The organism is Rhizobiaceae bacterium, assembly GCA_023953845.1.
Lineage (GTDB): Bacteria > Pseudomonadota > Alphaproteobacteria > Rhizobiales > Rhizobiaceae > Arvimicrobium.
Map to the genome: position 1 here is coordinate 168,185 of JAMLJC010000001.1, position 56,193 is coordinate 224,377.

Here is a 56,193-nt window from a genome sequence, read left to right on the forward strand (position 1 = left end):
CCAGCCTCTCGGTCCTGACCTCGGAGAATATCGAGGAGGTAGCGACGCAACTGCGCGGCATAAAACGCGAGCAGTTGACCGAAAGCGATATTCGCCTGCTGGAGGCCGCCGAGGCAGTGGTGAGCAGCGTCACCTCGGCCCCGAAGCTCGACGTGACGAAGCCAGCCGCCGCGAGCGTTGTCCAAGCGGCCAGGACGGTCCCTGCCCCCGACGCGCCGGTGCCGGTGCCAGCGATCGAGGCGGAGCCTGCCGCGCCCGTTGAGGCGCCGCCAGCGCATGATGCCTCGCCAGCTACGGCGGCGGAAAACGGCGCGGCGACATTGGAAGCGGCAGCGCCGGCGCTGGCCGAAACCGATCCCACAGACACCATGATCAGCGATGCGCGCGCCAGGCTCAGCGCCATCGACCAGATGCTTCAAGAGGCGAAATGACCCTCGTCACTGTACCGAATTTCGCAACACCGCCGCATGGCGGCAACGCGTCGCGTGGCAAGCAGCAGATATCCGGCGGATTCCGCGATGCTTTGGCAGAGCCGGGCAAGGATCGCCATCAACGCAACGTCGACGTCGACGCGCGATCCGCATCGCACAAGCTGATCGAGCGGCTGGCGGTGCGTATCGAGGATATCGAGACACAGGCTCTCGTGTCGCAGGAGATCCCGGAAGCCGAGGTTGTCGCCGACAATCCGGCGGACACGGAGGAGACGGCAGTCTCCAGGGATGGATCGGCGGCGAAGGATGGTGAAACGGACGACGCGGACGACGCCGAAGCCCCCGGCTGGGTCGAGATGCCCAAGCAGCGCACGCCCGTCTTCATGCACGGTGAACCTTGGCGCGATCGCCGCGCCGACGACGCCATCTCCTCTCCAGCCGACAACGAGGCCACTTTGCCGGCCGGGGCGACGGACACCCTCGAAGCAGCATCCGGCGTCGATGTTCAGATCACCACCGACGCGCCGCAGGCCAAACAAACCGCCGAGATGCCAGTGGTGCACGCGCGCGTGTCGAGCGCGACGGACGAGATAGCGTCCGATCCTCGGACCGACACGCCCCAGCCAAAGGTGAACGAGGCAAGGAAACCCGACACCGACATCGACAAGGGCAGCGATGCAGTAGCTGATGACGGCATTCGCGTCGACGATGACGCCGTCGAAATCCGCATCGTTTCCGACTCCCGGGTGAGATCGACCGGCGAGGCCGTGAGGATACAGCAACTTCCCTACGGTTCTTCCGTCGCGATGCTGAACCTGATGACGCAGCGCGAGACGCCTGCGGTCGTCTCACCCGCGCGCCGGGCAGCCATCATCGACACGCGGGATACATTGACTCTCCTGCCGGCGACGGATGCCGTTCCGGTCGAGACGGCGACGGCTGAGACGTCCGATGCCGGGCCGGCGAAACTGGCGCCGCCAGCTTCGGATGTGGCTTCGATGGAGGACGCGTCACGGGCTGGTCCGCAAGCATCGGGAACGGATGACGACGCCTCTCCCGCCACTCCCGTCGACAAGGCGAGCAGCAGGCAGGCAGAGGCTCAGATCCTGCCTGCCCGGCTTGGAGCGACGGCCGCCAGCGTGGTCGAGACGATTGTAGCCCATCCCGCCGCCAAGGTGCAGAAGCTGGAGTCGCAGGCCGTCGTCGATCAACAAGCCGGCACCGCAACCACGCACAGCCTGAAAATCCAGCTGCGGCCCGTCGAACTCGGAGAGATCGCCGCGACGCTGCGCATGACCGGCGATCGATTGTCGGTCGAGATCGCTACGGAAAAGCAGGAGGCCTATGACCGCCTCAACATTGACAGCGACTCAATCGCAAAGGCTTTGCGCACGCTGGGGTTGCAGGTGGATCAGATCACGGTTCTGCCACCACAGGTTGCGACAGCTTCGGCCAAGGCTGATGGTGGAATGTCCAATACGGCTTCCGGCAGCAACGGCCAGCAGTTCGGACAGTCGGGCGCGTCGGCAGGAGGCGGATCGGAGGGTCAGCGCGGAACGCCGTCGCAGGGAGAGCAACGAAATGGCGCACAGTCTCGTCAGATCGCATCGCAGGGCGACGAAGGCGCTCGCGCTCGTGGCCTGTTTATCTAGCGTGCCGCTCGTGGCCCATGCCTCCGCGAACGCCTGTGAGCCGGAAATCGTCCGCGCGTCCCACAACTATGGCGTGCCCATGGGAATCCTCTATGCGGTCGGCCTGACGGAAACCGGAAACAAGGGGAGCCTCCAGCCCAACGCCATGAATATAGAAGGAAAACCGCTTTTTCCCGGAAGCCGCTCGGCAGCACTCGCCGCTTTTGCCAGAGCACACCAGGAAGGTGCGCGCCTCATCGATGTCGGCTGCATGCAGATCAACGTCCGCTATCATGGCGAGAAGTTCCGCAGCCTCTCCGACATGTTCGACCCCCGTCAGAATGTCGACTATGCGGCGCGTTTCCTGCTTGAGCTCAAACAGCGCCACACGACCTGGTCTATGGCGGTCGCGCGCTACCACGCCGGCCCCGACAACGACCCGGCACAGAAGCGCTATGTCTGCCGCGTGATTACCAACATGGTTGCAACCGGCTTCGGAAAATGGACCGCGAACGCACGCACTTTCTGCAACCCATAGGCGTATCCAATCCTTCATTGCAAATGACGGCAGGCCATCCTGCGCTCCCGTGCCACGGCAGGCGCGGAGGCGGCTGCGCGCGCATCCCAAAAAATTAACCACAAGAAATTGGCGTTGTTGCCGAAAGCCGCTCGCGAGAAGTTCGGCGTAACGAAATAACCGAATCTGATTCGGAGGGCGGGCCGATGATTGTGATTGTGGACGAGCGCGAGCTCGTTACGGACGGATATTGCTCGATGTTCGATCGCGAAGGCGTGGCGAGCGCCGGCTTCGCGGCCAGCGAGTTCGGCGATTGGGTCTCCAGCGCGCCCGACGAGGACCTCAAATCCGTCCGCGCCTTTCTCATTGGCGATTGCCCCGAGGAAAAGGTGTCGCCGCGCCAGATCCGCGGCCGCACCGACGCCCCGGTCATCGCGCTCAGCGACCATCATTCGCTGGAGAACACGCTGCGTCTCTTCGAGGCGGGCGTTGACGACGTCATCCGCAAGCCGGTCCATATCCGCGAGATACTTGCACGCATCACGGCCATCCGCCGGCGCGCCAACGAAGAAGCCAGCTTCACCCAGATCGGCGCGATGAGGATCTTCATGGATGGCCGCGATCCGGAGATCAACGGCGAGCCGATGCCGCTGCCCCGGCGCGAGCGCCGCATCCTCGAATATCTTGCGTGCAATTGCGGCCGCCGCGTCACCAAGACCCAGGTCTTCAACGCCATCTACGGTCTGTTCGACGAGGAAGTCGAGGAGAACGTCATCGAGAGCCACATCTCAAAACTCCGCAAGAAGCTACGCGAGAAGCTCGGCTACGATCCGATCGATTCCAAGCGCTTCCTCGGATACCGACTCGTCGTCTGACGCGCGAACAGCCTCACGCAAGCATGGGCCGCTAACATCGGCTCCTGCGGAAAGCGACACCGAGGAGACGTTCGATGAGTTTATACGGTATGATGCGTACGGGCGTGTCCGGCATGGCGGCGCAGGCCAATCGCCTGTCGACGGTGGCCGACAACATCGCCAACTCCAGCACTACCGGCTACAAGCGGGCGAAGACGGAGTTCTCGTCGCTGGTCATGCCGAACCTGCAGAATTCCTATAATTCGGGCGGCGTGAACACGACGGTGATGAACACCATCACCGATCAGGGCCTGCTTCAGTACACCACCTCGGCATCCGACCTCGCCGTCAACGGCGACGGCTTCTTCGTCGTCCAGAACGCCAACGGCCAGACCTATCTCACCCGCGCCGGCGCCTTCGTGCCGAATGCGGACGGCGAGCTCGTGAACGCGGCCGGCTTCAAGCTCATGGGCTACAGCTACGAGAACGGCGATCCTGCCGCCACCGCCAACGGCACGGCCGGCCTCGAGGCCGTCGTCATCAAGGACGACGAGATTTCGGCGGAGCCGAGCACGGTCGGCGTGTTCAAGGCCAATCTTCCCGTCGGCGCCGATGTCCTTCCGGCACTGACAAACGTCGCCGGCGCGCAGTACACCGCAAAGTCCTCGCTCGTGGTCTACGACAATGTCGGCCAGGAGGTTCTGGTCGACGTCTATTTCACCAAGACCGGCCCCAACACCTGGGACATGCAGATCTACGATCAGTCGCTGGCGACGCCCGGCACGACCTTCCCCTATACCGCCGGCCCGCTGGCCACCCAATCGCTGACCTTCGATCCGCTCAACGGTAAGATCACCAACGCGCCGCCGGAGATCGCCTTCGCCGTGCCGAACGGCCAGACCTTCACCATGAGCCTGGCAGGCATGACGGAACTCGGCACGCAATATACCGTGCTCGACGCCAAGGCCAACGGCACGCCGCCGAGCGCCATCGACCGCATCATCGTCGACGGCGACGGGACGCTCTATGCGCAGTTCAAGGAAGGCTCGCTGAAGCCGCTCTACAAGATTCCGCTGGCGAACGTGCCGAGTCCCGACCGCCTGAGCGTCCTGCCGGGTAACGTCTTCGCCGCCAATCCGGACTCCGGCGATCTGCAGGTCGGCTTCGCCGAATCGGGCGAACTCGGGTCCATCGTCTCCGGCGCACTGGAAAGCTCGAACGTGGACATCGCCGAGGAGCTGACCACGATGATCGAGTCGCAGCGCACCTATACCGCCAATTCGAAAACGTTCCAGACCGGCTCCGATCTGATGGACATATTGATCAACCTGAAGAGATAGCCCGCGGCACGCCGCAGAATTTTGAGACATGTCGCTCAGCACGGCCCTCAACATCGCGCAATCGGCGCTTCTGGCGACTTCCCGCCAGACGAGCGTCGTATCGCAGAATGTCACCAGTGCGCGCGACCCCGACTATTCGCGCCGGATCGCCCATGCCACAAGCACGGCGCCCGGCGCGCGCGTCGTCCAGATCCAGCGCGCCGCCAACGAGATGCTGTTCCGCCAGAATCTGGTGGCCATCTCCGGACGCGAGGGACAGAACGCCGTCTACAACGGCATGGAACGGCTCGGCACGGCGGTGAACGGCGCCGACGGCAACCTTGCCCCCACGGTGGCGCTCACCGAATTGCAGAAGGCGCTGGACACCTACGCCGCCACGCCATCCAATCGCAATCTCGCGGAAAACGCGATAAATGCCGCGCGCGAGGTGGTGCGCTCGCTGAACAGCGGCGCCAACGCGATCCAGAGCTTTCGTGCCGAGACCGACGTCGAAATCGCCAACGGCGTATCCGAACTGAACGATCTTCTCGCGACCTTCGAGACGGTCAACAAGGAGATCATTTCCGGCACGCGCAGCGGCAAGGACGTCTCCTCCGCTCTCGACCAGCGTGACGGCATCCTGAAGAAGATATCAGAATATATTCCTATATCGACATTCACCCGTTCCGACAACGACATGGTGATCATGGCCGGCAACGGCTCCACCCTGTTCGAGACCATACCGCGCCAGGTGACGTTCGAGCCCAACGGCACCTATGCGCCCGGCATGGACGGCAATGCGATCCTCATCGACGGCGTGCCGGTGATCGGCGGTTCGGGCGGCAACACGAGCGCGAACGGCAAGCTGGCGGGTCTCGTCCAGCTCCGGGACGACATCTCCGTCAAGATGCAGGCGCAGTTGGACGAGGTCGCGCGCGGGCTCATCAACGCCTTCGCGGAAAGCGACGCCTCGCCGGTTCCCACGCTGCCGGATGCTCCCGGCCTGTTCACATGGTCCGGTGCGCCCACCATGCCGGCCGCGGGCACGCTGATCGACGGATTGTCGAGCACCATCCGCATTAATCCGGCCATGGATTCGACGCTCGGCGGCAATCCCGAGCGGCTGCGCGATGGCGGCGCCAATGGCGCGGCCTATATGGCCAACACCGGCAGCGACGCGTCCTTCTCGACGCTCATCACCAGATATGTCGACCGCCTCGACCAGCCGATCGCCTTCGACGTCGATGCCGGCAACGGAACGAGCGCCAGCATCGCCGCCTATGCGGCGGACTCCGTCGGCTGGTTCGAATCCATCAGGCAGGACGCTTCCAACGCAGCGGAGACGAAGCAGGCGCTCGCCGTCCGCACCGAGGAAGCGCTGTCCAACGACACCGGCGTCAATGTCGACACCGAACTCGCGCTGCTTCTCGATCTGGAGAACGCCTACGAGGCTTCCGCGCGCATCATGAAGGCGGTGGATGACATGCTGGCGGCACTGATGGCTGCGGTGAACTGAGCATGAAGACCTCCTTCGTCTCCACCTCCTCCGTCTCGCAGGCGCTGCGCTATCAGCTCATGCGCATGCAATCCCAGCTTGTCGGCGCCAACAAGGAGATGCAGAACGGCGTCGTGGCCGATCGCGGCCTGGCGCTCGGCGCGCGCACGACCCAGTCGATCTCGCTCAACCGCGACATGGAACGCGTCAACGGCATCATCGACCAGAACGGCCTCGTCGCCTCTCGCCTGACCGCGACGCAGAACGCATTGAAGCAGATCGAGGAAAAGGCGCAGACCCTGCTTTCGACGTTGACCGCAGGCATCAACGGAGAGGCGACGCAGGCCGTCACGCTGGTGGACGCGAAAGGCACATTGTCGTCCCTCACCTCCATCGCGAACACGACGCTGAACGGCGAGCACATCTTCGCCGGCATCAATACCGACGTGAAGCCGCTCGACGACTACACCGCCGCCGGTTCGCCGGCGAAAGCCGCGTTCGACGCGAGTTTCCAGTCGTTCTTCGGTTTCACGCAATCCGATCCGGCGGCCGCCAACATCACGGCGGCACAGATGACCAGCTTCATCGACACGGTGGTCGTGCCCGACTTCATGGGTGCCGGCTGGGACGCCAACTGGTCGCAGGCGAGCGACCAGACGATCACCAGCCGCATCGCGCTGAACGAGACCCTGAACACTTCGGTCAACGCCAAGGATGACAGCTTCCGCAAGCTCGCTATGGCCGCGACCGCCGTCTATGAGATGCTTTCGTCTCCCACCATGAGCACCGCCGCCAAGACGGCGGTGACGGAGCGCGCGCATTCCATGGTCGGCGAGGCCATCGCCGATCTCGCCACGCTGCAGTCCGAGATCGGCGTCATCCAGCAGCGCGTCAGCAAGGCGACCGAAAGGCTGCAGACGCAGTCGGACCTCCTGGAGAGGACGATCGGCAAGATGGAGGCCGTGGACCCCTACGAGGCGCAGACGAAGGTCAGCATGCTGATGGAGCAGATCGAGTTGTCCTACGCACTCACCGCGCGGCTGCAGAAACTCAGCCTGTCGAAATTCCTCTAGAAGGCACTTGGGATATGTATCAGTTTTCATATGCCGACGTTCAAACGGACTCGATAGCCGACGCGCGCGATCGCGAGCGCCAGTTGCTGTCACGTTCCATCGATCTGCTCGCCGAGGCGCGCACCGCCGGCGTCGATTCGATGCAGGCGATCGAGGCGCTTTATTTCACCAACCGCGTCTGGACGTCGCTGATCGAGGATCTCGGCAGCCCGGATAACGCGCTGCCCAAGGAATTGCGGGCTAACCTGATCTCGATCGGCCTGTGGCTTATGCGCGAGGCGGAGGACATCCGCCAGGGGCGCTCGAACAATTTCGACGGCCTCATCGAGGTATCCCAGATCATCCGCGACGGTATTCAATGAAAAGCGCCTTCAAGATTTCGCTAAAACCCGGCGAGAAGATCTACATCAACGGCGCGGTCGTCCGGGTCGAGCGCAAGACGACTTTGGAGTTCCTGAACGACGTGAACTTCCTTCTGGAAAGCCATGTGCTCCAGGTGGACGAGGCGACGACGCCGCTGCGCCAGCTCTATTTCATCGCCCAGATCATGCTGATGAACCCTGCTGGCGCGGATCAGGCGCGCGAAATGTTCCGCAAGTCTCTGTCCATGCTGCTCGCAGGCTTCGAGAGCGCGGAAATCTGCGCCCGGCTCAAGGACATCGACCGACTCGTCTGGGAAGGCGAGGTGTTCGAGGCGCTGCGCGCCATCCGCGCGCTCTATTCCGCCGAAGCCGCCGCGCTGGCGGACGCTTCATTGCGCGACAACCGCGACATCAGCCCTGCCCGGACCTTCGCCCGGGCCGTTGGAGAGTGATATGGCGATTTCCTTCGAAACAAGTCTGCCTACCGGCTACACGCCCGCGACCACGGGCGCGAAGAACTCGGTCGACTATCAGAGCTTCCTGAAGCTACTCATCGCGCAGATGAAGAATCAGGACCCCACCGCGCCGATGGAATCGACGGAGTACGTCGCGCAGATCGCGGCCTTCTCGCAGGTCGAGCAATCCGTCCAGATCAACCAGAAGCTCGACCAGATGCTGCAGGGCTCGTCGCTCTCGCAGGCGACGTCGCTGATCGGCAAGACGGTGACCTCGGCGGACGGAAACACGACCGGCGTCGTCAAGGAAGTGAAGCTGGGTTCCAGCGGCCTCATCGCCGTCACCGACGGCGGCAAGGAAATCCCGATTACCTCCGGCGCCAAGGTAAGCTAAACTCCCGTCATGAACGAGGCCGACGCGCTCGATATCGTCCAGTACGCGATCTGGACCGTGCTGGTCGCGGCCGGCCCGTCGGTCGCGGTCGCCATGATCGTGGGCATCGCCATCGCGCTGGTTCAGGCGCTGACGCAGATCCAGGAAATCACGCTTACCTTCGTGCCGAAGATCGTGGCGATCCTGCTCGTCGTCGCCTTCACCGGCTCCTTTATCGGCGGCCAGCTCGGCGCCTTCTCCAACGTCATCTTCCAGCGCATAGAAAACGGTTTCTGAGCCGCTCCGTTCCGCCTCGCACAAGCTTCAGCGTCTAGCCTCGTCGCGGCAGCACGCATGTGCGCCGCACGGAGCCTTTGCGCATGGCAATCACCGAAACCCTCGCGGCAAAGCCGGTCTCGCCGAAGAACGCGCGAGACATCTTCTTCGCGCTCGGCATCGTCGTCATCCTGGCGGTGCTGTTCCTGCCGATCCCGGCCTTTCTGATCGACATCGGCCTCGCCTTCTCCATCGCGCTTTCCGTGCTGATCCTGATGGTGGCGCTGTGGATTCAGCGGCCGCTCGACTTCTCGGCCTTCCCGACCGTGCTGCTGATCGCCACGATGCTGCGCCTCTCGCTCAACATCGCGACCACGCGCATGATTCTCTCGCACGGCAATGAAGGCACGCATGCCGCGGGCTACGTCATCAGCGGCTTTTCCAAGCTGGTGATGAGCGGCGATTTCGTCATCGGCCTGATCGTCTTCATCATTCTCGTCATCGTCAACTTCATCGTCATCACCAAGGGCGCGACGCGCATCGCCGAGGTCGGCGCGCGCTTCACCCTCGACGCCATTCCCGGCAAGCAGATGTCGATCGACGCCGACCTCTCCGCGGGCATGATCGACGAGAAGACCGCGCAGTTGCGCCGCCGCGAGCTCGAGGAGGAAAGCTCCTTCTTCGGCTCCATGGACGGCGCCTCGAAATTCGTGCGCGGCGACGCCATAGCCGGCCTCATCATCACCGCCATCAACATCATCGGCGGCATCGTCATCGGCTATTTCCGCCACGACATGGACCTCAGCCACGCTGCCGACGTCTTCGTGAAACTCTCCGTCGGCGACGGTCTGGTGACGCAGATTCCAGCCCTCATCGTCTCCCTCGCCGCCGGCCTGCTGGTTTCGAAGGGCGGCACGCGCGGCTCGGCCGACCAGGCGGTGTTCGGGCAGCTCGGCGCGTATCCCCGCGCGCTCTACGTCGCCGCCATGCTGCTTCTCGTCCTCGGCGCGATGCCGGGGCTGCCGATACTCCCCTTCCTCATGCTCGCCGGCGCGATGGCGGCCATCGGCTATATCGTGCCCTTGCAGAAGCGCCGCCAGGAGGCCGAAATCGAGGCCGCAGCCAAGCAGCAGGAACTGTCGAAGCAGGAGGAGGAGCGCGATTCGGTCAAGGAGTCGCTGAAGACCGCCGAGATCGAGCTTCTGATCGGCAAGCAGCTTTCCACCAAGCTGCTCACCTCGCATCAGGAGCTTGCCTTCCGCATGGCCAAGATGCGCAAGAAGTTCGCGCAGCAATATGGCTTCGTGGTGCCGGAAGTCCGCGTCACCGACGACTACACGATTCCGGCGAAAAGCTATCAGATCAAGATCCACGGCACCGTCGTGGCCGAGCATCAGCTGCGCGTCGGCGAGATCATGGTGCTGCTCGGCAATCGCGACCTGCCGGACATTCCCGGCGAGGAGGTTCGCGAACCGGCTTTCGGCATGCGCGCCTACTCGGTGCCGGAAATGTTCGCCGAGGACCTCAAGCGCGAGCAGCTTGCCTTCGCCGACAATATGTCGGTGCTGCTCACCCATCTTTCGGAAGTGATCCGCAACAACCTGCCGCAGCTCCTGTCCTACAAGGACATGAAGGCGCTCATCGACAGGCAGGACCCGGAATACCGCAAGCTGGCGGACGAGATCTGCACGTCGCACATCTCCTATCCCGGCCTGCAGGCGGTGCTGAAGCTGCTCCTGTCCGAGCGCATCTCCATCCGCAACCTGCATCTGATCATCGAGGCCATCGCCGAGATCGCGCCGCATGTCCGCCGCACCGAGCAGATCGTCGAGCATGTGCGCGTGCGCATGGCGCAGCAGATCTGCGGCGATCTCTCGGAGAACGGCGTCCTCAAGGTGCTCCGCCTCGGCAACCGCTGGGATCTCGCCTTCCACCAGAGCCTGAAGCGCGACGCCAAGGGCGAGATCCGCGAGTTCGACATCGATCCGCGCCAGCTCGAGGAATTCGGCCAGGAGGCGACCAAGGCGATCCGCAAGCATCTCGATGCCGGCGAGCGCTTCGTCATCGTCACCGCGCCGGATGCCCGCCCCTATGTGCGCATGATCATCGAGCGCCTGTTCTCGACGATGCCGATCCTCAGCCATGTCGAGATCGCCAAAGGTGTGGAGTTGCGCGTGCTCGGCACCATCTCGTGAACGAGCTTGCGCAGACCGTCGTGATCGCCGCCTTTCTGGCCTTCTGCCGGATCGGCGGCTGCTTCATGATCATGCCGGGCCTGTCGAGCATCCGCCTGCCGCTGCAGATCCGGCTGTTCGTCGCGCTCGCGGCGAGCGGCGCGCTTCTGGTTGCGCTTTGGGACCAGATCGCGCCTTTCGTCGACCGCCGGCCGGCGATCCTGATGCCGATGATCGCGTCGGAACTGCTGATCGGCGGACTGCTCGGCCTGATGGCGCGGTTCTACATGCTGGCGCTCCAGTTCATGGGCTCGGCGATCGCTATGCTGATCGGCTATGGCGGCATGAACGGTCCTGGCATCGAGGACGGCGAACCGGAACCGGCGCTCGGCGCCCTCATCTCCTTCTCGGCGCTGCTCCTGCTCTTCGCCTTCAACTTCCATCATGAAATCGTCCGGGCGCTGGTCGATTCCTATAATGTCGCGCCGGTCAATCTCGCCTTCCGTCCGCAGGCGGCGCTGGTCGACCTGACCGACACGATCTCGGAATCCTTCTTCATCATGCTGCGCATCGGCAGCCCGTTCGTTGCCTACGCGATCCTCGTGAACCTCACCATCGGCTTCATCAACAAGCTGACCCCGCAGATTCCCGTCTACTTCATCTCCCTGCCCTTCGTGATCGCAGGCGGCCTGTTCATCCTCTACTTCTCCATCGGCACGATGCTCAGCCTCGTCGTCGACGGCTTCGTGCCCACCACGATCGGACGGTGACGGATGGCAACCCGGGTCCAGCGCCTGAAAAAACTGCTCGCGGTGCAGGAGCAGCTGAAAGCCCTGCACGAAACCCGGCATGCGGGTCATCTGGCCGAGGCGGCGACAGCGGCCCGCGAGGCGGTGGAGATCGGCGAACGCGCCGATGCGGAAGACTCCCTGTCGAACCTTTTTCCCGACCTCTACAGCCGAAGCATAGCGAACGCCGTTGCGCGCGAGGAACGGAGCCGCGCCCTTGCCTCGGAGGAAATGCGGCAGATCGCCCGGGCGACGGCCCGCACGAACCTTGTCGAGCGCAATTACCGCGACGCGAGGCGGCAGGACGAGCGCGAGAAGGGTGACCGGGAGCGGCTGGAAGCAGTGTCGATCACGCATCGCAAGCCCGGGTAAGGTTGCCACAAGCTTGCCAGCCGATAGTCGGCGGATGATTCCGAGGAACGCGCTTTGGCCATCTCTCCGCCCAGCGACATAGTGCTCGACGTCGCACGCGCCGCAGAGCCCGATGCGGTCGCCAAGGCGCGCGCCGCACTGATGAACCGCCTGCCGGCTGGAATTGCCGCCGTGTTCGATGCCGGCGTCGATGCCGCGCAGACGGTCTCAGCAACCTCCACCACCCCCGGCAGCATTCTGAGCCGCGAGGCGTCTTCAACCTCCATGTCCGACGCGTCGAAGAAATTCGAGGCGATGGTGCTGCAAACCTTCATCTCCGCGATGATGCCGAAAAACGCGGACGGCACCTACGGGCAGGGCATGGCCGGCGAGATGTGGAAGTTGATGATGGCGGAAAAGCTGGCCGACGTCGTCGCCGAAGGCGGCGGCATCGGCATCGCCGACCGGCTGAACAAGGATTTCGAGAAGCGGGGCGACCAGACCGTGCCGGTCTCCGGCGTCACGTCCGACGCGACACTCGCCGAAGGCGGCAAGCCGGCCATGATCGCGACGGCCTTCGTCGACGTGATCCAGCGGCAGCTTGTCAAAGAAATCCGTGGCGACGCCACCTCCAACGATACCGGACTCTTTGAGAACTGATCGGAAGCCGAGCGATGGATTATTCTCCCTACACCGCACAACTCCCGGCCCGTACCGCCACCCCGGAGCCTTCCGCCATGCGGCCGTCGAGCCTTATGGCCATCATCGGCCGCATCGAGGAGGCGGTGGACGAGGAGACGGCGGCGATCCACACCGATCTGGGCTTCGACCTGAAGGCCTCCAACGCCCGCAAGAGCCGGTATCTCTACGAACTCAGCCGCGCCATGAAAGGCGTCAATGCCGGCGATCTGGGCGAGGAACACCGCAACGGCATGCTGCGGCTGCGCCAGAAACTCGCCCGCAACGAGACCGTCATCCGCGCCCATCTCGACGCGGTCGGAGAGGTGGCGTCGCTCATCCAGGCCGCCGTCCAGAAGGTCGAAGCCGACGGCACCTATTCCTCGAGCGAATTCGGCCGCTGATCCATGATCAAATTCATCGCCGCAGCCATGTGGATCTGTGCAGCGACGCTCGGCGCGGCCATCTTCTCCTTCCAGACGAGCCAGGCGCCCTCCGATGCCGGGAAGGCTGAGGTCAAGCCGCTGCTGGGCGGCCTGGACTACGTCAAGACCGACGTCATCGCGGTGCCCGTCGTGCGGGAGGCGAGCGTGATCGGCTATTTTCTGACGAAGCTCGTCTATACCGTCGATCCTGCGATCATGGGCAAGCTGTCCATTCCGGCCGAGAGCCTTATCGTCGATCAGGTCTATTCCTATCTCTACGGCAGCCCCGAGGTGGATTTCACGAAGACGACCGCCCTCGACCTCAACGCTTTTCGCGGACACATCCGCGATGCCATCAATACGCGCATCGGCGAAACGCTCGTCCATGACGTGATGGTGGAGCAGATCGAGTTCATGTCGAAGGACGAAATCCGCGACAATGCGTTGCGCCGCCGCGTCTCCGACATGAAGACGCCGAAGTTCGGCGCCGAGAACAAGAAGAAGGACGCATCGAGCGGCCACTGATCTGTCGTGGCGTTCATATGGAACGAGACGCCGCAGACTTTCTCAATAACGTTGACGTAAACGTCATACCGCTCTAAGTGGCTTGACGAGCGGGCGCTCCAGTCCCGCAATATGCAATCGGCCCCGGGATTATAGAGGACTGTCATGAGCATACAGGATATCGTGGAGAAGATCCGTGGCCGCGTCGAAAGTTCCGGCTTCGATCGGTCGGTGAAGTTCGACACGGGAGCCGATGGCGTCATCGTCATCGACGGCACCACTATTTCCACCACGGACGCGCCGGCCGACTGCACAATCACCCTGTCCCTCGACGATCTGGAATCGATGCTGGCGGGTGAACTGAGCCCGACGGCCGCCTTTATGCAGGGCAAGCTGAAGGTCGAGGGAGACATGTCCATCGCCATGGCGCTCAGCCAGGTGATCTGACGCAGCTCCGCTGACGACGGTCCCGCTCTCTCAAGGAAAGCGAGCCGTCGTCATCGTAGAGAAACCGCGCAGTCATGCTGCGGCCGCGACCTCGTGCCTCGTCACCTTGCGCCCGGTCGCGCGCAGCACGCCTTGCGCACCGTCGAGCGCGCCTTCTTCAAGCTCCAGCGCCAGAAAGCGATGCCGCTCATAAGGGCCGGGCATGGCGAGAGCGCCGGTCTTCTCCGCCGTGAAGCCGAAACGCGCATAATAGGGCGCGTCGCCCACGAGCAGGATCGCCTTGTGGCCGAGACGCCGCGCTTCCTCTATCGCAAGGCGCATCAGCGCACCGCCGATGCCCGCGCCCTTCAGCGACGGGTCGACGGCAAGCGGGCCGAGCAGCAGCGCGGCGCGATCGCCGGCAGCGACGTCCCACAGGCGAACGGTGCCCACCAGCGAACCATCGCTGCCGCGCGCCACCAGCGCCAGCCCTTCGGACGGCTTGCGGCCGCGCCGGAGCTTTTCCGACGACTTGCGCGTGCGACCCGGTCCCATGGCCCGGTCGAGCAGGTTTTCACGCGTGGCGATATCGCCGTCGCTTTCGGCGACAAGGGAAAAGGCGAGCGGCTGGAGTTCGGTGGCAGCATTCACTTCGAAAAATCCTTCACGAGCGGAAGAGGTCTGTTCCACAAGCGAACCCGTGGCCGGCTGAACCACCGGCCACGAGCGGATCTGGCGGCGGCAGAGCCGCCAGATCACGTAGGCCGAGCGGACGAATGTCCGCTCAAATCACGTAGGAACGCAGCGGCTCGAAGCCGTTGAAGGCGACCGCCGAGTAGGTGGTCGTGTAGGCGCCGGTGCCTTCGATCAGCACCTCGTCGCCTATGGTCAGCGACAATGGCAGCGGATACGGCGTCTTCTCGTAGAGCACGTCGGCCGAATCGCAGGTCGGGCCGGCGAGCACGCAGGGCGCCACCGTATCGCCGTCGCGCGGCGTCACGATCGGGTAGCGGATCGCCTCGTCCATCGTCTCAGCGAGGCCGCCGAACTTGCCGATGTCCAGATAGACCCAGCGGACATTGTCGTTGTCGGCCTTCTTCGAGATCAGCACGACTTCCGACTTGATGACGCCCGCATTGCCGACCATGCCGCGGCCCGGCTCGATGATCGTCTCCGGGATGCGGTTGCCGAAATGCTTCGACAGCGCCTCGAAGATCGCCTGGCCGTAGGCCCGCGCCGCCGGCACGTCCTTCAGGTAGCGCGTCGGGAAGCCGCCGCCCATATTGACCATCCTGAGCACGATCCCCTCGTCGGCCAGCGTCTCGAAGACGCGCCTGGCGTCGCCCAGCGCGCGGTCCCACGCCGTCAGGTCGCACTGCTGCGAACCGACGTGGAAGGACACGCCATAGGCGTCGAGGCCCAGCGCATTCGCATGGCGCAGCACGTCGACCGCCATCGCCGGCACGCAGCCGAACTTGCGCGACAGCGGCCATTCGGCGCCCTCGCCGTCGGTCAGCACGCGGCAGAAGACGCGGCTGCCCGGCGCGGCGCGCGCCACCTTCTCCACCTCCTCGACGCAATCCACCGCAAACAGGCGGATGCCGAGCTCGAAGGCGCGCGCGATGTCGCGCTCCTTCTTGATGGTGTTGCCGAAGGAGATACGCTCCGCGGGCGCGCCCGCGTCCATCGCCATCTCGACTTCGGCAACGCTCGCGGTGTCGAAGGACGAGCCCATCGAGGCAAGCAGGCGCAGGATTTCCGGCGCGGGATTTGCCTTCACCGCGTAGTAGATTCTTGAATCGGGCAGCGCCTTCTCGAAGGCGCGATAGTTGTCGCGCACCACGTCTAGGTCGACCACGAGGCAAGGGCCGCTCGGACGTCGGGTGGCGAGGAAATCGATGATGCGCTGGGTGGCGGCCATTGTCGTCTCTCCAGATGCGCCTTTCGGGCGCGCAATAAGGCTCGCGCTCGCATGGCGGCGCGCCATGCGGATGCACGGTGGACAAAGGCGGGACGGAACTTCGTGGCGCCGGCCTGTGGAGAACCCGGAACCACGTCATGCCGTCTCGCGGCGATGGACGTCCGGCCGCCCGGCCGAATGTCCGCTTTGTCTGCCTTGGCTTGGAGGGAGAACCCACCGCACTGCCGGCAATGAAGGTGTGCCTCTTCAGTAACCCCGGTCTATGGACAACCGGCAGACACCAGAAAGGCCCGCACCGTCGTTGCTTCAAGGCGTCCTCGGATCGGCGGTTGGCCGCTGAACCGACCGGGTTCGTTACTCCCCGGGTACCGTCCCGATTCCTCGCCATTTCGAGGTCGGGGGACGCCCACAGGCACGTGCGACTTTGGGCAAGCGCGCATATATGGATGTCGCACGTCACAATCAACGAAAATCGGACCTCGGGTTGAAAAAAATCGGGCAGCGAACGATGCTACCTTCGGCGTGCGCAAAGGCTGAACGATGAACATCACCAAAGATCGCTTCAACGCGTTTCTCGATCTCCCGGAAGCATCTGTTTTCCATGCGCAATCCGGCCCGCTGACAGGGTTGACGCTGGCGGTCAAGGACATCTTCGATGTGGCCGGCTATCCGACCGGTTGCGGCAATCCGCAAAAGCAGGCCGAAGCAGCTCCAGCCGCAGCCACGGCGCCCGCCGTGCAGAAGCTTCTCGACGCCGGCGCGCGATTCGTCGGCAAGACCCAGACGGAGGAACTGGCCTTCTCCATGCTCGGCCAGAACGTGCACTTCCCGCGTCCGGTCAATCCCGCCGCCCCGGGCCGCGTCACGGGCGGCTCGTCCTCCGGCTCGGCCGCGGCGGTAGCCGGCGGATTGGCCGACATCGCCACCGGTTCCGATACCGGCGGCTCCATACGCGCGCCGGCAAGCTTCTGCGGGCTGGTCGGCCTACGCACCACGCACGGCGCCATCTCGCTCGAAGGTACGATGCCGCTGGCGTCCTCCTTCGACACGTTCGGCTGGTTCGCGCGGGATATCGAGATCTACGAGAAAGTAGGCGAAGTGTTGTTGCGCGGTGGGGGTACACTGGACCGCCCGCTTCGCATCGAAGCGCTCGACACCCTCCTCATGGGTCCGGAAGAAGTCGCCGAGTACGCGCGCCTCGCATCGGTCGTCGCGGATGTGCTCGGTCGCGCAAGGGAAACCGCTGCGCCGCCGCAATCGATCGACGCGCTCTACTGGGCCACCCGAAAACTGCAGGCGCTCGAGGCATGGGACGCGCACGGGGCCTGGATCGAGCAGCCGGGCAGAAAGCTGGGTGAGGCAGTGTTCCAGCGCTTCCTCTTCGGCAAGTCGGTCAACGACGAGGACGTGAAGCGCGAATCGGAAATCAGGGCAGCCTTCACCGCGTGGCTTCGCGACCTTCTTGCGGATGACGGCATCCTTGTCATGCCGACGGTGCCCTGCCCGGCACCGGGAAGCGATGCGGGACCGCAGGTATTTTCCGATTTCCGGGAGCAGGCCATTCGTCTCCTGTGCTGGTCAGGCCTTTCCGGCTTCCCGCAGATCACGCTACCGCTCGGCACGGTGGCCGATGCGCCCTTCGGCATCTCGCTGCTCGGCCCTGCCGGCAGCGATCTCGCACTCATCGCGACGGGCAAGGCGATCATGCAGAACGCCGGGAACACCTGACGTGGATACGCTCACCCGCATGCGCGCCTTCATCGATGTGGTCGAGGCGGAAGGCTTTTCCGCCGCCGGCCGCAAGGTCGGCCGATCGAAGGCGCTCCTGTCGAAATATGTGCGCGAGCTGGAGGACGAGCTCGGCGTCCTGCTGCTCAACCGCACCACGCGCCAGTTCTCGCTCACCGAGGCGGGCCACACCTATTACAAACGCGCATCCGAACTCGTCCAGGAAATCGATGGTCTTCAGGAGATCGTCCGCGATACGTCGGGCGACGTGCGGGGCCGGATAAAACTGTCGGCGGCGCGCACCTTCGCCGATGCGCCGATCGGCCAGTCGCTGATCGACTTCGCCAAGGCTCATCCGGACATCGTGCTCGAAATCCATCTTGACGACCGTTTCGTCGATCTCGTCGAGGAGGGCTTCGACCTCGCCATCCGCATCACGCGGTTGGAAAACTCGTCGCTCATCGCGCGCCGGCTCGCCCCCTTCTCCATCCGGATCGTCGCGACGCCGGAACTGCTGGAAAGGCACGGCGTGCCCACCAAGCCGCAGGATCTGGCAAATCTGCCCTGCATCATCGACACAAACGGCCGCTGGCTGTCCAACTGGCAATTCCGCCGCATGAACGGCGACATCTATTCCGTTTCGGTCACTGGACCGCTCGAAGTGAACAGCCCGATGGCGACCCGCGCCGCCGCTCTGGCGAGCCTCGGTTTCTGCATCCTTCCCGATTTCATCGCCGAAGCCGACCTCAAGGCCGGACGCCTGGTCAGTGTGCTGGAAGACAGCCTGCCCACGAATGGCGGGATTTTTGCCATATACCCGCATCGGCGCTATCTTCCGGCGAAGGTGCGCGTTCTGGTGGACTTCCTCGTGCACTGGTTCAAGACGAACGGACGCGTCGACGGCGCAGATGCCGGCGCGTCCTAATTCCGCCGGCTTTGGAGTCTCTATGCCAGTCTGCTTCGGAAAGGCCTGAAAATCGACCATGCGAGCCCAGCCGCGAGGAGCAATCGGGATCGGGGTGCTGCTGGCTGCAAGCGTGGCGGCGACGCCGGCTCACGTACATCCGCATGTATTCGCCGAGGCCCGGCTGGAAGTCGACGTCGATCCTGCCGGCACCGTCACGGCCCTGAAACACGTATGGCGCTTCGACGACGTCTTTTCGAGCACCGTCCTGGTCGAGTTCGACAAGAATTCGGATCTGAAGCTGGACGAGTCGGAATTGCAGGATGTCTCCAGTACCATCTATGACTCTCTGAATGACTTCAACTACTTCCAGGTCGTCACCCTGAACGGCAAGGACGTGGCGATGCAGAGACCGAAGAAGCTGATCGCCGCCTTCGAGAACAACCAGCTCATGGTGCTTTTCCAGTCCCAGCCGAAGCAGCCGTTGAAGCTCGGGGGCAAGGTCGATTTCGGCGTCTACGATCCCACCTTCTATACGGCGATCGATTTTCTCGACGATGACCAGATGGCCGTCAACGGCATGCCGCCAGGCTGCACGCGTGCCGTTATCCGTCCCGATCCGGACGAAGCCATCGCGCAGAATCAGGCGACGCTCACCGAAGAGTTCTTCAACGATCCGAGCGGCACCGACCTCAGCAAGATTTTCGCGACGAGGCTCGAGCTTACCTGCCAGGGCTGATCTCGAGGGGACAATCGATGAACAAGACCTTTGCACGCGCCGTCTTCGGCCTTCTGCTCGTCAGCTATGTTCTCAGCCTGCTGCTGACCCGGGCGCATGCCAGTTCGCTGGGCATCGGCGCCAACGAGGCGGTGCTTCCCTCCACCGGCTACTTTTCCGGGCTGATGAACTGGATCAACACCCAGCAGCAGGGCTTCTACCGCTCGCTGACGGGCGCTCTGAAATCGATGCGCGACGGCGGCGGCGGCTTCTGGGCGCTCGTCGGTCTTTCCTTCGCCTATGGCATCTTCCACGCGGCCGGTCCCGGACATGGCAAGGCTGTCATCTCGTCCTACATGCTGGCGAACGAGGTCGCGCTGCGGCGCGGTGTCATGCTCTCCTTCGTCTCGGCCTTCCTGCAGGCGATCACCGCCGTCGTCATGATGGCTGCCGTGTTCCTGCTGCTGAGAGGCACCGCCGTTTCGATGACGGACGCCACCCGTTTCCTCGAAATCGCCTCCTATGCGCTCATCACGGTGTTCGGCGCATGGCTGCTCTGGAAGAAAGCATGGCCTCGGCTCGCGGGGCTGTTCGGCCGCAACCCCGCCCTCAGCCTGTCGGCGGCGCATGCGCACACCCATCATCACGGCCACCGGCACGATCATGGACACCATCATCACGCGCATGACGAGCATCATGACCACGCGTCATGCTCGCATGATCACGGCCATCATGATGCAGGTCATGCAGGTCATGCGCATGCGGAAACGCCGCAAGGCAACCAGCCAATATCCCTGCGGACGCTCTTCGCATCCCACGACCATCATCACGACGCCGGCGAGGTCTGCTCCACCTGCGGCCACAGCCATGCGCCGGACCCGAAGATGCTCTCGGGCGACCGTTTCGACTGGCGCACGGCGTGGTCGGCGGTCGCCGCCGTCGGCATCCGCCCATGCTCCGGCGCGCTGATCGTGCTGACCTTCGCTTTCCTGAACGGCCTGTGGGTCGGCGGCCTGCTTTCGGTGTTCGCCATGGCCGTCGGCACGGCGATTACCGTATCCGTCCTGGCGACGATCGCCGTCACGGCGAAGAACTGGGCCGTCGCCATGGCAGGCGACGGCCGCGCCGGCAACCGTATCCACGCCGCGATCGAGATCGCAGGCGCCGGCTTCGTCTTCGTCATCGGCCTGCTGCTCCTGACCGCCAGCCTGAACGCCTGACGACGCGCCGGCTATGCGCGCTTTCCGAGTTTCTGGAAGCGCTTGACGAGGCGCTCGCGTTTCAGCTGCGAGAGCCGATGGAGCCAGAAGATGCCGTCGAGCTGATCGATCTCGTGCTGGTGGCAGACGGCCAGCAGACCCTCCGCATCCTCGGTCTCCTCCGATCCATCGAGTTTCCGATAGGTGACGCGCACGCGCGCAGCACGCTCGATCTCCTCGGTCACACCGGGCATGGAAATGCTGCCTTCCGTGTGACGGATCTTCTCATCGGAAGACCAGACGATCACGGGATTCACATAGACCCGCACCGGCTCGGCCGCCGAAAGCTGCAGCACCACCACGCGTTTCGAAACGCCGATATGCGGTCCCGTTATGCCGATGCCAGGTGCTGCCCGCATCGTGTCGAGCAGATCGTCGGCGAGGACGCCCAGCGCATCGTCGAATGCGGTGACAGGCTCCGCGACGATCCGCAGACACGGATCGGGAAACGTCACGATCGGCCGGACTGCCAATTGGCGTGCCCGCCCTTTCAGGCGATCTTGCCGCCCAGTTCGTCCTCGATATGCGCCCTGATGATCTCGTCGAAGCTCGACTCCGCCTTGAAGCCGAGTTCGCGCGCGCGCCTGCTCTCGAAGCGGGTCGGCCAGTTCTTGACGAGCGCCCATACAGCCTCGTCATGCTGATCGCGGATTCGCTTCACCACATCCTCGCCCGCGATGCGGCGCAGCGCCTCGATCTGCTCGCCGACTGTCACCGCCACGCCCGGCATGGTGATGTTCCGGCGCGGTCCCACCCTGGCGCCGTCGATTTCCGCGCCATGGACGAGGAAACCCACCGCCGCGCGCGGGCTGGCATGGGTATGGACGACATCGCGCGGCACCGGCAGCAGCGCCTCCTGCCCGGCGAGCGGCTCGCGGATGATGCCGGAGAAAAAGCCGGAAGCCGCAGCGTTCGGCTTGCCCGGCCGCACGCAGATGGTGGGCAGGCGTATGCCGATGCCGTCGAGGAAGCCTCGGCGCGTGTAGTCCATCAGGACGAGTTCGCTCATCAGCTTCTGCACGCCATAGGACGACAGCGGCGCCTGCTGGAAATCGTCCGGAATGACGTCCGGGAACGGCCCGCCATAGACGGCGATCGAAGAAGAGAAGACGACGCGCGGCGTATAACCTTCGGCGAGGCGGATTGCATCGAACAAAGCCTTCGATCCGTCGAGGTTGACGCGATATCCGAGATCGAAATTAGCTTCCGCTTCGCCTGAGACGACGCCGGCCAAGTGGAAGATCACATCCGGCCGCGAGGCAACCAGCGTGGCCGCTGCGCCCTCGTCGGCCATGTCGCCGGTATGGACCGTCACCTCGACGCCGGCCGCCTCGGGCTTTGGAGCGGGCACGATGTCGTGCAACTCGAGTGCGCTGATCTTCTGTCCGCGCAGGGTTCCGTCCTTCAACAGCCGCGCCGTCAGCTTGCGGCCGATCATGCCGGCCGCACCGGTCATCAGAATACGCATGTCAACCTCCCTTTCTGCTACGCCCGCGCAGCCAGAACACTAGAAAGAAAGCCGCCACGAAAGCGATCGCTATGGCGCCTGCGGCGATGGTGGAATAAGCGCCGACAGCCAGCATGATCTTCGGCATCAGGAACGCGACGATTCCGAATCCGAAGAAGATGATCGCGGCCGCGATAACGGCGTTGCGGTTGCTGCTGTCCACGCGGATCAAGACCTTTTACAGCGAGAAGCCGCCGTCGACGTTGATGACGGTGCCGGTCGTGAACGCGGCCTCGTCGGACGCCAGATAGACGACGACAGGCGCGATTTCGATGGCGTCGCCGACACGGCCCATGGGCTGGCGCTGGACGAACATCTCCATTGCCTTGTCCTTGCTGCCCCATTCCTTGCCGAGCGTCTCGACGCGGTGCTCCCAGGAGGGCGACTTGAAGGTGCCGGGGGCGATGGCGTTGCAGCGGACGCCGTCGCGGATGTAGTCGGCCGCGACGGCCTTGGTCAGGCCGATGACCGCCGCCTTGCTGGCGCCGTACGCGTAGCGGTTGGGAATGCCGCGGATCGAGGACGCACCGGAAGCAACATTGACGATGGAAGAGGTCTTGCCGCCGGCCTTGGCGCGCGCCAGCATGCCGGGCAGGAAGGCCTTGATGGTGCGATGCATCGACTTGACGTTGAGATCGAACGAGAAGTCCCAGTCCTTGTCGGTCGTGGTCAGCACGGTGCCGTGATGCACGTAGCCGGCGACGTTGACCAGTATGTCGATCTCGCCGACTTTCGCCGCATAGGCTTCCACTGCCCTGGTGGAAAGCACGTCGAGCTTCGCCTTCTTGGCGCGCGCGAGACCGTCGAGCTTGTCGCGCTGGATATCCGAAGCGTAGACGGTCGCGCCCTCGGCCACGAACAGTTCCGCGATCGCACGGCCGATGCCCTGCCCCGCCGCCGTGACGACGGCAATCTTTCCCTTCAACCTTCCAGCCATGTTACTCCCTCTCGGAAAGCTTGGATTGCGTGTGTCAGTGAAGATGTTCCGGCCGCGCATCGGCGCACTGCCCGTATTCGGGCTCGACCGTCGCATGCGAGATGCCGTGGCGGGTCGCCAGCCGCGCCTTGATGGCGGCCACCGCTCCCTGCGGGCTCGTCCCCTCGGCCAGACGCGCATGGAGCGTCGCCATGCTGCTCGATCCATCGATCGACCAGACATGCACGTGATGGACCTCCCGCACGCCGGTGATCGAGCTTTCGAGATCGGCCACGATCTCGTCGCGGTCGAGATGGGCCGGCGCGCCTTCGAGAAGCACGTGAGCAGCCTCCTTCATCAGCCGCCATGCAGTCGACAGGATGAGCACGGCGACAAGCACCGAAAGGATCGGATCGATCGGCGTCCAGCCGGTGGCGAGGATGACCAGCGCGGCCGCGATCGCCGCGGCCGAACCCAGCATGTCGCCCATCACATGCAGCAGGGCGCCGCGCATGTTGAGGCTGGTGCGGTCGCCCCCATGCAGCACCGCGAACCCTGCGATATTGACGAGCAATCCGGCCACCGCCACGACCAGCATCGGACCTGCGAGCACCGGAGGCGGCGCCATGAAACGCACGACGGCCTCGTAGCAGATCCAGACCGCCACGGCGAAGATGGTGATGCCGTTCGTATAGGCGACCAGCGTCTTCACGCGGCCGAAGCCGTAGCTCATCCGCTTCGTCGCCGGACGGTCGCCGAGGCGGAACGCATACCAGGCGAGCCACAGCGCGATCGAATCGGTCAGCATGTGGCCGGCATCAGCCACCAGCGCCAGTGAGCCGGTGATCCAGCCCCCGAGCGCCTCGGCGATCATGAAGCCGCCGGTCAGGGTCGCGGCGATGAGCACGCGCCTGCGGTCTGTGTTCTCGTGGACATGGGCACCGGAGCCATGACTGTGCCCTGCATGCGAGTGGCCCGCGCCCGGTTTCTCGTGGACGTGGCCGTGGTCGTGACCGTCATCGTGACCGTGATGATGTCCGCCGTGCGAATGCGCCATGCTGTCCACTCTGTCGCGCTTGAGCATCTACCGCGCCTGAACGCGAAACTCCTCAAGGCGGCGCTTCTGGTTTCCGTCCGCATCGAAATTGGCCGGATCGAGCCAGTCCATATAGGCTTGGCGCAACAAAGGCCACTCCTTATCGATGATCGAATACCAAGCCGTATCGCGATTCTCGCCCTTGACGACCATGTGCTGCCGGAAGATGCCCTCGAACTGGAAGCCGAAGCGTTCGGCGGCCCTTTTCGACGGTTCGTTGCGATTGTTGCATTTCCACTCATAGCGACGGTAGCCGAGGTCTTCGAAAACATATCTGGCGAACAGGAACTGCGCCTCGGTCGCCGCCGGGCGCCGCGAGACCAGGGGACCCCAGTAGATGTTGCCGATCTCGATCACCCCAAAGGCCGGGTCGATGCGCATCAGCGTCTGGCGGCCCGCGATTCTGCCACTCGCCTTGTCGATCACCGCGAAGAACAGCGGGTCCTGGCTCGCGCTCGACTTTTCCAGCCAGGCATCGAAAGCGGCGCGATCGTCCGGCGCGTTTTCGAACAGCCATCGGAACCGCTGACCGGCATCGGCGACGGTGGCGGCTTCGTAGAGTCCGTCGCCATGCTGCGCCGCGAGCGGTTCGAGACGGACATAGCGCCCTTCAAGGACAACCCGTTCGGGACGCGGGCGCGGTTGCCAGTTCTTAAGATCGTCAGTCATCGGAAATTCGCCTAACCATTTGACAAAAGCCACGCAAGGCTCACAAAAACGCGTTCAACGCAAAAGAACCAGATGGGTAGGGAAAATGCTCCAAACAGTGCCGGCCTTCGATCGACTCGGCGAGGAGAACGCCTTCGCGGTTCTGGCGCGCGCGACGGCGCTTGCGGCCGAAGGCAGGGACATCGTCAACCTCGGCATCGGCCAGCCCGACTTCAAGACGCCGCCCCACATCGTCGAGGCGGCGATCAAGGCCCTGCGCGACGGCCATCACGGCTACACGCCGGCCACCGGCCTCCTCGCCACGCGCGAGGCCGTCGTACGCCGGACGCTGGCGCTCACCGGCGTCGAGGTGTCGCCGGAGAACGTGATGATCCTGCCCGGCGGCAAGCCGACCATGTATGCCGCCATCATCATGTTCGGCGAGCCCGGCGCGGAAATCCTCTATCCCGATCCCGGATTTCCAATCTACCGCTCGATGATCGAGTTCACCGGGGCCAAACCCGTCCCGATCCCGATCCGTGAGGAGAACGGCTTCGCCTTTTCGGCCGAGGAGACGCTGGCGCTTATCACGCCGAAGACACGGCTCATCATCCTGAATTCTCCCGCAAACCCGACCGGCGGCGTGACGCCGCGCATCGAGATCGAAAAGCTCGTGAAGGGCCTCGGGAAGCATCCCGACGTCGCCATCATGTCGGACGAGATCTACGACGTGATGACCTATGACGGCGAAAAGCACGTCTCGCTGCTGACCTTCCCCGAGATCCGCGACCGGTTGATCGTGCTCAACGGATGGTCCAAGACCTGGGCGATGACCGGCTGGCGCATGGGCTGGTCGATCTGGCCGAACACTGCGTCGAGCAACCATCTCTACGACAAGGTGCGCAAGCTGGCCGTGAACTGCTGGTCCTGCGTCAACGCGCCGAGCCAGTTCGCCGGCATCGCCGCGATCGACGGACCGCAGGACGAGGTGGAGGCCATGATGAAGGCTTTCGACCGCCGCAGGAAAGTGGTGGTCGAAGGATTGAACAAGCTGCCCGGCGTATCCTGCATCACGCCGAAGGGCGCGTTCTATGCGTTTCCGAATGTCGCCCAGACGGGCTGGAAGGCAAAGCAACTCGCCTCGGCCCTGCTGGACAGGGCTGGCGTCGCGCTCATCGGCGGCCCCGACTTCGGCATTCTCGGCGAGGGCTACATCCGGCTATCATACGCCAATTCGGAGGAGAACATCCTCAGGGCGCTCGACCGGATGGGCGATTTCCTGCAGAGCGAAAAGGCGCCGCAGGCCGCCTGAGCGCGGCCCGTCGGGGCGGGTTTACCCCCGCCCCACGAACGGCATCTTGGTCGCCATCACGTTCATGAACAGCACGTTCGTGTCGAGCGGCATGTTCGCCATGTGCAGCACGGAATCGGCGACACGCTGCACATCGATGGTCGGCTCGACCGCGATCGTGCCATTGGCCTGCGGCACGCCCAGCGTCATCGCATGCGCCATTTCGGTGAGCGCGTTGCCGATGTCGATCTGGCCGCAGGCGATGTCGAACGGCCTGCCGTCGAGCGCCAGCGATTTGGTGAGACCGGTTATGGCGTGCTTTGTCGCCGTATAGGGAGCCGAGCCGGGGCGCGGCGCATAGGCCGAGACCGAGCCGTTGTTGATGATGCGGCCACCTTGCGGTTTCTGCGCGCGCATCACGCGGAAAGCCGCCCGGGCGCAATAGAACGAGCCGTTGAGATTGGCGGCAACCGTGTTCTCCCACGCCTCGACCGGGATTTCGTCCGGGGTCGATGCCTTGAACCCGGTGCCGGCATTGTTGAAGAGCAGATCCACCCGGCCGAAGGCTTCGACCACTTTGTCGAACATCGCTTCGACCTCGGGCGATTTCGACACGTCGCAGGAGATCGCCAGCGCCTTTCCGGAAGCCTCGCCTGCCGCCTTTACGGCCTCATCGAGCGCCGCCTGCCGCCGTCCCACGAAGACGGTGTTCCAGCCGTTTCTGAGAAGCGTCGCCGCCGTGGCCTTGCCGACCCCGCTGCCGGCTCCCGTGACGATCGCTGTCTTGCCGTTTCCCATCAACAGATCCCTCCGATATGCGTGGGATGGCATTGCAGATGGCAGGGCGGAAGGCAAGACCGGGAACAAAGAGGGCGGTCCGTTGGGGCCGCCCTGAATGGGATCGCTTGGGAGGAGAAAAGCTGATCCGAATAAATTTAGGATGCGCTTGATGCGTTAAAAAAGGGTTAACGCGAAACAGAAGCGACCACCCGTTCAGTGCCGCTCAAGAAAGGGCTTGGCATTGCATATACCGCCGATGTCCAGTCGTCCGCGAAGATAAGCAAAGCGCGAAATTCGACTTCTTGCCCGGCGATTCGAAGCCGCTGCTACCAGCGCGGATTGACGTTAGGCACCGAGGTCGGCGCCGGGCCGGAAGATGTAGCGTCCGCTGGTCCTGCCGACCCAGTCTGGATGGTCGTGGCGGACACGATCGTCGCCTCCACATGGTCGATAAGCGCGTCCGGAAGGTTAAGTCGTCCGGCAAGAAGATCGAGATAGCCGCGCTCCGTCCGGGTATCGGGCTCGATGGTCAGCCGCGAGGCGGTGTAAAGTTCAACGCGCTGGGCTTCCGTCTGCGCGGCCGCGACCAGTTGGTCGATGGACCAGGGGTTCTGGATTTCCTTGAGCAGGAACGCCTCGGCCTCCGCGCCGACACCGGCGAGGCTCAGCTTGTCGGCGATGCGCTTGCGTTCGGTCTCATCGATATGCCCGTCCGCATTCGCGGCGGCGATCATCGCCCGCACAAGCGTCAGCGCGAATTCGGCCTCGCCTTGCGGCGCCTGCGACGGATGGAAGTCGGTATCGGCAGGCGGCGGCAGGAGTTCCGGCTGCTTCTCCGTGGTCTGCGCGGGATTGTTGCCGTCGCGGTAGTTCTTGTAGGCGTTGTAGGCGACGCTGCCGATAGCCGCGAGGCCGCCCAGCTTGATCGCCGTTCCGGCCAGATTACGCCCGGTCCTGGTGCCGAGCAGCACGGCGACAAGCGCGCCGGTAGCCAGAGGGTTGTCCTTCGCCATCTGCTGCACCTTCGTTGCGCCGTCCCTGACGCTGCCGCCGCTTCCGGGAAGCTGCGAGCCGAGCAGGTCGTTGAGCAGTTTCTTGGGATCGAGCATCAGGGCCTCCGGATCGCGGGATGCGCAGAAATTGCGCGCCTCAGGCGAAATAGGGAGGCTATGGCGACATTGCAATGACGGCCGGAAGACTGTCAGCCGATGTTCAACTGCCGACGTGAGGCTTTCCGCCGCGCGCCGCGGCAAGCGCGACCTGCCGGTGACGCTCGGCATAGCGGGCACGGTCAGCCTCACTGCGCTCCTGCCGGCAATGGGAGCAGGAAATCCCCTCGACATAGTCGGGAGACGCCCTGTCCTGCGCGGTCAGCGGATGGCGGCACGCCCGGCACAGGGACGCCTCGCCCGCCTCCAGTCCATGCTTCACGGAGACGCGCTCGTCGAAGACGAAGCACTCGCCGTCCCAGAGGCTCGCTTGCGGCTCGACCGTCTCGAGATACTTGAGGATGCCCCCCTTGAGATGGAACACCTCCTCGACGCCGATCGATTTCATGTAGGCCGTCGCCTTCTCGCAGCGTATGCCGCCGGTGCAGAACATCGCGACCTTGCGGCCCTGCAGCGCATCGAGATTCCGCTTCGCCCAAACCGGAAACTCGGTGAAGCTGCGCGTCTCCGGATCGACCGCGCCGCGAAACGTGCCGAGCGATACTTCGTAATCGTTGCGCGTATCGACGACCACCGTCTGCGGATCGGCGATCAGCGCGTTCCAGTCGGCGGGCTCGACATAGGTGCCGACGCTTGCCAGCGGGTCGACGCCCTCGACGCCCATCGTCACGATTTCCTTCTTCAGCCGCACTTTCATGCGGTGGAAAGGCATCTCGGCGGCCCGGCTGTATTTCACTTCCAGCCCTGCGAGTTCCGGGACAGACTCCAGATGCTCGACGAGTTCGCCGATGGCCCCTTCCGTACCGGCGACAGTTCCATTGACGCCTTCCGCCGCAAGCAGCAGCGTGCCCTTGATTCCACGACCGCAGCAGAAGGCGGCAAGCGGCGCACGCATATCCCGATAGGCGTCGAGACGCGCGAAACGATAGAGCGCAGCGACGAGGAGCGGCGTATCCGGCGGGGATGGATTCATGACACGCGGGAGATAAACCGCGCCGTTCCGGCGTTCAAGGGATACAGCCATATCCTATTGAATCAATCGGTTGGTGTTTGTCCCTATGGCGACAGAGCGTCAGTTAAAGAGATTCACCGCCGATTTTATCCCCGCCTGCCCGTTTGCCGAGACAATGGCGTCGTCAAAGGAGGCGCCGTATGTTCGATGACGAGGTCCTGAAAGCGGTCGACATCATGGCTGGACGGCTCGGCGTCGAAGCAGCCGCGCTGCTGGCCATCGCCGAGGTGGAAAGCGGCGGACAAGCCTTCGCCACGGTGGGCGGACGGCCGGAACCACTGATCCGCTTCGAAGGACATTATTTCGATCAGCGCCTGACGGGTGCGAAACGCGAACAGGCGCGCGCGGCGGGATTGGCATCCCCGGTCGCAGGCGCGATCGCGAATCCCGCTACGCAGGCCGGCCGCTGGCGGCTTCTGCGGGCTGCCGCCGCCATCGACCATGCTGCCGCGCACGAAGCCGTCTCATGGGGTCTGGGACAGGTCATGGGCGCGCATTGGCGATGGCTCGGCTTTCCCCACATCGACGCGTTCGTCGCCGAGGCGCGAAGCGGTATCGCGGGGCAGATCACGCTGATGTGCCTTTACGTCGAGAAAGCCGGACTCTCCGGTGCGATCCGTCGACTGGACTGGGCCGCCTTCGCGCGCGCCTATAACGGTCCCGCCTACGCGAAGCACGGCTATCATACGAAGATCGCCGCAGCATATGAGCGGTATCGAAATTCTGGCGGTGCAACGAAGTCGCGTGAAAGCGAAGCTTCCACCGGCACCGCCACACCGATCGATACCGTCGACCTCCAGCGCATGCTTTCGGCCGCCGGCTATCCTGTCGAGGCCGATGGCCTCATGGGGCCGCTGACACGCAAGGCGATTCGCGGCTTTCAGGCCGACAGCGGCCTCGACGTGGACGGCATCCCCGGCCCGAAGACGCTTGCCGCGCTCCGCCGCGCGATACCCTTTGGCGTGGGCGGGGCGGGCATCTGGAATCGTGTCGTCCGCTTCCTCGCGGCACTGTTCGGCAGAAGCTAACCCGGTCTTGCCGAACGCGATGGACAGAGCGCGACAGATCGCCTAATTCGATTGAAATCCTTCCGAACGGTGCCAACCATGCCCAACAAGACCGATGCTTTGCTTTCCCTGCTTGCCGGGCAGCCTGTGATTCCCGTGATCAAGATCGAGGAGGTCGAGAAGGCCGTGCCGTTGGCCCGGGCGCTGGCGAAGGGCGGCCTGCGGGCCATCGAGATCACGCTGCGCACGCCGGCGGCACTGGACGCCATCCGCCGCGTCGCGGCCGAGGTAGAGGAAGCGATCGTCGGCGCGGGCACGATCCTCAATCCGAAACGGTTCAACGAGGCGGCGAAGGCGGGCTCGCGCTTCATCGTCAGCCCCGGCATCACCCAGAACCTGCTTTCGGCCGCCGCCGACAGCGAGGTGCCGCTGCTTCCCGGTGCGATAACGCCGGGCGAGATGATGATGGCGCTCGATGCCGGGCTCGATTTTCTAAAGTTCTTTCCGGCTGAGCAATCGGGCGGCATCGATTTCCTCAAGGCGTTGGCGTCGCCTTTCAACGGCCTGCGCTTCTGCCCGACAAGCGGCATTTCGGCGAAAAACGCCGCCGAATATCTCGCGCAGCCCAACGTCGTCTGCGTCGGCGGCTCCTGGGTGGCGCCGGACGCGCTGATCAAGGCCGGAGACTGGGCGGAGATCGAAGCGCTTGCGCGCGCCGCGGACGCGCTGCGCAGGGCCGCATAGCAGAACGGCCAGCTGAGCCGGCCGTCTTTTCATGCAATTCTTCGCGCGGCAGAGATCAGCCGTGCCGGGTCAATTGGCTTCGAAGCGCGCCACCGGCAGGAAAGCCACGGCCTTTCCGGAAAACTTGTTCGCCTGCAGTTCCTTGCCGTCAGGCTGGAAGCCGTTGGCGTAGACCTCGCGCGGGGCCGTGCGCACGATGTTGTAGGCGAAGGAAGGCGCGCTGTTGCCGCCCTTGCCCTTGGCGACATAATCCTCGTCGAAGGCCCAGCGGGCATCGGACGGCTGCGCCGGAAGCACGATCGAAGCCGGCGGAGCCTTGCGATCGAGTTTCGTGGCACGGGCGGCCTTGCGCGTGCTCTTGGTGTCGGTGGTCACGATCTTCACCGGTTCCCGCGCGATCGCCTGTTCCTCGGCGAGATCACGAGGCTCGGAAGCGCTGATCAGCGAGGCGATCTGCGTGCTGTCCCTTTCCACGGAAGCGACGCTGAGATCGGCTTTGTCGGGCGTGGCCGCGAAATCCTCGACAGCTTCGACGGCAGGACGCGCGGAAGGCATCGGCGCACGCGCCTCCTCCTCGGCCAGAGCCAGCAGCACGGGATCGTCCGCTTCGGGCTGCGCGGGAGCATAGTCGGGACGCCAGGTCGGCAGCGGCACCTTGATCGCCACCTCGGCGGGCCTCGCTTCCGGTTCTTCCACCATCTGGGCAGCCGCCGTATCGACCGGATCGGCCATCTGGAACGGAATCTGGTCGGGTTCGGCGCGTCCCACCTCGGCCTTCGGCCGCGGCGCGACTTCGGGAAGCGGCACGGCGCGCTGCGGCAGAGCAGCCACGATGGTCTCCGCCGGCACCGGCTGGCGCGGCGCTTCCATCGCGGGGGCCGGAGCAGCAGTCGGGACGCCCGGCAATTCCTCGGGCTCGGCGACCTGAACCGGCTTGGGCTGCGAGCGGACGGGCTTGATTTCCGGTTCCTCCGCGACGGCCTCCGGCCCGCTCTCCTCTTCCTCGTCCGCGCTGCGGCTGAACAGCATGGCGAAAAGGTTCTTGGATTTACGGCTGCTGTCGCCGGTATTGGCGAGGGCCAGCGCCGTGCCGCCGGATTTCTGGCGGGATTGGTATGCCGCGAGCGCCTGATCGAAGCCGGGCAGCGGCTTGCCGTCGCTCGGCACATGCAGCGTCTTGCCGTTCGGGAAGACGGCGACGAGTTCCTTGCGGCTCATGCGCGGCCAGTGGCGCACGTTGCCGACATCCATGTGCACGAAAGGCGAACCGGAACGCGGATAATAGCCCACGCCGCCGCCCTGGGCCTTCAGACCGAGGTCGCGCAGCTTCTTCAGCGGCACGCCCGGAATGAAGAAATCCATGGCGTTGCCCAGCATGTGCTGGCTTTTCTTGGCGACGCCCTTGGAACGGCTGCGCAGCATGGAGTTGGTCGCCGGCGACCGGTAGGCCGACACCACGTTTATGTAACCGTTTGAACCGCTCCCTTGATACACCTGCCAGACCAGATCCAGCAGCCGGGGGTTCATCTTGGTCGGTTCGTTGCGGCGCCAGTCGCGCAGGAAACGGTTGATCTTCTGCAGCCCGGCCTGATCGTAACGGCCGTTGCGCTTGAAGGTGATTTCGGCCTTCTCGCCCGTGTGGATGAAATAAAGCTTCAGCGTTCGTGTCTCCGCCTCCGAGGCTGAAACGCCGAAAGACATGGCGCCTGCCGCGAAGCACAGGAGAATGAACATCCGCTTCCAGACCGCCGCAAACGCACGCGGACCGTCGATGAGTCGCTCGATACCAATCAAATCAACAGGCCTTGTTAGGTACTGTCCGTCCCCGGATTTGACGCCCGGACGATGTCTTGAACACGTCCGAATATCGATCCCAATGGTTAACCGCTGCTTATTGAAGCAGAAATGCGGTAACACAGTGGCAGGCGTTTGGCAAAACTGTTGCTGCGGAAAACTTGGTAAACAGCCGGTTTCGTTAGCGATTTCGCGACGGAGCGTCAGGTGGCAAGCTGCTCCGGGTGCCCGGCATCCGACGCGATGTCATATTCCTTCATTTTCCGGTAGAGCGTCGAGCGGCCGATTCCCAGCCGCCGCGCCACTTCGCTCATCTGGCCGCTGTAGTGCTCGATGGCGAAGCGAATCATCTCGACCTCGACCTCGGCCAGCGAACGCACATTGCCCCGATCGTCGAGGGTTCGCATCATGCCCTTGGCGGGCGCTAATGGCGAAACCGGCGCGGCTTCCGTTACGACCTCCAAGGGCGGCTGCACCGGCATCAAGGCCGCACCCTGTTGGAGCCGGACCGCGGAACGCGCGCTGTCGGGGATCAGGTGCCCGTCGACCTCGTGGCTGATCTGCGGAAAATCCGCCGGCTCCAGCGTGTCACCGTCGCAAAGCAGGATAGCCCGGAGGATGGCGTTTTCGAGCTGCCGCACATTGCCCGGCCAGTCATAGGCTTCCAGCAGGCGCAGCGTCACGGGTGCGAATTCCAGCCGTCTGCCGGGCGAGTGATGCTTCAGCGCCCGCTCCTTCAGGAACTGCGCCAGGGGCTCGATGTCCTCGCGCCTCTGTCTGAGCGGCGGAATCATGATCGGATAGACGTTGAGGCGATAGAAAAGGTCCTCGCGGAACCTGCCGCTTCTCACCTGCTGCATCAGGTCGCGATGGGTCGCAGAGATGAGCTTGATGTCGACCTTGACCGTCTGGCGTCCGCCAACGGGGTCGACCTCGCCTTCCTGCACCGCGCGCAGCAGCTTCACCTGCGTTTCGAGCGGCAGATCGCCGATCTCGTCCAGAAAGAGCGTGCCCGTGTTTGCTTCGACGAACTTGCCGGCGTGTTTCTCGGTCGCGCCGGTGAAGGAACCTCTTTCGTGGCCGAACAGTATGCTTTCCACAAGATTGTCGGGGATGGCGCCGCAATTGACCGTCACGAAGGGTTTTGTCCGACGCTCGCCCGATCCTTGTATGGCGCGGGCGAAGACCTCCTTGCCGACGCCGGACTCGCCTTCGATGAGCACGGGGATATTCGACGACGCGGCCTTCTGGCCGAGCCGCACGGCGCGCTCCATGGCCGGGCTGCGCGTGATGAGATCCTTGAACGTCAGGGAGCCGTTGCGGCGCGTCGCGCGTCGCGTTTCCCCTTCAAGCTCCTCAACCTTCAGCGCATTGGAAATGGCGGTCTGCAGCCGGTCCGGCGAGGCAGGCTTGACGAAGAAATCCACGGCGCCGGCGCGCATGGCCGTGACCGCCGTATCGATGCCGCCTTGCGCGGTCTGAACGATGACCGGCGTCTTGATCGAGCGTTCGCCGAGCCGTTTCAGCACGCCGAGGCCATCGATGCCGGGCATGACCAGATCGAGGATCACCACATGGATGTCGCCGCCGCCTTCGAGCCTGTCGAGCGCGGCCTCGCCGCCGTCCACCGCCGTCGCCTCATGGCCGAACCGGCGCACGGCCGCTTCCAGCAAGCGACGCTGGACGGGGTCGTCGTCGACGATAAGGATATGGGCCGCCATGTTCTGCCGATTGATCGCTTCCGGACTGGACCATCTTGGCACATGGTCCTAAATATCGACCCAAGAAAGCAGGTGAACGAACTCTTAGGATCGTTGCCCGCATTCGTCGGATATCTTTCCCGGACATGGAAGGCTTATGATGCGACCCTCCACTGATCGCGCGCTGAACAGTGCTCAAGCCATGGCCCCCGCTGTCGGCATTCTGCCGGAATGGAACCTCGCAGATCTCTATGCCTCGATGGACGCGCCGGAACTCGCAGCCGACATAGGGCGCGCGATCGAGATGGCCGCCGCGTTCGAGACGAGATGGCGCGGCAAGCTCTCGGCCGAGGCGGCAAAAGGCGCTGGCGGCGGACTCGGCCTCGCGGTCCGGGAATATGAGGCGCTGGAGGAATTGATGGGGCGGATCGCGTCCTATGCGGGCCTCGTCTATGCCGGCGACACCTCGGACCCGAAGAAGGCCAAGCTCTACGGCGACGTCAACCAGAAGATGACGGATGCCAGCGCGCATCTTCTTTTCTTCACGCTGGAGCTGAACGTGATCGACGACAATCTCGTCCTCGCCGCGCTCGACGCCGACCCGGCGTTCGGCCACTACCGGCCGTGGGTGCTCGATTTGCGCATGGACAAGCCCTACCAGCTCGAAGACCGCGTCGAGCAGCTCTTCCATGAGAAATCGGTGACCGGACGGGGCGCGTGGAACCGCCTCTTCGACGAGACGATCAGCGACCTGCGCTTCGATCTCGGCGGCCAGCGGCTGACGCTGGAGCAGACCCTGCACAGGCTGCAGGAGGCCGATGGCGATGTCCGCAGGGAAGCGGCCGAGGCGCTTGCCCGTACCTTCAAGGACAATCTGCGCATCTTCACGCTCATCACCAACACGCTGGCGAAGGACAAGGAGATTTCCGATCGCTGGCGCGGCTTCGCCGACATTGCGGATTCGCGCCACCTCGCCAACCGCGTCGAGCGCGGCGTCGTCGACGCGCTGGCCAGCGCCGTCCGCGAGGCGTATCCGCGCCTTTCCCATCGCTACTATGCGATGAAGGCGCGCTGGCTCGGCATGGACGCGATGAACCACTGGGATCGCAACGCGCCGCTGCCCGAGACGCCGCAAGCGCTGATCAGCTGGGACGATGCGAAGAACACCGTGCTCTCCGCCTACCAGAGCTTCTCGCCCGACATGGCCGAAATCGCCCGCGAGTTCTTCGACCGCCGCTGGATCGACGCGCCGGCGCGGCCGGGCAAGGCCCCGGGCGCCTTCGCCCATCCGACGGTCCCCTCCGTGCATCCCTACGTGCTCCTGAACTACATGGGCAAGCCGCGCGACGTCATGACGCTCGCCCACGAACTCGGGCACGGCGTGCACCAAGTGCTTGCCGCCGACCAGGGCGCGCTGATGGCTGCGACGCCTCTGACGCTCGCTGAAACCGCATCCGTCTTCGGCGAGATGCTGACTTTCCGCTCGCTGCTGGACCGCACCACCGACCGTCGCGAGCGCAAGGCCATGCTGGCGCAGAAGGTCGAGGACATGATCAACACGGTGGTCCGGCAGATCGCCTTCTACGAGTTCGAGCGCAAGGTCCATACCGAGCGCCGCAACGGCGAATTGACCGCAGACAAGCTCGGCGAATTCTGGCTGGAGGTGCAGTCGGAAAGCCTCGGGCCGGCAATCAGGCTGCGCGAAGGCTACGAGACGTTCTGGACCTACATCCCGCACTTCATCCACTCGCCCTTCTACGTCTATGCCTATGCCTTCGGCGATTGCCTGGTGAACTCGCTCTATGCCGTCTACCAGAATGCCGAGAGCGGCTTTCAGGAGAAGTATTTCGACATGCTGCGGGCCGGCGGCACCAAGCATCATTCGGAACTGTTGAAGCCGTTCGGACTTGACGCCACCGATCCGGACTTCTGGAGCAAGGGGCTTTCGGTCATCTCCGGCCTCATCGACGAACTGGAAGCGCTGGACGCCTGATCCACGGGCGTTGCATTTGGGACCGAGCGGGTCGTTTCGCAGAAAACCGTTCCCGCTCGCTGGCGACATACATTACGGATGGAATGGACAAGCGGCTGTCGCGTCCCGGCAATTCCGCATCCGTGGCCAGGCTGCACTATGGTGCGATGATCGATAGTCCTTCCATCCTCTTTCGCGACGATCTCGCCGGGCGGGAACTGCTGTTCCGGAAGCCGTTCGAAATGCTCGTTGCCGACACGTCGGAAGATTTCTTCGCCGCCCTTCGTGCTGCCGAAGCCGCCCGCGCGGCGGGAAAATGGCTGGCCGGCTATCTCTCCTACGAGGCGGGATTCCTGTTCGAGCCCAAGCTCGCTGCCATGATACCCGGGGGAAGGCGCGTGCCGTTTCTCTGCCTAGGCGTTTTCGACCAGCCGTCCGAAGCACCGCTGCCTTATGAGGCTGCACCGGCCACCAACGGTCCCATCTTCGACGCGAGGGCGCGCTGGTCGGCCACCGATTATGCGGAACGCTTCGAGAAACTGCACCGCCACATCCGCCTCGGCGACTGCTACCAGGGCAACCTCACCTTTCCGGTCGACGCGGCTTGGTCGGGCGATCCTTTTGCCGCCTTCAACGCCCTGACCGAACGCCAACCTGTGAAATATGGCGCGCTGGCCGCACTCGGCGGCCCGATCGTGCTCTCGCGTTCGCCGGAGCTTTTTTTCCAGGTCGACCGCGAAGGCTGGATCGAAACCCACCCCATGAAGGGCACCGTCGCGCGTGGGACCGACCCGGCGGACGACGTGCGCCGGAAGGAATTTCTGCGCAACGATCCCAAGAACCAGGCGGAAAACCGCATGATCGTCGACCTGCTGCGCAACGACATATCGCGCATCAGCGAGGTCGGCACGCTCTCCGTGCCGGAACTCTTTCGCATCGAGACCTATCCGACGGTCCACCAGATGGTCAGCACCGTCCGCGCGAAGCTTGCTCCCGGCGCGTCGATCGTCGACATCTTCGCGGCGCTGTTTCCCTGCGGCTCGGTCACCGGCGCGCCGAAGATGCGCGCGATGGAGATCCTGCGGCAACTTGAAGACGCCCCGCGCGACGCCTATTGCGGCGCCATCGGCTGGATCGCGCCCGGCGGCCCGATGCGTTTTTCGGTGGCCATCCGCACGATAACGCTCTTTCCGGACGGGGAAGCCGTCTACAATGTCGGCGGCGGCGTGGTCTTCGATTCCACCGCCGAGGAGGAATATGCCGAATGCCTGCTGAAGGCGCGTTTCGCGACGGGCAGCCCGCCAGCTTCGACCTGATCGAGACGCTGCGCTGGGAGCCTGCGAATGGCTTCGTGCGGCTGGAGCGGCATCTCGCGCGGCTCTATAACTCGGCAGCCGAGCTCGGCTTTGCCTGCGATCCCGAACGCGTGGGAACGGTCCTCGCTCACGCCGTAGGCGGCAGCGATCCCTTGCGCGTCCGGCTCGTTCTGGCTCGCAACGGCGAAGTCGACGTCGCCGCCCAGCCCTGCGAGCCGTTGCCGGCGGACAGGATATGGACGCTGCGCATTGCCCGCCAACGTCTGGACTCAACCGACACGCTGCTGCGCCACAAGACCACGCGCCGGCACGCCTATACGCACGCACGCGCCGAATATCTCGTTCAGCAGGCGGACGAAGTGCTTCTCCTCAACGAGCGCGGCGAAGTCTGCGAGGGCACCATCACCACGCTCTTCGCCGACCTCGGGGACGGCGAACTGTCGACGCCCCGCCTCGATTGCGGTTTGCTGGCGGGCGTTTTGCGCGCGGAATTGCTGGAAAAGGGACAAGCGCGCGAAGCCGTCATGACCCTGCCCGAACTTCGTGCGGCGCGAAGCATCTATGTCGGCAATTCGCTGCGCGGCCTGATACCGGCGCGGCTTGCCTGAACGCGGCTGTATTGACCGGATGAACACAGGAGAATACAATGTGTTCGCTTGTGTTCGGAAGTCGCGTTCAGAGGATCAGACCCATGGCTGCCAGCGAGACGTTTTCTGTCCGACTGTCCCCCGAGACCAAGCGCGAGCTGGAAGAATATGCGCGCCAGACGCGCCGCTCCAGCGCCTTCATCGTCAAGGAAGCGGTCGAGGCCCATCTGGCCGAGCGGCGCGCCTATCTCGCCGCGATCGATGAAGCGATCAAGGAAGCGGATGAAGGCGTTTTTGTCTCCGGTGAAGCAGTGATGAAGTGGCTGCACTCCTGGGGCACCGATGACGAGCTTCCAATGCCCGAGCCTGATATTTTTCCTGCGGGCCGGAATTGAAACTCAAAATCCTTCCGAGAGCGGTTCGTGATCTGGCCGATATCCACACATATATCCGGGCCGAAAATCCCGGTGCCGCCAATTCGGTAGCGCTCCGTATCGGCAAGTCCTTCGATCTCATCACGGCAAAACCGGAAATCGGCCGCCCTGCGCAGCACGCGAGAATCAGGGAGTGGTCAGTTCCGGGTCTGCCGTACCTCATTCCCTATCGCGTGCGTGGCGATACGGTTGAAGTGCTCAGGGTCTTCCATACCAGCCGCGAGCGCCCTCCCAGGTGGATCGGATGACCCTCCCCGCCTACACGCCCTATGACGGCTCGGCAAAACTCTTCACCATCGGGCTGAAGCCGCTCGATCTCGCCGACTGGATCGAGATCGACGACACCTATGACGAGCAGATGCGCGAGAAGCGCCGGCTCTTCGCCACCGTCCGCGACGACGTCCTTGTCGAGGAGCCGGACACGGTCGAGGCGCAGCGCGAGGTGCTGGCGCTGATCCGAGAGCATGTCTGCGCGACGTTTCCGGAGCGCTTTCGCCAGACGTGCAAGGGCATCGCGATTGCCGGGCATCCAGCCCTCGACAATGCGCGGCTTCAAAGCCTGTCGCCGCTTCATGCCGCCTCGCTGCTGGTGCAAGAGGACCTGATCCTGATGCGCCGCAGCGAAGACGGCTGGCGGCTCGTCGCCGGCTCTCTGTGCTTTCCATCCTCATGGATCTTGCGGGAGAAATTCGGGCGCGCTCTGCAGGACATCCACACGCCGGTGCCAAACTTCGGGCGCGGCACGCGCAACGCCGATCTCATCCAGCGCATGTTCGACAATCTGAAGGTGGAGCAGCCCGTCCAGCGCCTCAACTGGTCGCTGCAGGCGCGGCGCGAGCTCTACTACCCGCTCTCCGACCTCCAGCGGAATGCCCGCGCCAATCAGCGCCCGTCGAAATTCGACGATCTCGTCGCGGTTGCGCGCGGCTTCGTGCGCGTCGAGCGGCAGACGCTGCGGAAGCTGCCGCGATCCGGGGACATCCTTTTCACCATCCGCATCTATCTGGACCCGCTGGATTTCCTCCTCCGGCATCCCGACGGCGGAGCCATCGCCGCGTCGTTCGCGAGCCAGCTCACCGCGCTGGACACCGCCCAGCTCGATTACAAGGGCCTGACGGCCGACCGCGACAGGCTCGTGGAGTTTCTGGCGACGGTCGTCTGACCTGACACGGCCTCACCCGGGCCGCGCCGCCCCTGTGCCAGCGCTTCTTTCTTTATTATGACAGTGATCTATGGTTAGGGCGCGGGGCGCATCCAGTCAGAAGGCGAAATCTTGAAGGAGTCTGCAAAGAATGGCGAATGAAAAGTGGCCGGTTTACGGAGAAATCACCGGACCCATCGTGATGATCGGTTTTGGTTCCATCGGCCGCGGCACCCTGCCGCTCATCGAACGCCACTTCAAATTCGACAAGACGCGCATGGTCGTCATCGACCCGCGCGATACGGACAGGAAGCTTCTGGACGAGCGCGACATCAAATTCATCCAGGATGCGGTGACGAAGAAGAACTACAAGAAGCTGCTGACCCCGCTGCTGACCGAAGGCGCCGGCCAGGGCTTCTGCGTGAACCTTTCGGTGGACACGTCCTCGCTGGAGCTGATGAAGCTCTGCCGCAAGCTGGGCGTTCTCTATATCGACACCGTCGTGGAACCGTGGCTCGGCTTCTATTTCGACAATGAGGCTGGAAACGCGGCGCGCACAAACTATGCGCTGAGGCAAACGGTGGTGGAGGAGAAGGAGAAGCATCCCGGCGGCACCACGGCCGTTTCCTGCTCCGGCGCCAATCCGGGCATGGTGTCCTGGCTCGTGAAGCAGGCGCTCGTCAATCTCGCCAGCGACCTCAGGATCGAGTTCGACGAGCCCGCGACGGAAGACCGCGCCGGCTGGGCAAAGCTGATGAAAAGGGTCGGCGTCAAGGGCATCCACATCGCGGAACGCGACACGCAGCGCTCGAAGAAGCCCAAGCCGATGAACGTGTTCTGGAACACATGGTCGGTCGAGGGCTTCATTTCCGAAGGTTTGCAGCCCGCCGAACTGGGCTGGGGCACGCACGAAAAGTGGATGCCGAAGAACGCGAAGAAGCAGAAGCACGGCTCGAAGGCCGCGATCTATCTGGAGCAGCCCGGCGCCAACACGCGCGTGCGCACCTGGTGCCCGACGCCCGGTCCGCAATACGGCTTCCTCGTCACCCACAACGAGGCGATCTCGATCGCCGACTTCTTCACCGTGCGCGACAGGAAGGGCAAGGTCACCTACCGGCCGACCTGCCACTACGCCTACCATCCCTGCAACGACGCCGTCCTTTCGATGCATGAGATGTTCGGCGCAGGCGGCAGGCCCCAGCCTGTCCACCATGTCCTCGACGAGAACGAGCTCGTTGACGGTATCGACGAGCTCGGCGTCCTGCTCTATGGCCACGACAACAACGCCTACTGGTACGGCTCGCAGCTTTCGCTGGAGGAGGCGCGCAAGCTGGCGCCATACCAGAACGCGACCGGCCTGCAGGTCACGTCGTCGGTTCTCGCCGGCATGGTCTGGGCGCTGGAGAACCCGAGGGCGGGCATCGTCGAGGCCGACGAGATGGACTATCGCCGATGCCTCGAAGTCCAGTCGCCGTATCTCGGCCCGGTCAAGGGCTACTATACGGACTGGACGCCGCTGGAAGGACGGCCCGGGCTGTTTCCGGAAGACATCGACGAAAACGACCCCTGGCAGTTCCGCAACATACTGGTGAGATAATCCCGCCGCATCCGTCATCGGAGCGTGTGCGCCTTGCATTCGTCGCGAATATTCGCAATGACGGACCAAGAGCCACGGCTCCGATGCGGAGAGGACTGACGATATGACCAAGCGCGCGATTCTCTACGCGGGCGCATTCATCCTGACGACGGGGCTGCTTTCGGCCTGCACCAGCACGTCCGATAGCGGCGGCGGGCGCCCGCCGGTCGGCGCTCCCGCCCAAACCGGCGTCGACGGTGACTGGGTCGGTACGGACGGCGTCGCGGTGTCGACGCTGCGTGGCGGGCAATTCTCGTCGCGATCGCTGGCGACAGGCGAGACGCTGACCAACGGCACTTACGTCGCGCGCGACCAGCGCACCATCGATCTCGATTTCTTCTCGGTGCGCACCAACCAGAACACGAAGGCGACCTGCATTCTGGTGGACGTCAACCAGATGAACTGCACGCTCGCTACCGGCACCCAGTTCGTGCTGACGCGCAAGCTCGCCTGAGACGAAAGTCGGCCATCCGCGAGGCGAGCTTGCGGCTTGCACCCTGCGCCGGTTCGTTGCGATAACCATTCCCCACGGGATGGAGACCTCGCCGATGGCCTATTTCGACGCGCTGGAAATCAGGTCGGAGGATGAACGCGAACGGGCTCTGTTAACGGCCTTGCCGGGCTTCCTGGCCAAAGCCGTGGCCCATGCGCCGGGGCTCGCCCGCTGGCTGGACGGCGTGGATCCCGCCGGAATCGCCGACCGCGCCGCGCTCGCCAGCATCCCGGTCCTGCGCAAGTCCGACCTGATGGAGATGCAGGCGGCGGAACCGCCTTTTGGCGGCTTCGCCAACGCTGCCTTCCTGAATGGCAGCCGCATCTTTCTGTCGCCGGGTCCGATCTGGGAACCGCAGGGTCCCGGCCCCGATCCATGGCAGGCCGCGCGCGCCTTCTTCGCGAGCGGCGCGCGGCCGGGCGATCTCGTCCACAACGCCTTCGCCTATCACATGACGCCGGGCGGCTTCATTCTGGATTACGGCGCGCGCGCCCTCGGCTGCACCGTATTCGCGGCCGGCGTCGGCAACACCGAAATGCAGGTCGATGCCGCAGCGGCGCTGAAGCCGCGCATCTATGCAGGCACGCCGGACTTCCTCAAGGTGCTGCTCGACAAGGCGGCCGAGATCGGCCGGGACCTTTCCTCGATCAGGCTCGGGCTCGTCTCCGGCGGAGCGCTTTTCCCGTCCATGCGCGCCGAATATCGCGCGCGCGGCGTCGACGTCCTCCAATGCTACGCCACGGCCGAGTTCGGCGTCATCGCCTACGAAAGCGCCGCGGACGACGGCACGCCGCATCCGGGCATGATCGTCAACGAAAACCTCATCCTCGAGATCGTCCGGCCCGGCACCGACGATCCCGTGCCGGACGGCGAGGTCGGCGAAGTCGTCGTCACCGGCTTCAACGAGGCCTATCCGCTGGTGCGGCTGGGCACGGGCGACCTGTCCGCGATCCTGCCGGGACAATCGCCCTGCGGCCGCACCAACCGCCGCATCCGGGGCTGGCTGGGGCGGGCGGACCAGCGCACAAAGATCAAGGGCATGTTCGTCGATCCGAAACAGGTCGCCGAGATCGTCAGGCGCCATCCCGAGATCGGCAGGGCGCGTCTCGTGGTCACGCGGCAGGCGGATCAGGACGTCATGACGCTCAACGTCGAGACGAAACGGGAGGCGGCGATCGATGCGCAAGCCATCGCGTCGACGCTGCGCGAGGTCACCAAGCTTGGCGGCAGCGTCGCCGTGGCGGCCCCCGGAGAACTGCCCAACGACGGCAAGATCGTTGCCGATGAGCGCGACTATACGCGCTGATCGGTTGCCCGCCCGACCCTGCCGCGAATCCGCTTGCATCGGCCGAGAGCGGGTGTGAGATTGTTGGAAAGAAAGCTGTCGCACGCCGGTCAGGGAGTGCGTCTAAAGCTCTTGCCTGCAGTGGAATCACAGGGAGTACGATCGATGAAGAGAATTCTCGCAACGGCGGCCTTGTCGGTGTCCGCCTTGGCCATTTCGGCCGGCGCTTCATTTGCCGACTACACGCTGAACATCCTGCACATCAACGACTGGCACAGCCGTATTGAATCGAACAACAAGTTCGAATCGACCTGCTCCGCCGAGGAGGAAGGCAAGGGCGAGTGCATAGGCGGCGCCGCGCGTCTGATCACCGCGATCAATCAGGAACGCGAGAAGCTGAAGGACCAGAACGTCATCCTGCTCAACGCTGGCGACAACTTCCAGGGTTCCCTGTTCTACACGACCTATAAGGGCAAGGCCGAGGGCGAGTTCCTCAACCAGATGAAGTTCGACGCCATGGCGCTCGGCAACCACGAGTTCGACGATGGCGAGGAGGCGCTGGTTCCGTTCATCGAGCAGGCGCAGTTTCCGATTCTCGGCGTCAACATCAAGCCCAACAACCAGTCCAAGGCGAACGGCAAGATCAAGCCGTCGGTCGTTCTTGAGATCGGCGGCCAGAAGATCGGCATCGTCGGCGCGGTTACGACCGAAACGCCGGACATCGCTTCCCCCGGTCCCAACATCCAGATCGAGGACGACGTCGCCAACATCGCCGCCGAGGTGAAGAAGCTAGCCGGCGAGGGCGTCGACAAGATCATCGCGCTGACCCATGTCGGCTATCCGCGCGACATGGAAATGATCGCCAGGATTCCCGGCGTCGACGTCGTGGTGGGCGGCCACACCCACACGCTGCTTTCGAACACCGACGACAAGGCCGCCGGCCCGTACCCGACCATGATCGACAACCCGCTCGGCTACAAGGTGCCGGTCGTCCAGGCTGCGTCCTATTCAAAGGTGCTCGGCGCGCTTCAGGTGACGTTCAGCGACATCGGGATCGTCAAGGAAGCCAAGGGCGACCCGATTTCGCTCGACAAGTCGGTGACGCCTGATGAAAACGTGCTCAAGCGTATCGCCGAGCTCGGCGCGCCGATCGATGATCTGAAGAAGCAGGAAGTCGGCGAGACCGCAGCTCCGATCGACGGCAGCCGCGAAAGCTGCCGGGCTCGCGAATGCGAGATGGGCAACCTCGTTTCGGACGCCGTTTTGGACCGCACCAAGGGCCAGGGCGTCACCATCGTCGTTTCGAACGGCGGCGGCCTGCGCGCGTCCATCGACCAGGGCAAGGTGACCATGGGCGAGGTGCTGACGGTGCTGCCGTTCCAGAACACGGTCGCGACGTTCCAGATCACCGGCGCCGATCTTGTCGCCGGACTGGAAAACGGCGTCAGCCAGCTCGAAGACGGCGCCGGCCGTTTCGCGCAGGTCGCCGGCTTGAAGTACAGCTTCGACAAGTCGGTCGCGCCCAATGAGGGCCGCGTCAAGGACGTGCAGGTTCAGGAGGGCGGCAACTGGGTGCCGATCGATCCGGCCAAGCTCTACACCGTCGCCACCAACAACTATGTGCGCGGCGGCGGCGACGGCTACAAGGTTTTCGCGGAAAAGGCGCAGAACGCCTATGACTTCGGCCCCGGACTGGAACAGGTCGTCGCGGACTACCTGAAGGCCAACAGCCCGTATACGCCGAAGCTCGAAGGCCGCATCACGGAGATCGCGCAGGCCGCTCCCGCCGAGCCGGCCCCTGCTGAAAATCCGCCGGCCGAAACGACGACACCGCCGGCCGAGGCAACCCCGCCCGCGGTGACGACCCCCGAACTGCCGGCCGGCTCGAACGACATCGCGAACACGCCGCCGACGATCGCGCCGGAACCCGCTCCCGCGCCGGCCGAACCGGCTCCCGCCCCCGCCGAACCTGCTCCGGCACCAGCGGAGCCGGCACCCGCGCCGGCCGAGCCCGCACCGGCGCAGCCTGCGACGCAGGACCGCGAGCACGTCGTCGTCGCCGGCGACAATTTCTGGGATCTCGCCGAGCAGTATTACGGCGACGGCGAGAAATGGCACCTGATCCAGGACGCCAACGCCGACTACAAGCCGCGTTTCATTCCCGTCGGCGCGACCTTGAAGATCCCGGCTGCGAACTGATCGCGCCGAAACCGATGTAGCGCCCGTCCGGTGGTTCCGGACGGGCGTTTCATTCGGCGAACCGGCTCTTGCGCCTGCGGCCAGACGCGACATTGTCTTGGATGCATTCTCGATTAGATGACTGCGTCACGATAAGCGCGCGGGAGTCCACCGCAACCGCATTGCGCCGGAGAGAGAGATGAACGATCCAGCTCGCGCGAGCGACGCCAGAAACACGACGCCGGGCAGCCTCTCCACCGGCCATCCGCCCAGGATCGGGGTACTGCTTGTCAATCTCGGTACGCCGGACGGCACGGATTACCGTTCGATGAGGCGCTATCTGGCCGAATTCCTATCCGACCGGCGCGTCATCGAGACCTCGCCTCTCAAATGGTACCCGATCCTCTACGGCATCGTGCTCAACGTACGCCCGCAAAAATCCGGCGCGAACTACGAGAAGATCTGGAACCGTGAGAAAAACGAATCGCCGCTGCGCACATTCACGCGCAGCCAGAGCGAGAAACTGACGGCTGCGCTTGCCGATCTGCCGAACGTGGTGGTGGAATGGGGCATGCGCTACGGCAATCCTTCGACCGCCGGGGCTCTGGACAATCTCATCGCAAAGGGCTGTCGCCGTATCCTCGCTTTTCCGCTCTATCCGCAATATTCCGCTACGACGACCGCCACGGCGAACGACAAGCTGTTCGAGGCGTTGATGGCGCTGCGCGACCAGCCGGCCATTCGCACCGTGCCGCACTATCATGACGAGGATGTCTATATCGACGCGCTGGCCGCCTCGATCGAAAGACACCTTGCCACCCTCGACTTCGAGCCGGAAGTCGTGCTCGCTTCCTATCACGGCCTGCCCGTCTCCTATGCGCGGAAGGGAGACCCCTATCCCGAACATTGCATGGCCACGTCGCGCCTGCTGCGCGAAAGGCTGGGCTGGAGCGAGAAAAGGCTGCTGACCACCTTCCAGTCGCGCTTCGGTTCGGAGGAATGGCTCCAGCCCTACACGGACAAGACGGTCGAGCGGCTGGCCGGCGAAGGCGTGAAATCGATCGCCATCGTCAATCCCGGTTTCTCCTCCGATTGCATCGAGACGCTGGAAGAGATCGACGGCGAGGTGCGCGAGATTTTCATGCACGCCGGCGGCAGGAACTTCGCCCATATTCCCTGCCTGAACGACAGCGCCGAGGGTATGCAGGTCATCGAAACTTTGGTCCGCCGCGAGTTGCAGGGCTGGATTTAGGCAACGCGGCCTTTCCCGGAACTCTGCTCGCGTCGGCGCGTTTGGACGCGGTGACGAGGGGCCTGCCATGCAACGCAAACTGGATCTGCGAACCGGACGTCCTGTCTGGACAGCCTATCGCGCGCCCGCCGTGCCGACCGGGCGGCTGGCTCGCGACGTCAGCACGGATGTTCTCGTCGTCGGCATGGGTATCGGCGGCGCGCTGCTGGCGGATTCGCTTACCGCCGCCGGCCTCGATGTCGTTCTCATCGATCGGCGGGGCGCGATGAAGGGCTCGACGCCGGCCACCACTGCCTTGATCCAGTTCGAGATCGACCAGCCGCTGTCCGTTCTCTCGAAGAAGATCGGACGCGCCAAGGCGGAGCGTGCCTGGCGGCGCTCGCGGCTGGCGCTCGCTTCGCTGAAGGCACGGATCGAGGATCGCCGCATCGCCTGCAACATGGCGGAGCGCCCGTCGCTCTACCTCGCTGGCAGCGAACTCGGCCCGCGCGCGCTGGAGGCGGAAGGCGAAGCACGACGCGCTGCCGGCCTCGCCGCGACGTTCCTTCCACGTGCCGCCATGCGCGAAACCTACCGCATCGATCGCGCCGCCATCCGCAGCCAGGGCAATATCACGCTCGACCCGCGTCGGCTGACGGCGGGTCTCCTGCTTGCGGCGCGCGAGCGCGGCGCACGCTTTTTCGCCCCGGTAGAGGCGAAGGACTTCGTGGCGCGCAAGGACGGCGTGGACGTGACCACCGACACCGGCCACATCATCGGGGCGAAGCACGTCATTCTCGCCACCGGCTACGAAGTGATGGACTTCGTGCCGCATGCGCCGCACAGGATCATCTCGACATGGGCCATCGCCACCCGGCCGCAGAAACCCGCGCTCTGGCCTGAACGCGCGCTGATCTGGGAGGCTTCCGATCCTTATCTCTACCTTCGTGCTACCGATGATGGACGCGTCATCTGCGGCGGCGAGGACGAGGAATTCGAGGACGAGGAGAAGCGGGACGCACTCATCGGGGAAAAATCGGCGCGCATAGCGGAAAAGCTGAAGGCGCTCCTGCCCGACCTCGACACGCGTCCGGATTTTACCTGGACAGGATCGTTCGGCACGACGACCACCGGCCTGCCTTTCATCGGCGCCCTGCCAAATCGTCCGCGCATCTTCGCGGTGATGGGCTATGGCGGCAACGGCATCACCTATGCCGAGATTGCCGCCGGACTGGTGACAACCGCCATTCTGGGCGGCAGGGACCCCGATACCGATCTCTTCGCTTTCTGACCCCGAACGATTGTAACGCGCTCCAAACACACATAAGTCTTTTTCGGGCTTATCAGTGCGCGCGGCGCGCCCACAGGGTCTGGCACTGGTCGAGGGAGGCTTGCATGCCGTTCAGCGGTTTCGACATCATCATTCCGGTTCTGATCGTTCTCGTCCTGCTCGTGATCTTCATGGGCGTCAGGACCGTCCCGCAGGGTTACAACTACACCGTTGAACGCTTTGGCCGTTACACCAAGACGCTTTCCCCCGGCCTCAACATCATCATCCCTTTCATCGACCGCGTCGGCGCGAAGATGAACATGATGGAGCAGGTGCTCGACGTCCCGACGCAGGAGGTCATCACCAAGGACAACGCCATCGTCTCGGTGGACGGCGTCGCCTTCTATCAGGTACTCAACGCGCCGCAGGCGGCCTATCAGGTCTCCGGCCTCCAGAACGCCATCCTCAACCTGACGATGACGAACATCCGTTCGGTCATGGGTTCGATGGACCTCGACGAGCTTCTGTCGAACCGCGACGCCATCAACGAACGCCTGCTGCGCATCGTCGACGAGGCGGCTCATGTCTGGGGCATCAAGGTCACGCGCGTCGAGATCAAGGACATCAACCCGCCGGCAAATCTGGTCGAATCGATGGCCCGCCAGATGATGGCGGAACGCAATAAGCGCGCTCAGATTCTTGAGGCAGAGGGTCTGAAGCAGGCGCAGGTGCTGGAGGCGGAGGGCCGCAAGGAAGCCGCCTTCCGCGATGCCGAGGCGCGCGAGCGCGCGGCCGAAGCCGAGGCCCGCGCCACGCAGGTCGTGTCGGAGGCCATCGCCAAGGGCGACGTGCAGGCGATCAACTACTTCGTGGCGCAGAGATACACCGAGGCGCTGGCCAAGATGGCTTCGGCCAACAACAGCAAGGTCGTGCTGATGCCGCTGGAAGCCTCGTCGCTGATCGGCTCGCTAAGCGGCATCGGCGCCATCGCGAAGGAAGTGTTCGGCGATGGCGGCACGACCTCGGTCCGGCCGTCCGGATCGCGTCCGCCGCGCATCGGCACGGAAAGCTGACGGATCGGCTGAAGGATTGCTGCCATGCTTGAGCGCATCTTCCTGGAACTCGGTCCCTGGACCTGGATGGTGCTGGGCTTCATCCTGCTTGCGCTGGAGATCGTCGTTCCCGGCATCTTCCTTCTGTGGATCGGCATCGCCGCGATCCTGACCGGCACGCTCTCCCTCCAGCTATGGGGCTGGGAATTCTGGACGTGGCACGTGCAGGTGCTGGTCTTTCTCGCTCTGGCGCTTGCATCGGCATATATCGGCAAACGCGTCGCCGGCTCGGAAAAGACGCAATCCGACCAGCCGCTTCTCAACCGCCGCAGCGCGCAGCTTCTTGGTCGAACGGCGACACTGTCCGAGCCGATCCGGGAGGGTCGCGGCCGCATCCAGCTCGGCGACACGCTTTGGCGCGTCTCGGGCCCGGACCTGCCGGTCGGCACGCGTGTCCGCGTGGTGTAGGTCGCGGACAGCGATCTGGAACTGGTCGTCGAGCCGGTCTGAGCCGTTTCAGACTGCGCCTAGCCGCAGGAAATCGTGGAAGTGGACGATGCCCACCGGGCGGTTGTCCTCGGTCACCACCAGCGCGCTGATGCGGTATTCGTCCAGCATGGCCACCGCCTTGCCGGCCAGCGTGTCCGGCGAGACCGTCTTGGGCGTGGTCGTCATCACGTCGTCGACGATGATGTCGCGCAGGTCGCGATGAAGATTGCGCGCGACATCGCCGTCCGTGATGATGCCTGCCAGCGTCCCGTCATCTTCCAGCACGCAGACACAACCCACCTTCTTCTTCGATAACGTCATCACCGCCTCGGGCATTCTGGCGCCTCGCAACGCGGTCGGGATCTGATCTCCGGTGCGCATGATCTCGGACACATGCGTGAGGTGCGCGCCGAGCTGGCCGCCGGGATGGAAGGTGCGAAAGTGATCCGGCGTGAAGCCGCGCTGTTCCAGCAGCGCAACCGCCAGCGCATCGCCGATGACGAGTTGCAGGAGCGTCGACGTCGTCGGGGCCAACCCGTGCGGACATGCCTCCTGCACGCGCGGCAGCAGGAGCACGGCGGTCGCCTCGCGCGCCAGCGTCGAGGTCTCGCCGGCCGTGATGGCGATCAGCGGAATGCTGAAGCGTCGCGCATAGGCGACGATGCCCTTCAGCTCCGACGTCTCCCCCGACCACGACATGGCGATGATCGCATCGTCCCTGCCGATCATGCCGAGATCACCGTGATTGGCTTCGGCCGGATGCACGAAGAAGGCCGGCGTTCCGGTCGAGGCGAGCGTGGCGGCGAGCTTCGAGCCGATGTGTCCGCTCTTGCCGACGCCGGTGACGATGACCCGGCCGCCGACGCCCGCAAGCAGGTCCACAGCCTGCGCGAAAGGTTCGGAAAGGCCGTTTTCGAGCGCTGCCGCGAGGGCGGCGACCCCCGCCTGCTCGGTTGCGACGGTTCGCATCGCCGACTCGATCGCGGCATCCCTGCCGCCGGAACTGGTCGCCAAACGGGCTCTCATGCGCTGCGCTTACTCCTTGGCGTGTCCGCTGTCTAACGGAGATTTGCCGCGTACGACGTGCTTCGCACCGCCGCTCAACGCTTGGTTAACCATCCCGATTTACGGTTCGGTAACGCTGGCGCAACTGCGCCGGGAGACGTTCAGGGTGCAAATGTCAAAGGTCGGCCGGCTCGCCAGCCCGGGAATATCGCGGTCACGGCTGCGCATGTCGTGCGCGGCGGCCGCACTGCTGGCCGTCATGGGGCCCTGGCACGCATTGGCGCAGGATCGCGACGCCCTGCGTGGTGAAGTGCCTGAGTCCGAGATCAACGATGAATTGCTGCGCCGCCAGCAGCTCCGCGATACGCGGCAGGCGACAGGCGCTGCTGCGGCGCAGGCCCGGACGCAGTCGGCGCCCGCTGCCGCGCCTCCCTACCGGCCCGTAAGCGAAGGCGCGGTTCCGGATGCGGAGGAGGAGCAGGGAGAGCGCGACGGGAGCATTTTCGGCGATGCGCAAACCCGGTCCGACAGTCTGGACGAGGAACGTCCGCAGTCAGGTCGTGCCACATCCGCTGCCCGCCGCCGTGCCGCCGACCGCATCGCGGGACCCCGCGCGCCGGACACGACCGGATCGACGCGACGCACCACGGCCAGCGAAGAGCCGGCCGAGGACGCAGAGGACAGCGACGACACCGAGGACGGTATCGAGCCTGTCGGAACGGTGGACAGCGAGACCGACCTCCGCATCGATCCTCGCGCCGAGCGAGTCGGAGCCATCGAAGGGCTGGACCGGCCCGAGGAGGAAAACCCGTACGCGCCGCTCGGTTTGAGGGTCGGCACGTTCAATCTCTATTCGACGCTCGAACAGGGCCTCAACTGGACGTCGAACGCCAACTATTCCGAAAATGCCCGGTCCGCATTGCGTTCGGAGACCTCGCTGCGGTTTCGTGCTGAGTCCGACTGGGCACGGCATTCGGCCCGCATGGAAGCCTTTGGCACGCTGCGCGAGACGATCGACGGCGCCCAGGTCGACGACAATGACGCAGGTTTCGACGGCGAACTGCGCCTCGATATCACGGACGAGTTACGCGCGATCGGCACGCTGAACTACGCCATCCGGCCGGAAGACGCCTCGTCGCCCGTCGTCATCGAAGACGCCGTGTCGCGCCCGATCCGCCAGACGCTGGAGGGCACGGCGGGCCTGGAGAAGGATCTCGGCAAGCTCCGCTTCGGCATCACCGGAGGACTGGTCAGCGATACCTATGGCGATGCCGATCTCGCCAATGGCGACGTTCTTTCCCAGAAGGAGCGGGACTCCCTGCTGGCGACCGTCAAGCTGCGGACCGGCTACGAGATCTCACCGGCCCTGACTCCCTTCGCAGAGCTGGAGGTCGGGCGGCGCGAGTATGACGTCACCACGGATTCCGCCGGATTCCACCGGTCGTCAGATCGTCTGGCCCTGCGTGCCGGCGTGGAACTCGACATGGGCGAGAAGCTGCGCGGCGAGATCGCGGCCGGTTGGCTGCGCGAGCGGCCCGATGATGATCGCCTGAGCGACATCTCCACTCCCACCCTCGATGCCAATCTGCGCTGGTCGCCGGAACGCGGCACCGATGTTACGCTGTTCGGGTCAACCACGGTCGAAACGACGGACACGCCGGACCAGAGCGGTTCCCTGCTCTATACGGGCCGGCTGAGCGTCGACCGTCAAATCCGCGCCAACCTTACGGGCAACGCTTCGCTGGGCGCGGCATGGCGCGACTATGTCGGGTCCGACGGCCACGATCTCACGCTCAGCGCCGAGGTGGGACTCACCTGGTGGCTCAACCGCTATCTCGGCATCACCGGCCGCGCCCGCCACGAGCAGCTTGAAAGCAACCTGGAGGGGCGCGACGTGAAAACCGACACGGTATTCCTCGGCGTGCGACTGCAGCGCTGAACAGGTCGCCGGCTCAACCCGCCGACGCCTGCTTCTCCGTCCGGCTGATCTCGCGCAACAGGCGTTCGATCGTATACCTCATGCCGTGGTTGATGTCGGAACGCCACAGCGCGAAAGCGACATTGGCCTCGACGAATCCCTCGGGCGAGCCGCAATCATAGGTGCGCCCGGTGAAATGGTAGCCGTAGAAAGGCTGCTCCTTCTGGAGCTTCAGCATGGCGTCTGTCAGTTGGATCTCGTTGCCGGCGCCTGTTTCCTGGCTGCTCAACACCTCGAATATCTCCGGCTGGAGGATATAGCGGCCATTGATATAGAGGTTCGAAGGCGCGGTGCCCGGCTTCGGCTTCTCGACCATGCCCGTGATCCGGAAGCCGCCATGGGCGCCCTCGCCCTTGCCCACGATACCGTATTTGTGCGTTTCCGCGGGATCGCATTCCTGCACGGCGATCAGGTTGCCGCCCGTCCGCTCGTAGATGTCGACCATGTCCTTCAGGCAGCCGCGCTCTGACTGCATGATCATGTCGGGCAGCAGCAGCGCGAACGGCTCGTCGCCGACGAGATCGCGCGCGCACCATACCGCGTGGCCGAGGCCGAGCGGCACCTGCTGGCGCGTGAAGCTGGTCTGGCCCGGCAGCGGCTGAAGCTCCTGAAGCCGCGCGAGCTGATCGTCTTTCCCGCGCTGGGCGAGCGTGTTGTAGAGTTCGAACTGGACGTCGAAATGGTCCTCGATGACCGCCTTGTTGCGGCCGGTCACGAAGATGAAATGCTCGATGCCGGCCTCGCGGGCCTCATCCACCACATACTGGATCACCGGCCGGTCGACGACGGTCAGCATTTCCTTGGGAATCGCCTTCGTCGCCGGCAGAAAACGTGTGCCCAGTCCCGCTACGGGGAAAACCGCCTTGCGTAGTCTCTTCATACCGATCTCTTGTTTACGGTCCGGTCGCCATTCCGGCGACACTTTCACGTCGAAATTGAGGAATATTGAACAAAATTGTACCGGCGATGCCGGAGATGTCATCAACGCCGCTGACAATTCCGGGTTCCACTCCTCTATGGTAAACCACTTGCTAACCGCGTTCGAGTTCAATGAGGTTTTCGGGACGACCAAGGAGGCACGAATGCCCGTTCGCGGAACTCTGAGGCGGCTTGCCGGCGCATGCGCGGCGGCCGGATTTTCGCTTTCTCTCATCTTCTCGTCCTTGCCGGCGCATGCGGAGCCCGGCTTCGAGGGCTGGGTGAGGAGCTTCAAGGCGACGGCCGTGAAAAGCGGCGTGTCGGGCGCCATCTATGACCGCGCCTTCCGCGGCATCACCTCGGCTGACCCGGAAGTGCTGGAAAAAGCGCGCACGCAGCCGGAATTCAAGGCGCCGGTCTGGGACTATTTCGACAACCGCGTGCACGAGGAATCCGTCGCGACGGGCCGGGCGATGGCAAAGAAATACAAAGCCTGGCTGGACAGGATCGAGGCGCGCTTCGGCGTCGACCGCCATGTTCTGCTGGCCATCTGGTCGATGGAATCGAACTACGGCGAGATCCTGAAGAACGATCAGGTCATGCGTTCCGTCGTGCGCTCGCTGGCGACCCTTGCCTACGCTGATCAGAAGCGCGCGAAGTTCGCGCGCACGCAGCTTATCGCGGCCCTCAAGATCCTCCAGACGGGCGACATCGACGAAAGCCACCTGCAGGGCTCATGGGCAGGAGCGATGGGCCATACCCAGTTCATCCCGACGAGCTACCAGGCCTATGCGGTGGACATGGACGGCAACGGCAAGCGCGACATCTGGAACTCGGTGCCCGATGCGCTGGCGACGGCCGCCAATCTCCTGCGCAAGAATGGCTGGCAGTCGGGCCGGACCTGGGGCTACGAGGTCAATCTGCCGGACGGGCGCAAATTCCCGAACGGCACGCTCAGCCTGTCGAAGTGGCAGGATCTCGGCGTCGAGCGCGCATCCGGCAAGCCGTTCCGCAACGGCAGCGACAAGGCGACGCTGAAGGTGCCGGACGGCCGCGGCGGGCCTGCATTCCTCGTCACCAACAATTTCTCCGTGCTCAAGCGCTACAACAACGCCGACAAATACGCGCTCGCCGTCGGCCTTCTTGCCGACCAGATTGCCGGCTACGGACAACTCGTGCGGGACTGGCAGCGTCCTTTCACCAAGCTGAGCTTCGCCGAGAAGCAGGAACTTCAGAAGCGGCTCTACGAGAGCGGCTATTATGAGGGCAAATTCGACGGCAAGATCGGTTCGGGCTCGCGCAAGGCCATCATGGCCTTCCAGGAACGGGCCGGGTTGACGCCGGACGGCCATCCGAGCATGGAAGTCCTGAAGTCGCTAAGGCGGCAATGACGGAGCGGGAATGGAAGCGAGGGCAGCGCGGCGATCGGGAAATGCGACGCGCGTCCTGATTCCGGGGATCGTTGCCGCCGTCATCGCTGCGTTCGCGATCTTCACCGTTTCCATCTCCTTCACGACAGATGCCATCGCGCAGGAGAGGCCGAAACGCTGGTTCTCTCTGCGCCAGCTCTTTGCGCCGCGACGCGAAGAGCCGCCGCCGCGCGTGCTGCGCGACCTCTCCGAACTGCCGCGGGTGAAGCAGCAGCGCGCCCGCGACGCGGCGACCGCCGCGAAGAAACGGAGCGCACCGCGCGAGCCTGAAATCGTGGTCAAGGAAAAGTCGCCGGACGCGCGCGTCGTGCTGGTGATCGGAGACTTCACGGGCGCCGCTCTGGCGCAAGGCCTCGGCGTCGCCTACGCCGAGAATCCCAATGTCACGGTGATTGACCGCACGCGCGCGTCGTCAGGCCTTGTTCGTCAGGACGTATACGACTGGCCAGCGGAAGTGGCGGCCGTGGTCGAGAAGGAGAAGCCGGCCGCCATCGTGCTGATGATCGGCGCCAACGACCGCCAGCAGATGCGGGTCGGCGACACGCGCGAGGCGGCACGCTCCGCCAACTGGACCAGGGAATACGAGCACCGCGCCAAGGCGTTGGCAGACGCCGCCATTGCGACAAGGGTGCCCCTGCTCTGGGCCGGCATCCCTTCCTTCAAATCAACCAAGATGTCCGAGGATATGCTCGCCTTCAACGAGATGTATCGCGCCACGGCGACCACGGCTGGGGCCGAGTTCATCGACATCTGGGACGGGTTCATAGACGAGAACGGCGCATTCGTCAGTTCCGGACCCGACATCAACGGCCAACCCGCGCGCCTGCGCGCCAATGACGGCATCAACTTCACCGCCGCCGGCAGGCGCAAGCTGGCGTTTTATGCGGAAAAGCCGCTCGCCAAGATTCTCGGCCTGTCCGCAACGGCAGGGCCTGCCGGCTCTGCCATCTTGCCTGACGTGCCGATCGATCCCAAAGCGCCTATGCCGGTCGACCGGACGCTGCCCATGTCGCTGGACGATCCGGCATTGGATGGCGGCACCGAGCTTCTCGGCGCGAGTCCCGTAGCGGGAAAAGCGACAGTAGGCGACACCGCCCTGATCGGCGCGCCCGCCGCGAAAGCCACCGCCGGCCGCGCCGACGATTTTTCCTGGCCGCCGCAGATCGCGGCGCCCGCCGTGGCAATGCCAACGCCGGCCGACCAGACAACGGCGGCGACGCGATAGCGGCTCAGCGCGGCAACACGCTCGATCCCATGAGCGTTTCGTCGATCGCGCGCGCGGCCTGCCGTCCCTCGCGGATCGCCCACACGACCAGCGACTGGCCGCGCCGAACGTCGCCGGCAGCGAAAAGCCGATCTACGTTCGTCCGGTAATCGCGATCGTTCGCCGCGACATTGATCGATCGCCGCGTATCCGTCACCGTCGTCAGGCGGTCGCCCAGATTGGCCAAC

General features: G+C 64.3%; 57 protein-coding genes and 1 pseudogene (2 of these 58 only partly in view). 42 read left to right on the top strand and 16 right to left on the bottom strand.

Translation table 11 applies throughout. The features are described from left to right. From M9955_00875 to M9955_00960, 18 genes and pseudogenes are all read left to right on the top strand, one after another. A protein-coding gene (locus M9955_00875) for a chemotaxis protein MotC (GenBank protein MCO5080189.1) crosses the window boundary here: on the top strand, window positions 1-431 show its end. 886 nt of this gene lie to the left of the window's left edge; only the last 431 of its 1,317 coding nucleotides appear in the window; the start codon falls outside the window, past its left edge; its stop codon occupies window positions 429-431. Then, a complete protein-coding gene (locus M9955_00880; protein MCO5080190.1) occupies window positions 428-2,083 on the top strand; it encodes a flagellar hook-length control protein FliK in 1,656 nt (551 codons plus the stop codon). The genes M9955_00875 and M9955_00880 overlap by 4 nt, the downstream gene beginning before the upstream one ends. After that, the gene (locus M9955_00885; GenBank protein ID MCO5080191.1) at window positions 2,013-2,600 is read left to right on the top strand and encodes a transglycosylase SLT domain-containing protein; all 588 of its coding nucleotides are present in this window, start codon (window positions 2,013-2,015) and stop codon (window positions 2,598-2,600) included. The genes M9955_00880 and M9955_00885 overlap by 71 nt, the downstream gene beginning before the upstream one ends. A gap of 185 nt (window positions 2,601-2,785) precedes the next feature. After that, window positions 2,786-3,454, top strand: a complete 669-nt coding sequence (locus tag M9955_00890; protein MCO5080192.1) for a response regulator transcription factor — start codon at window positions 2,786-2,788, stop codon at window positions 3,452-3,454. A 74-nt stretch (window positions 3,455-3,528) separates the two neighbouring features. Further along, a complete protein-coding gene (locus M9955_00895) occupies window positions 3,529-4,773 on the top strand; it encodes a flagellar hook protein FlgE (protein MCO5080193.1) in 1,245 nt (414 codons plus the stop codon). Window positions 4,774-4,801: 28 nt separating this feature from the next. Beyond that, window positions 4,802-6,268 carry a flagellar hook-associated protein FlgK gene (gene flgK / locus M9955_00900; GenBank protein MCO5080194.1) on the top strand — a complete coding sequence of 489 codons (1,467 nt, stop codon included), beginning with the start codon at window positions 4,802-4,804 and terminating at the stop codon, window positions 6,266-6,268. A 2-nt stretch (window positions 6,269-6,270) separates the two neighbouring features. After that, window positions 6,271-7,320: a flagellar hook-associated family protein gene (locus M9955_00905; protein MCO5080195.1), complete on the top strand. Its 1,050-nt coding sequence runs from the start codon at window positions 6,271-6,273 to the stop codon at window positions 7,318-7,320. 14 nt (window positions 7,321-7,334) lie between these two features. Further along, window positions 7,335-7,682 carry a flagellar biosynthesis regulator FlaF gene (gene flaF / locus M9955_00910; GenBank protein MCO5080196.1) on the top strand — a complete coding sequence of 116 codons (348 nt, stop codon included), beginning with the start codon at window positions 7,335-7,337 and terminating at the stop codon, window positions 7,680-7,682. Continuing rightward, a pseudogene (flbT, locus tag M9955_00915) lies at window positions 7,679-8,041 on the top strand (flagellar biosynthesis repressor FlbT). The gene flaF and the pseudogene flbT overlap by 4 nt, the downstream one beginning before the upstream one ends. Window positions 8,042-8,135: 94 nt before the next feature. Continuing rightward, the gene (gene flgD, locus M9955_00920; protein ID MCO5080197.1) at window positions 8,136-8,531 is read left to right on the top strand and encodes a flagellar hook assembly protein FlgD; all 396 of its coding nucleotides are present in this window, start codon (window positions 8,136-8,138) and stop codon (window positions 8,529-8,531) included. Window positions 8,532-8,540: 9 nt separating this feature from the next. Next, on the top strand, window positions 8,541-8,807 hold the full coding sequence (fliQ, locus tag M9955_00925) for a flagellar biosynthetic protein FliQ (GenBank protein ID MCO5080198.1): 267 nt from the start codon (window positions 8,541-8,543) through the stop codon (window positions 8,805-8,807). An 83-nt stretch (window positions 8,808-8,890) separates the two neighbouring features. Further along, entirely contained in the window at window positions 8,891-10,981 is a 2,091-nt protein-coding gene (flhA, locus tag M9955_00930) for a flagellar biosynthesis protein FlhA (GenBank protein ID MCO5080199.1), read from the top strand. Continuing rightward, window positions 10,978-11,730, top strand: a complete 753-nt coding sequence (gene fliR / locus M9955_00935) for a flagellar type III secretion system protein FliR (protein MCO5080200.1) — start codon at window positions 10,978-10,980, stop codon at window positions 11,728-11,730. Before flhA ends, fliR begins: the two co-directional genes overlap by 4 nt. A 3-nt stretch (window positions 11,731-11,733) precedes the next feature. Further along, on the top strand, window positions 11,734-12,120 hold the full coding sequence (locus M9955_00940) for a hypothetical protein (protein MCO5080201.1): 387 nt from the start codon (window positions 11,734-11,736) through the stop codon (window positions 12,118-12,120). Window positions 12,121-12,174: 54 nt separating this feature from the next. After that, window positions 12,175-12,759, top strand: a complete 585-nt coding sequence (locus M9955_00945) for a flagellar biosynthesis protein FlgJ (GenBank protein MCO5080202.1) — start codon at window positions 12,175-12,177, stop codon at window positions 12,757-12,759. A 14-nt stretch (window positions 12,760-12,773) separates the two neighbouring features. Next, complete coding sequence (locus M9955_00950) at window positions 12,774-13,181, top strand: hypothetical protein (protein MCO5080203.1); 408 nt, start codon at window positions 12,774-12,776, stop codon at window positions 13,179-13,181. Window positions 13,182-13,184: 3 nt separating this feature from the next. Beyond that, window positions 13,185-13,727 carry a hypothetical protein gene (locus M9955_00955; GenBank protein ID MCO5080204.1) on the top strand — a complete coding sequence of 181 codons (543 nt, stop codon included), beginning with the start codon at window positions 13,185-13,187 and terminating at the stop codon, window positions 13,725-13,727. Between the two features lie 144 nt (window positions 13,728-13,871). After that, window positions 13,872-14,153 carry an SCP2 sterol-binding domain-containing protein gene (locus tag M9955_00960; GenBank protein MCO5080205.1) on the top strand — a complete coding sequence of 94 codons (282 nt, stop codon included), beginning with the start codon at window positions 13,872-13,874 and terminating at the stop codon, window positions 14,151-14,153. Window positions 14,154-14,225: 72 nt separating this feature from the next. Here the strand turns inward: M9955_00960 and M9955_00965 are convergent, their stop codons facing one another. Then, the gene (locus M9955_00965; protein ID MCO5080206.1) at window positions 14,226-14,783 is read right to left on the bottom strand and encodes an N-acetyltransferase; all 558 of its coding nucleotides are present in this window, start codon (window positions 14,781-14,783) and stop codon (window positions 14,226-14,228) included. A 133-nt stretch (window positions 14,784-14,916) separates the two neighbouring features. Continuing rightward, on the bottom strand, window positions 14,917-16,053 hold the full coding sequence (gene odc2 / locus M9955_00970) for an ornithine/lysine decarboxylase (protein ID MCO5080207.1): 1,137 nt from the start codon (window positions 16,051-16,053) through the stop codon (window positions 14,917-14,919). A 540-nt stretch (window positions 16,054-16,593) separates the two neighbouring features. Here odc2 and M9955_00975 point away from each other — a divergent pair. The 4 genes from M9955_00975 to M9955_00990 are packed head-to-tail and all read left to right on the top strand — an operon-like array spanning window position 16,594 to window position 20,623. Continuing rightward, entirely contained in the window at window positions 16,594-17,781 is a 1,188-nt protein-coding gene (locus M9955_00975; protein ID MCO5080208.1) for an amidase, read from the top strand. A gap of 1 nt (window position 17,782) precedes the next feature. Continuing rightward, window positions 17,783-18,706 (top strand): LysR family transcriptional regulator, encoded by a 924-nt coding sequence (locus tag M9955_00980; protein ID MCO5080209.1) that lies wholly within the window; start codon window positions 17,783-17,785, stop codon window positions 18,704-18,706. A 58-nt stretch (window positions 18,707-18,764) separates the two neighbouring features. Continuing rightward, window positions 18,765-19,424: a DUF1007 family protein gene (locus tag M9955_00985; protein ID MCO5080210.1), complete on the top strand. Its 660-nt coding sequence runs from the start codon at window positions 18,765-18,767 to the stop codon at window positions 19,422-19,424. Between the two features lie 17 nt (window positions 19,425-19,441). Further along, entirely contained in the window at window positions 19,442-20,623 is a 1,182-nt protein-coding gene (locus M9955_00990) for a nickel/cobalt transporter (protein ID MCO5080211.1), read from the top strand. A gap of 11 nt (window positions 20,624-20,634) precedes the next feature. On the opposite strand, the gene M9955_00995 is transcribed toward M9955_00990, so the two are convergent. Genes M9955_00995 through M9955_01020 form a run of 6 tightly spaced genes read right to left on the bottom strand, consistent with a single transcriptional unit; the run spans window position 20,635 to window position 24,850 of the window. Further along, window positions 20,635-21,135 carry a peptide deformylase gene (locus M9955_00995; GenBank protein MCO5080212.1) on the bottom strand — a complete coding sequence of 167 codons (501 nt, stop codon included), beginning with the start codon at window positions 21,133-21,135 and terminating at the stop codon, window positions 20,635-20,637. Between the two features lie 17 nt (window positions 21,136-21,152). Continuing rightward, window positions 21,153-22,130, bottom strand: coding sequence for an SDR family oxidoreductase (locus tag M9955_01000; protein ID MCO5080213.1), 978 nt, complete (start codon window positions 22,128-22,130; stop codon window positions 21,153-21,155). 1 nt (window position 22,131) lies between these two features. Further along, window positions 22,132-22,332: a hypothetical protein gene (locus M9955_01005; GenBank protein ID MCO5080214.1), complete on the bottom strand. Its 201-nt coding sequence runs from the start codon at window positions 22,330-22,332 to the stop codon at window positions 22,132-22,134. A 15-nt stretch (window positions 22,333-22,347) separates the two neighbouring features. Beyond that, a complete protein-coding gene (locus M9955_01010) occupies window positions 22,348-23,106 on the bottom strand; it encodes an SDR family oxidoreductase (GenBank protein ID MCO5080215.1) in 759 nt (252 codons plus the stop codon). A 34-nt stretch (window positions 23,107-23,140) separates the two neighbouring features. Further along, window positions 23,141-24,169 (bottom strand): cation diffusion facilitator family transporter, encoded by a 1,029-nt coding sequence (locus tag M9955_01015; protein ID MCO5080216.1) that lies wholly within the window; start codon window positions 24,167-24,169, stop codon window positions 23,141-23,143. Continuing rightward, window positions 24,170-24,850, bottom strand: a complete 681-nt coding sequence (locus tag M9955_01020) for a GNAT family N-acetyltransferase (protein ID MCO5080217.1) — start codon at window positions 24,848-24,850, stop codon at window positions 24,170-24,172. Window positions 24,851-24,935: 85 nt separating this feature from the next. On the opposite strand from M9955_01020, the gene M9955_01025 reads away from it, so the two are divergent. Next, complete coding sequence (locus tag M9955_01025) at window positions 24,936-26,141, top strand: pyridoxal phosphate-dependent aminotransferase (GenBank protein MCO5080218.1); 1,206 nt, start codon at window positions 24,936-24,938, stop codon at window positions 26,139-26,141. A 21-nt stretch (window positions 26,142-26,162) separates the two neighbouring features. Here M9955_01025 and M9955_01030 read toward each other — a convergent pair whose 3' ends face one another. The 3 genes from M9955_01030 to M9955_01040 form a co-directional block, all read right to left on the bottom strand. Beyond that, on the bottom strand, window positions 26,163-26,918 hold the full coding sequence (locus M9955_01030) for an SDR family oxidoreductase (protein ID MCO5080219.1): 756 nt from the start codon (window positions 26,916-26,918) through the stop codon (window positions 26,163-26,165). A gap of 308 nt (window positions 26,919-27,226) precedes the next feature. After that, entirely contained in the window at window positions 27,227-28,009 is a 783-nt protein-coding gene (locus M9955_01035; protein ID MCO5080220.1) for a tellurite resistance TerB family protein, read from the bottom strand. Window positions 28,010-28,112: 103 nt separating this feature from the next. Then, window positions 28,113-29,042, bottom strand: a complete 930-nt coding sequence (locus M9955_01040) for a rhodanese-related sulfurtransferase (GenBank protein ID MCO5080221.1) — start codon at window positions 29,040-29,042, stop codon at window positions 28,113-28,115. Between the two features lie 179 nt (window positions 29,043-29,221). Between M9955_01040 and M9955_01045 the strand changes: the two genes are divergently transcribed. Together M9955_01045 and M9955_01050 are read left to right on the top strand one after the other, a co-directional pair. Further along, window positions 29,222-30,109, top strand: coding sequence for an N-acetylmuramidase domain-containing protein (locus M9955_01045; GenBank protein MCO5080222.1), 888 nt, complete (start codon window positions 29,222-29,224; stop codon window positions 30,107-30,109). A gap of 78 nt (window positions 30,110-30,187) precedes the next feature. Beyond that, window positions 30,188-30,832: a 2-dehydro-3-deoxy-phosphogluconate aldolase gene (locus M9955_01050; protein MCO5080223.1), complete on the top strand. Its 645-nt coding sequence runs from the start codon at window positions 30,188-30,190 to the stop codon at window positions 30,830-30,832. Between the two features lie 69 nt (window positions 30,833-30,901). Here the strand turns inward: M9955_01050 and M9955_01055 are convergent, their stop codons facing one another. Together M9955_01055 and M9955_01060 are read right to left on the bottom strand one after the other, a co-directional pair. Beyond that, on the bottom strand, window positions 30,902-32,566 hold the full coding sequence (locus tag M9955_01055; protein ID MCO5080224.1) for a DUF882 domain-containing protein: 1,665 nt from the start codon (window positions 32,564-32,566) through the stop codon (window positions 30,902-30,904). 263 nt (window positions 32,567-32,829) lie between these two features. Beyond that, on the bottom strand, window positions 32,830-34,347 hold the full coding sequence (locus M9955_01060; protein MCO5080225.1) for a sigma-54 dependent transcriptional regulator: 1,518 nt from the start codon (window positions 34,345-34,347) through the stop codon (window positions 32,830-32,832). 139 nt (window positions 34,348-34,486) lie between these two features. On the opposite strand from M9955_01060, the gene M9955_01065 reads away from it, so the two are divergent. The 14 genes from M9955_01065 to M9955_01130 all read left to right on the top strand — a co-directional run bounded on the left by M9955_01065 (window position 34,487) and on the right by M9955_01130 (window position 49,389). Next, a complete protein-coding gene (locus M9955_01065; protein MCO5080226.1) occupies window positions 34,487-36,319 on the top strand; it encodes a M3 family oligoendopeptidase in 1,833 nt (610 codons plus the stop codon). A 146-nt stretch (window positions 36,320-36,465) separates the two neighbouring features. Further along, window positions 36,466-37,614 carry an aminodeoxychorismate synthase component I gene (locus tag M9955_01070; protein MCO5080227.1) on the top strand — a complete coding sequence of 383 codons (1,149 nt, stop codon included), beginning with the start codon at window positions 36,466-36,468 and terminating at the stop codon, window positions 37,612-37,614. Then, complete coding sequence (locus tag M9955_01075; GenBank protein ID MCO5080228.1) at window positions 37,563-38,222, top strand: aminotransferase class IV family protein; 660 nt, start codon at window positions 37,563-37,565, stop codon at window positions 38,220-38,222. The genes M9955_01070 and M9955_01075 overlap by 52 nt, the downstream gene beginning before the upstream one ends. Before the next feature lie 83 nt (window positions 38,223-38,305). Continuing rightward, the gene (locus tag M9955_01080; protein MCO5080229.1) at window positions 38,306-38,596 is read left to right on the top strand and encodes a CopG family ribbon-helix-helix protein; all 291 of its coding nucleotides are present in this window, start codon (window positions 38,306-38,308) and stop codon (window positions 38,594-38,596) included. Next, window positions 38,593-38,883, top strand: coding sequence for a type II toxin-antitoxin system RelE/ParE family toxin (locus tag M9955_01085; protein MCO5080230.1), 291 nt, complete (start codon window positions 38,593-38,595; stop codon window positions 38,881-38,883). The genes M9955_01080 and M9955_01085 overlap by 4 nt, the downstream gene beginning before the upstream one ends. After that, complete coding sequence (locus M9955_01090) at window positions 38,880-39,797, top strand: DUF3445 domain-containing protein (GenBank protein ID MCO5080231.1); 918 nt, start codon at window positions 38,880-38,882, stop codon at window positions 39,795-39,797. Before M9955_01085 ends, M9955_01090 begins: the two co-directional genes overlap by 4 nt. A gap of 130 nt (window positions 39,798-39,927) precedes the next feature. Continuing rightward, on the top strand, window positions 39,928-41,373 hold the full coding sequence (locus M9955_01095) for a homospermidine synthase (GenBank protein MCO5080232.1): 1,446 nt from the start codon (window positions 39,928-39,930) through the stop codon (window positions 41,371-41,373). Between the two features lie 103 nt (window positions 41,374-41,476). Further along, window positions 41,477-41,866: a hypothetical protein gene (locus M9955_01100; protein MCO5080233.1), complete on the top strand. Its 390-nt coding sequence runs from the start codon at window positions 41,477-41,479 to the stop codon at window positions 41,864-41,866. Window positions 41,867-41,960: 94 nt separating this feature from the next. Next, window positions 41,961-43,211, top strand: a complete 1,251-nt coding sequence (locus tag M9955_01105; GenBank protein MCO5080234.1) for an AMP-binding protein — start codon at window positions 41,961-41,963, stop codon at window positions 43,209-43,211. Between the two features lie 144 nt (window positions 43,212-43,355). Next, window positions 43,356-45,389: a 5'-nucleotidase C-terminal domain-containing protein gene (locus M9955_01110; protein ID MCO5080235.1), complete on the top strand. Its 2,034-nt coding sequence runs from the start codon at window positions 43,356-43,358 to the stop codon at window positions 45,387-45,389. A gap of 178 nt (window positions 45,390-45,567) precedes the next feature. Further along, window positions 45,568-46,620 (top strand): ferrochelatase, encoded by a 1,053-nt coding sequence (hemH, locus tag M9955_01115; protein MCO5080236.1) that lies wholly within the window; start codon window positions 45,568-45,570, stop codon window positions 46,618-46,620. A 67-nt stretch (window positions 46,621-46,687) separates the two neighbouring features. Further along, window positions 46,688-47,890: an FAD-binding oxidoreductase gene (locus tag M9955_01120; protein ID MCO5080237.1), complete on the top strand. Its 1,203-nt coding sequence runs from the start codon at window positions 46,688-46,690 to the stop codon at window positions 47,888-47,890. 104 nt (window positions 47,891-47,994) lie between these two features. Further along, the gene (locus M9955_01125; protein MCO5080238.1) at window positions 47,995-48,942 is read left to right on the top strand and encodes an SPFH/Band 7/PHB domain protein; all 948 of its coding nucleotides are present in this window, start codon (window positions 47,995-47,997) and stop codon (window positions 48,940-48,942) included. A 24-nt stretch (window positions 48,943-48,966) separates the two neighbouring features. Continuing rightward, a complete protein-coding gene (locus M9955_01130; GenBank protein MCO5080239.1) occupies window positions 48,967-49,389 on the top strand; it encodes an NfeD family protein in 423 nt (140 codons plus the stop codon). A 48-nt stretch (window positions 49,390-49,437) separates the two neighbouring features. Here the strand turns inward: M9955_01130 and M9955_01135 are convergent, their stop codons facing one another. Further along, on the bottom strand, window positions 49,438-50,436 hold the full coding sequence (locus tag M9955_01135; GenBank protein MCO5080240.1) for a KpsF/GutQ family sugar-phosphate isomerase: 999 nt from the start codon (window positions 50,434-50,436) through the stop codon (window positions 49,438-49,440). A gap of 151 nt (window positions 50,437-50,587) precedes the next feature. Here M9955_01135 and M9955_01140 point away from each other — a divergent pair, with 151 nt between their 5' ends. Continuing rightward, window positions 50,588-52,354, top strand: coding sequence for an outer membrane beta-barrel protein (locus tag M9955_01140; GenBank protein MCO5080241.1), 1,767 nt, complete (start codon window positions 50,588-50,590; stop codon window positions 52,352-52,354). Window positions 52,355-52,367: 13 nt separating this feature from the next. Here M9955_01140 and galU read toward each other — a convergent pair whose 3' ends face one another. After that, complete coding sequence (galU, locus tag M9955_01145) at window positions 52,368-53,273, bottom strand: UTP--glucose-1-phosphate uridylyltransferase GalU (protein ID MCO5080242.1); 906 nt, start codon at window positions 53,271-53,273, stop codon at window positions 52,368-52,370. Window positions 53,274-53,475: 202 nt separating this feature from the next. Between galU and M9955_01150 the strand changes: the two genes are divergently transcribed. Both M9955_01150 and M9955_01155 read left to right on the top strand, forming a co-directional pair. Continuing rightward, complete coding sequence (locus tag M9955_01150; GenBank protein ID MCO5080243.1) at window positions 53,476-54,702, top strand: lytic murein transglycosylase; 1,227 nt, start codon at window positions 53,476-53,478, stop codon at window positions 54,700-54,702. Window positions 54,703-54,712: 10 nt separating this feature from the next. Next, complete coding sequence (locus tag M9955_01155; protein MCO5080244.1) at window positions 54,713-55,966, top strand: DUF459 domain-containing protein; 1,254 nt, start codon at window positions 54,713-54,715, stop codon at window positions 55,964-55,966. 4 nt (window positions 55,967-55,970) lie between these two features. On the opposite strand, the gene M9955_01160 is transcribed toward M9955_01155, so the two are convergent. Beyond that, a protein-coding gene (locus M9955_01160; protein ID MCO5080245.1) for a glutamate synthase subunit beta crosses the window boundary here: on the bottom strand, window positions 55,971-56,193 show its end. 1,232 nt of this gene lie beyond the right edge of the window; only the last 223 of its 1,455 coding nucleotides appear in the window; its start codon lies beyond the right edge, outside the window; its stop codon occupies window positions 55,971-55,973.

What these genes read in the sequence shown, in the direction of transcription:
- M9955_01075 (MCO5080228.1), top strand. Translation starts at nt 37,563, where the DNA reads ATGCCTGCTGAAGGCGCGTTTCGCGACGGGCAGCCCGCCAGCTTCGAC.
- M9955_01020 (MCO5080217.1), bottom strand. Translation starts at nt 24,850, where the DNA reads ATGACTGACGATCTTAAGAACTGGCAACCGCGCCCGCGTCCCGAACGG.
- M9955_01095 (MCO5080232.1), top strand. Translation starts at nt 39,928, where the DNA reads ATGGCGAATGAAAAGTGGCCGGTTTACGGAGAAATCACCGGACCCATC.
- M9955_00955 (MCO5080204.1), top strand. Translation starts at nt 13,185, where the DNA reads ATGATCAAATTCATCGCCGCAGCCATGTGGATCTGTGCAGCGACGCTC.
- M9955_01090 (MCO5080231.1), top strand. Translation starts at nt 38,880, where the DNA reads ATGACCCTCCCCGCCTACACGCCCTATGACGGCTCGGCAAAACTCTTC.
- flhA (MCO5080199.1), top strand. Translation starts at nt 8,891, where the DNA reads ATGGCAATCACCGAAACCCTCGCGGCAAAGCCGGTCTCGCCGAAGAAC.
- M9955_01000 (MCO5080213.1), bottom strand. Translation starts at nt 22,130, where the DNA reads ATGCGTATTCTGATGACCGGTGCGGCCGGCATGATCGGCCGCAAGCTG.
- M9955_01080 (MCO5080229.1), top strand. Translation starts at nt 38,306, where the DNA reads ATGGCTGCCAGCGAGACGTTTTCTGTCCGACTGTCCCCCGAGACCAAG.
- flgK (MCO5080194.1), top strand. Translation starts at nt 4,802, where the DNA reads ATGTCGCTCAGCACGGCCCTCAACATCGCGCAATCGGCGCTTCTGGCG.
- M9955_00905 (MCO5080195.1), top strand. Translation starts at nt 6,271, where the DNA reads ATGAAGACCTCCTTCGTCTCCACCTCCTCCGTCTCGCAGGCGCTGCGC.
- M9955_01060 (MCO5080225.1), bottom strand. Translation starts at nt 34,347, where the DNA reads ATGGCGGCCCATATCCTTATCGTCGACGACGACCCCGTCCAGCGTCGC.
- M9955_01155 (MCO5080244.1), top strand. Translation starts at nt 54,713, where the DNA reads ATGGAAGCGAGGGCAGCGCGGCGATCGGGAAATGCGACGCGCGTCCTG.
- M9955_01110 (MCO5080235.1), top strand. Translation starts at nt 43,356, where the DNA reads ATGAAGAGAATTCTCGCAACGGCGGCCTTGTCGGTGTCCGCCTTGGCC.
- M9955_00985 (MCO5080210.1), top strand. Translation starts at nt 18,765, where the DNA reads ATGCGAGCCCAGCCGCGAGGAGCAATCGGGATCGGGGTGCTGCTGGCT.
- M9955_01010 (MCO5080215.1), bottom strand. Translation starts at nt 23,106, where the DNA reads ATGGCTGGAAGGTTGAAGGGAAAGATTGCCGTCGTCACGGCGGCGGGG.
- M9955_01100 (MCO5080233.1), top strand. Translation starts at nt 41,477, where the DNA reads ATGACCAAGCGCGCGATTCTCTACGCGGGCGCATTCATCCTGACGACG.
- M9955_01120 (MCO5080237.1), top strand. Translation starts at nt 46,688, where the DNA reads ATGCAACGCAAACTGGATCTGCGAACCGGACGTCCTGTCTGGACAGCC.
- M9955_00940 (MCO5080201.1), top strand. Translation starts at nt 11,734, where the DNA reads ATGGCAACCCGGGTCCAGCGCCTGAAAAAACTGCTCGCGGTGCAGGAG.
- M9955_00895 (MCO5080193.1), top strand. Translation starts at nt 3,529, where the DNA reads ATGAGTTTATACGGTATGATGCGTACGGGCGTGTCCGGCATGGCGGCG.
- M9955_00880 (MCO5080190.1), top strand. Translation starts at nt 428, where the DNA reads ATGACCCTCGTCACTGTACCGAATTTCGCAACACCGCCGCATGGCGGC.
- M9955_01035 (MCO5080220.1), bottom strand. Translation starts at nt 28,009, where the DNA reads ATGCTCGATCCCAAGAAACTGCTCAACGACCTGCTCGGCTCGCAGCTT.
- M9955_01135 (MCO5080240.1), bottom strand. Translation starts at nt 50,436, where the DNA reads ATGAGAGCCCGTTTGGCGACCAGTTCCGGCGGCAGGGATGCCGCGATC.
- M9955_01015 (MCO5080216.1), bottom strand. Translation starts at nt 24,169, where the DNA reads ATGCTCAAGCGCGACAGAGTGGACAGCATGGCGCATTCGCACGGCGGA.
- hemH (MCO5080236.1), top strand. Translation starts at nt 45,568, where the DNA reads ATGAACGATCCAGCTCGCGCGAGCGACGCCAGAAACACGACGCCGGGC.
- M9955_01055 (MCO5080224.1), bottom strand. Translation starts at nt 32,566, where the DNA reads ATGTTCATTCTCCTGTGCTTCGCGGCAGGCGCCATGTCTTTCGGCGTT.
- M9955_01030 (MCO5080219.1), bottom strand. Translation starts at nt 26,918, where the DNA reads ATGGGAAACGGCAAGACAGCGATCGTCACGGGAGCCGGCAGCGGGGTC.
- flgD (MCO5080197.1), top strand. Translation starts at nt 8,136, where the DNA reads ATGGCGATTTCCTTCGAAACAAGTCTGCCTACCGGCTACACGCCCGCG.
- M9955_01130 (MCO5080239.1), top strand. Translation starts at nt 48,967, where the DNA reads ATGCTTGAGCGCATCTTCCTGGAACTCGGTCCCTGGACCTGGATGGTG.
- M9955_00960 (MCO5080205.1), top strand. Translation starts at nt 13,872, where the DNA reads ATGAGCATACAGGATATCGTGGAGAAGATCCGTGGCCGCGTCGAAAGT.
- odc2 (MCO5080207.1), bottom strand. Translation starts at nt 16,053, where the DNA reads ATGGCCGCCACCCAGCGCATCATCGATTTCCTCGCCACCCGACGTCCG.
- galU (MCO5080242.1), bottom strand. Translation starts at nt 53,273, where the DNA reads ATGAAGAGACTACGCAAGGCGGTTTTCCCCGTAGCGGGACTGGGCACA.
- M9955_00990 (MCO5080211.1), top strand. Translation starts at nt 19,442, where the DNA reads ATGAACAAGACCTTTGCACGCGCCGTCTTCGGCCTTCTGCTCGTCAGC.
- M9955_00975 (MCO5080208.1), top strand. Translation starts at nt 16,594, where the DNA reads ATGAACATCACCAAAGATCGCTTCAACGCGTTTCTCGATCTCCCGGAA.
- M9955_01065 (MCO5080226.1), top strand. Translation starts at nt 34,487, where the DNA reads ATGCGACCCTCCACTGATCGCGCGCTGAACAGTGCTCAAGCCATGGCC.
- M9955_01105 (MCO5080234.1), top strand. Translation starts at nt 41,961, where the DNA reads ATGGCCTATTTCGACGCGCTGGAAATCAGGTCGGAGGATGAACGCGAA.
- M9955_01150 (MCO5080243.1), top strand. Translation starts at nt 53,476, where the DNA reads ATGCCCGTTCGCGGAACTCTGAGGCGGCTTGCCGGCGCATGCGCGGCG.
- M9955_00890 (MCO5080192.1), top strand. Translation starts at nt 2,786, where the DNA reads ATGATTGTGATTGTGGACGAGCGCGAGCTCGTTACGGACGGATATTGC.
- M9955_01045 (MCO5080222.1), top strand. Translation starts at nt 29,222, where the DNA reads ATGTTCGATGACGAGGTCCTGAAAGCGGTCGACATCATGGCTGGACGG.
- fliQ (MCO5080198.1), top strand. Translation starts at nt 8,541, where the DNA reads ATGAACGAGGCCGACGCGCTCGATATCGTCCAGTACGCGATCTGGACC.
- M9955_01125 (MCO5080238.1), top strand. Translation starts at nt 47,995, where the DNA reads ATGCCGTTCAGCGGTTTCGACATCATCATTCCGGTTCTGATCGTTCTC.
- M9955_01050 (MCO5080223.1), top strand. Translation starts at nt 30,188, where the DNA reads ATGCCCAACAAGACCGATGCTTTGCTTTCCCTGCTTGCCGGGCAGCCT.
- M9955_01040 (MCO5080221.1), bottom strand. Translation starts at nt 29,042, where the DNA reads ATGAATCCATCCCCGCCGGATACGCCGCTCCTCGTCGCTGCGCTCTAT.
- M9955_01140 (MCO5080241.1), top strand. Translation starts at nt 50,588, where the DNA reads ATGTCAAAGGTCGGCCGGCTCGCCAGCCCGGGAATATCGCGGTCACGG.
- M9955_00885 (MCO5080191.1), top strand. Translation starts at nt 2,013, where the DNA reads ATGGCGCACAGTCTCGTCAGATCGCATCGCAGGGCGACGAAGGCGCTC.
- flaF (MCO5080196.1), top strand. Translation starts at nt 7,335, where the DNA reads ATGTATCAGTTTTCATATGCCGACGTTCAAACGGACTCGATAGCCGAC.
- M9955_01025 (MCO5080218.1), top strand. Translation starts at nt 24,936, where the DNA reads ATGCTCCAAACAGTGCCGGCCTTCGATCGACTCGGCGAGGAGAACGCC.
- M9955_00950 (MCO5080203.1), top strand. Translation starts at nt 12,774, where the DNA reads ATGGATTATTCTCCCTACACCGCACAACTCCCGGCCCGTACCGCCACC.
- M9955_01070 (MCO5080227.1), top strand. Translation starts at nt 36,466, where the DNA reads ATGATCGATAGTCCTTCCATCCTCTTTCGCGACGATCTCGCCGGGCGG.